Source organism: Bartonella sp. AA86SXKL (assembly GCF_042196885.1).
On sequence record NZ_JBHIRE010000012.1, the window covers coordinates 1 to 55,687 of the forward strand.

Here is a 55,687-nt window from a genome sequence, read left to right on the forward strand (position 1 = left end):
ACAGAACTGAATCTTCAAGGATTAAAAGCAAAGCTTGATAGCACTCAATACCATCTTGACCACTTATCACTTTATGCACCTGTTGATGGACGTATCGATGATTTAAGTATCCATACTTTGGGCGGCTTTGTAGAGGCTGGTAAAACTCTCATGCGCATTGTCCCTGGTGCCGGCGGACTCATTGTCGAAGCGTTTTTTGATAACAGCGATATCGGCTTTTTAGAAAAGGGCCAACGCGCTTACATCAAGTTTTCTGCCTTTCCGCCTGAACGTTTCGGTGTTATCCACGGTACAGTCGTTAATGTAGGCGCTACAGCACGCTATGATAAAGAAATTAATGGTGTCTACGCTGTTTTAATCAAAATTGACCAAGATCACATCACTTTGAATAACAAACAACTTAAATTTATCCCTGGCATGACTGTGACAACGGATGTCATTACCTCAAAACGGCGTCTCATTTCTTATTTCTTTGAACCTATTACCAAAGTTTTAGAACAATCTCTAAAGGAAAGATAAAGATTAATGTGTGTGCATAAAAATCCTTCATCATCATTCATAGACCCTCTTACAGCGTTAGGAGCTATGATGGTTTTAATGCTTACATCTCCCTTATACCGCCGCTGGCGAATTTGGGATATCGAACGCAACATAGGACCCGCCTTACAGACTGGGCAATATAAACTCTATAAAAATGAACGTGGAGAATTTTGTGCCTTTATCACTTGGGCTTTTTTAGATGAGAAAAATCATCAATCTATGCTTAAAAAGGGAGAATTTTTACCCGATGTCAATTGGCAGAATGGAAAATACGTATGGTTTATTGATTGTGTAGCACCCTATGGCCATACTGCTCATATTGTACGCGATATGCAACGAAATATATTTCCTGATCAGCGTTATTGTTATGCTGTACGACGTAATGAAGATGGTGGAATACGAAAAATTGCACGCTGGTGTTGCTATAGAGCGCAAAATCCAGCCAAATAGTTTTTCTAAAGCAAGTGCGCATAAATCATTTATTCCCCTCTTATAAAAAATAAGCTTTTAAAAGAGTTCTTTAAGCGATAGCTATATTAAAAGAAAACTTTACCATTATTTAGAGCTGCCCCGCTACAAATAGGTGTTTTTCAACTTACCAGACTTTCTATGAATAGCAATAGATGGTTAAGGGGGCTAATTCACTCTCAAGCTGAACTTTGATTAACTAATTTCACTAATATTGGCTGGGGTACCTGGATTCGAACCAGGGAATGCCGGTACCAAAAACCGGTGCCTTACCGCTTGGCTATACCCCAAAAAAACACGCTTTATAGCAACTCTTGCACTTTATAGCGATTCCTGTGATTGGACGCAATATCTGAAAATCAAAGACTTTACTTTTTTATCATAAAATTTCTGAGTTTTGTATGGCATTGCCATCGATACAAATTCGTAGCAGAAACTGATATACAGTTGTGATTTTAACATAAGAAAAAACCATTTATCCATCAATTATTTTGCTCTTTGTATTGATTTTCTAGGAACAGAAAATGAAAATCTTGCAGTTTACTCATGTATCTAATAAATTTGCATATGATTTACTTTTCTTGATATATTAAAATCCCATCTTGCTCAATTTAAGAAAAAAGCTGTCACCACATTGGCAATCGGTAAGTGTATAATAGTGCTGCTGTGCTCTGGCAACACATTGATTTATAATAATAAATCATCCTTTTTCAACTTGAATCATAACTCCGAATATAGTAAGATTTTCTCATCACAAACCCTCTCAGATTGAATCAATTAATATCACTTGCTTGCACGTCAAAAGCGGGGCTAGTGTGTGGGTAAAAATTGTACAAGAAAGGAGTAAAAATGGTTCTTATGAATCGTCTTAATGCAAGGGCTGTCGCAACATTGGGGCTGGCAAATATAATGATGGTGCCGGCTTGCTTCTTCATAAGCGTAAAGATGGTGGTGCTCAATGGCTTTATCGTTATACCATTCATGGTCGGCGCCGCGAAATGGGCTTGGGTGCATTAAGACATGTTTCTTAAAAAAAAGCCCGTGAATTAGCAAATCAATGGCGTTCTGTTTTGCATGAGGGGCGTGATCCCATTAAAGAACGTGAGAAACAAAAGCGTGAGGCAATAAGTAATCTCCATTACCTAAAAGACATTGCCTTAGATGCTTTTGAAAGTCGTAAAGCTGAATTAAAAGGAGATGGCAAGGCTGGGAATTGGTTTCTACCTTTACAACTTTATATTCTCCCCAAATTAGGCTGTATTCCTATTTCAGAAATTACACAAACAGAGATACGCAATGTTCTTGCTCCCATCTGGCATGCAAAAGCTGCAACCGCAGAGAAAGCAATAAATCGTCTTAATATTTGTCTCAAACATGCTGCTGCTTTGGGGCTGGATGTTGATTTACAAGCAACGATAAAAGCACGGGCTCTCTTAGGGAAACAACGCCATAAAGCACAAAATTTACCAGCAATGGACTGGAAAGATGTTCCTGCCTTTTATCAGTCACTCTGCAAAACAACAACAATGACACAACTGGCTTTGCGTTTGCTTATTCTTGCATTAAGCATAAAGATGGTAATGTCCACTAATTTTTACATTATATTATTCATGGGTAGCACCATAAAATAAAATCAAGCACATTGAAAAATATTTCCTAAAAAATAACACTTAATATTCTGTTGAAAACATTATGATACACCAATAAACTGGAAGAGTTTTGCAAAAATTAAAAACATTTTATATGGTATTTGAAAAAATAGAGATACAAAAACAAGGAATAATAACTATTTCCATTTACTTTTTATTCAAAAGATAATGATATTTATTACCCACTCATAGATGTAAAAAAATCTTCAGAAGCAATCTTTATGTAGACCAATACCCTTTTTGATTGATGAATATACATTTCCTAAAAGCTTCTTTTACAAAAAGAGAAACATTAAAACTATTTCATACAAACTAGGTATTCAACATTTGCTTTTAAATGCGGTAAATGGCAAATTAGACTTATGAAATAAGCTTAACAATTAGAATCGAGGAGATTTTTAAATGGCTTTTGAATTGCCCCCGTTGCCTTATGATTACGATGCCCTTTCGCCTTATATGTCACGCGAAACGCTTGAATATCATCATGATAAGCATCACCTTGCTTATCTTACCAACACCAATAATTTTGTGAAAGAGTTAGGCTTAGAAAATGAAAGCCTTGAAGATATTGTTAAAAAAAGTTTTGGAAAAAATATTGGTTTGTTTAATACTGCAGCGCAGTATTACAATCATAACCACTTTTGGCTTTGGATGAAAAAAAATGGTGGTGGCCAAAGACTTCCTGAAAAGTTAGCAAAAGCTATTGACGCTGATCTAGGTGGTTACGACAAATTCCGCGCTGATTTTATTGCTGCTGCTAGTGCCCAATTTGGTTCTGGATGGACGTGGGTTGCTGTTAAAGATGGCAAGCTTGAAATTATGAAAACGCCTAATGGTGAAAATCCCTTAGTGCACAATGCTCGCCCTATTTTGGGTGTCGATGTGTGGGAACATTCCTATTACATTGATTATCGCAATGCTCGACCGAAGTACCTCGAATCCTTTGTAGACCATTTAATTAATTGGGACTATGTTTTGGAACTTTATGAAGAATGTGAATTTTAAACTATCTAGATAACTTTTTAGTGTATGAAAGTCTCTATAATCCAATAAATTATCGGAGACTTTCATACAGAAGTATTATGGATTAGCAAAAGTCTTTTCCTGCTATCTTTAGAATATATGCATAGATATAGGCAACTTCTTCTAGCTTTGAAAAACGTCCAGCTGCACCAGCGTGCCCTGAATCCATATTAATACGTAATAAAACTGCATTATCGTCTGTTTTTAGGTCTCGTAATTTTGCCACCCATTTTGCAGGCTCCCAGTAAGTTACACGAGGATCTGTTAATCCTGCCATCACAAGTATAGGGGGATAGTTTTGAGCTTTGACATTATCGTAAGGGGAATAGGAAGCAATAAGCTTATAATCTTCTTCTGATTCAAGAGGATTCCCCCATTCGGCCCATTCTGGAGGTGTGAGTGGCAATGAAGCATCTAACATTGTCGCTAAGACATCAACAAAAGGCACATTCGCTACGATCCCAGCAAAATCCTGGGGAGCTATATTGGCAATGGCTCCCATCAACATCCCCCCTGCTGAACCACCATGAGCAATCAGCCGGTCGTGAGAAGTGAATTTATTGTTTACAAGGTAACGCCCACAAGCAATAAAATCTGTAAATGTATTGTGCTTAAAGAGATGCTTTCCTTTCTCATACCACTCTACTCCCTTTTCTTTTCCTCCGCGAATATGAGCAATCGCGTAAATAAAACCTCTGTTTACTAGAGAAAGTACATTACTATTGAAACTGGCAGGAATAGAGATCCCATAAGCACCATAACCGTAAAGCAGACAAGGCGCACCACCATCAAGGAGAGTGTTTTTGTGGTAAAAAAGTGAAATAGGAATCTTCTCACCATCGTCTGCTATTGCTGTAATCCGTCGTGTTACATATGCATCTTTATTATGCCCAGAGGGAATTATTTGCGTTTTTAAAAGCATTCGTTTACAATTTTTCATCTCATAATCAAACACTTGATCAGGTGTTGTCATAGATGAATAGGAAAAACGAATAGTTGGACTGTTATATTCTGCAACTCCTTGCAAACTTAAAGAATAAGCCTCTTCAGTAAAAGCAATGGAATTCACTTGTTTAGTGGTACGTTCCATCACTTTTATACGTGGAAGCCCCTCAAAACGTTCGATCCAGACAAGAAAATCTTGATAAGCATCATGGGATAATATTAGGCACCCAAGCTGATGTGGGACAAACTCAGACCAATTTTCTGATTGTGGAGATGTATATGGCGCTACCATAATTTTGAAATCTTTTGCATTATCTAAATTGGTCAGAATATAAAAGACATCACCACCCTCTGTAAGTGAATATTCAATACCTTTTTGTCGTTTCCGTACACATTGGGGAACAGTAAAAGGCGCCTCAGCAGGAATTAACCAGATCTCGGATGTTTCATGATCATGAATATTAATATAAATAACATCATTAAGCTTAGAACCGCTTACATCTAAGAAAAAACCTGGATTGTCTTCACGAAAAATAAGCTTATCTTGTGATTGATCTGTGTTTAATTGGTGATAATAGAGCTCTGAAGGTCGGTGGTTTTTATCCATCTTAGTATAGAAAAAACCTTCAGACCTAGCATCCCATACAATTTGACCAGATGTATCAGTAATTGTGTCCGTACAATCAGACAATGTCTCAAAATTACGAATTTTAGCTGTATAGAATTCTGATCCTTTGTCATCATAGGTCCATACCACATGTGTATGGTCAGGAGATTCTTGAACTGAACCAAATTTAAAATATTCTTTGCCTTCTGCCAAGACATCACCATTAAGGTACACGTTTTTTTCTCCGCCATTCCTTGGTGTCCGAAAATAATGTGGTTGTTGGCCTCCGGTAACATAAGAGAATCCGTAAGCAAAAGGGCCATGTTTTATAGGAACAGAACTATCATTCTCTTGGATCCTGTTTTTCATTTCGGTAAAAAGCAAATCTCGTAATGGTTTTGTATCAGCCATTTGAGCTGATTGATAAGCATTTTCTTTTTCAAGATAATGTCGAATATTGGGATCAAGACAGTTAGGATCTTTAAAAACATCTTGCCAGTTAGACGCACGTAGCCAATGATAGGGATCATCACGAAAAATACCATGATATATTTCCTTATGAGTGATTCTAGATGCTTTGGGAGGAATTGCAAAAGTGCGAGTCATACATAATCCTATATTAAAATATGTTAATAGCTTCGTTTATATGTTAGAATCACAATGATTGATGCAAGTGTAAAAACCTATAAGTTCTATTCACTTGCAAAAATAGCACCATGATAATTTTTAAAACTAATACCTTTCTGTTCATTACATATCACAGCTATTGTTTTCTAGGGATATAACACCACTTTTATAATGAAAGTGACTGGTAAAACAATTAAACTATTAGAAAAAGAATTGATTTTTTTTGAAACAGTATAATCGCATAATTTTACAGAAAGGAATAAATATATCTAAAATATTATTATTACTGTATAAAAAATAAAAATGTCCTATCTCCTTTTAATGAATAGTTTTATATTATAAATAATACTATTATGTCATATTTATAATATATCATGTTTTTTATTATTAAATTTTATAAATATAAATAATAAAAACAAATTTAAAACTTATTAAACATAAACTTACTAAACTATAAGTATTCAAAACAAAATATAATAATTTATATATTATATTTTTATAATTAGTAATTTTATTTTTACGTTCTCAAAAAAAATAAATAAATTTTATCATGTATTTTTTTATATTTGTGATGTATTATATATTATGTATGATATGTTATAGGGTAAAAATATATTTTAGCATGTAATAATTTCGTTTTTCTTATTGTATATTATGACAAAAAATAGGTATTTATTTGATTTTTTTGTGTTTTGGCAATTTTATAGAATAATTGAATTGACAAAAAAGATTTTTGTACAATATGAAACTCATGTGCATGAGATCTTTATATCATGAGTATATGCACTATATCTCGATTTTGAATTACTCAATTTTAAATTAAAGGAAACAAGAATGGAACATCGTGCAGTCTTAGAGACTGAAAGCAATTTAGTTATTACATTGGTTGCTGATATTGTTGCTGCCTACGTGAGTAATAATTCTATTCGACCGACTGAAGTGCCAAGTTTAATTGCTGATGTCCATGCTGCTTTTCGTAAAGCAGGGAATCTAGAGTTAACAGAAGTCGAAGTTGAAAAACAAAGGCCTGCCGTTAATCCGAAGCGTTCAGTATTTCCTGATTATCTCATTTGCCTTGAAGATGGAAAGAAGTTTAAATCTCTAAAGCGTCATCTCATGACACATTATGGAATGTTGCCAGAGGAATATCGTGAAAAATGGCAGTTAGATAGTTCTTACCCTATGGTGGCGCCTAATTATGCAAAAACACGATCGGCTTTGGCCAAAGAAATGGGGCTTGGACGCAAAAGCAAACGGAAAAAAACTAAATAATCTTATTTTGCGAAAAAATGGTTTCGTGCATAAAGTTGATTTTAGTATACATGTTTTGTGTGAAGCTTTTGTATATATAGCAATTTCTACCAAGGGGATTACATATAGCTTTCGTTACGAATCCGTTTAATCATTGATTTCAAACCATTTGATCGTTGTGGTGTAAGATTTTCATTTAAACCAAGTTTTTCAAAGAGCTCTTGAGCATCAGAATTGCGAATTTCAGAAGCTTTTTTGCCTGAATAAAAAGCAAGAAGTATGTAAATGAGTCCACGCACAATATGAGCATCGGAATCACCTTGAAACGTCAATATTGGATCTTTTGAGTTATTACGTGAAGATAGAAGCCACACTTGGCTAACACAACCAGGAACTTTGTGAGCATCGTTTCGAGCGCTTTCTGGAAAAGGTGGCAATTCATAGCCAAGCTCGATGACATAACGATAACGATCTTCCCAATTATCCAAAAGCGAAAAGTTCTCTATAATATTACCGATTGTTTCCGCCATTATTTTAGTCCTGTTTCGTTTGAATAATCATTCTTGAATACACTTATAAAAAATAAATATTTATTCTTCCTAACATAAATAACACGAAGAACGTTAAAAATCCTTATTTCAAGATAACATTGCATGGTTTTGTAAGAACTCTTGTATTTCGATTTTGTAAGAAACATTAGGGGAAGTCTCTGATATCATTTTTGTTTCCTAATATGTTCCCTAAATATTCATAAGCAGCTCTTGCACCGTAATATGCGCGCTCACCAAGTGAACTTAAAAAGGATTTTCCTACTTTGCAGGTTTTTATATTACGGTCACAAAATGCGCCTAAGTCATTTAAGGCTTCCTTAAAAGCAACAATCACATCGCTCGTTGTTGTCTCATTATTTTGGGGGCTAGAAGAATGATTACTGCTTGGATCTGCTACAAAAAATGAAATAATGACAAAAATAAAAAATAAAAAAAATGATAATTTGATTAAAAAACGTATCATGGACAATCAATGTACCGCAGTGGTAAATACAATAAAAGAAGCATTTTATACACTGTTGCTTTATAAACAATTTATAAAATGTGCTTTTTATAAAATTGAGTATTCATGTATTGGATCTATATCATTGGCTTTTTTATAAATATGGCACAATTCCGCTGTATAAAATGGGATACATTGTCTATTCAGTAAAAAATTAACATCAAAATTATACACTTACAAGCTGGTCATGTTAATGAACATACTATGATAAAAAATGAGAGAGATAATCGTGTGGTGTACATAATTATTTTAAATAATAGTCCACCATATTAGCTTAGTTGAAAAGGCTAAAAAGAGTAAAATTCTGTTATTCTGACTATAGTGTCGATAAAATATTTATATTATCTATAAAATTTTTACTGGAATGTTATGAAAATAGTCAACCTGTCAATAAAAACATCAAAAAAATAACTGCATCTCTTATGATTACATCTCAAGCCAGTTTTTTTTCTATAACATTGTAAACATCAATTTAATTGATACTTATGAAAATTATTTAATAGAAGGAATTTATACCAAAATATAATAATATTAAGAGATAATTATTATTACCAAACCGTTTATGGATAAGTAACCATCTATATGTAAATTATAAAGAATAGATAATGATTGTCATCTTTTTAGCGTTATAGGCAAATATTTTCAATTTTATTTTAAATAATAGGCAAACATATGCCCCAAAATGAAGAATAACGTGGCATTATTGTTTAGATAATTATATGTGATAATGCAGTTTGCAAATACCAAAATGATCTTGAATGCTAATCATTTGGTACTCTCTTTATACACATTAAAGATTTGTATAAAATAAAATGAATAAAAGTTGGTAAGAACTCTTGTTGATTTATCAACTTATAAATTGATATAATGAAGCCGCTCATTTTAGGAGTTTGAAAGGAAAAATCAATAATGTCAATGCATTTCTCTCTGGCTGGAAGTAAGAACTGATTTATATTCGTTTCCTAATTTATATTTGTTTCTTTGTAAAAAATAAACGCAACTGAAAATAAAAGTAATGGCAACAAAACGAAAGACATACCGAAAAAAAACTGTAAAACACCGTAAATACTACAGTAGTATTGTTATAACACTTCTTCTTATAACTTTTCATTTTATTTTTTGGAGTGCAAAAACTCTTTATTTCTATACACGAAAAAATACTTTATTTTTTGTTGGATTTCTTCTTTTTAGCATTAGTTTTTTATTTATTTCATTTAATGCTTTATTTTCGCAAATGACAACGCATCAAAATATTTTAACTCAAATGAAATTTTCCTCTGTTCAAAGTATAGGTAAGAGCTCTAATTTATCGGAAAAAGAAGAAAAATCACAAGAACTCTCCCGTGTAGCTTCTGTACATTCTCAAAGTCATAACCACACAAATTCACCTTTACCCTCTCAATCAGCAAGCATGCTGGAAAAGCAAAAAGAACTAGCAAAATTAGGATTTTATGATGGTCCATTAGATGGACTGGAAGGACCTAAAACACGCCGAGCCATCACTTTATGGAAACAGCAAACTGCTCAGAGAATGCAAAAGAATGTTCTATCTAATCCCGCAGCAGATGAAATCGCGATATTAATTAAGCAAAGCGAAATAGAAACAAACAATACAAAAAATATGACACACTTAAAAGAAGCTATTTTAGAGCCTTCTGTTGAAGATATTATACAAGTGCAAAAAGCTTTACATATTTTTGGGAATGAGGAGGTTATTGTCACAGGAATAGAAGATCAAAAGACGATAGAAGCCTTAAAACAGTTTCAAAAAATATTTGATCTTCCTGTAACAGGTAAAATTAATCACACAATTTTAATGAAAATGCGTGAAATTGGTTTATTAAATTGAAGCTAATCATAATAATCTCTTAATTTATAATGATAATTCATCTTTCGTTTGTTTAATGCTCCCCTCAAACATTCCTTCATCTCAAGCCCTCTTATATTCAATCAATCAGAATGGTTTTCTTACACATTACATATTGAGCCGTATAATTTGCTTCAAAAAAACCACAACCGATTGCAGAAAAAAGAATATTGCAAAATAGCAAACGCGCTTGTTCTAGCATTTTTATTGCCTCTGATGATAAAAGGACACGAAATTTTTGTAGTATCATGTAAACCTTTCATATTATCGAACCACGAATTGTCCATATATTATCGTCAATTTGATCTTTATAAATATGATGCAAAGAATTTGTGCAAACACCTGTAAGGATAAGTAGACATAAAGCTAGTTGTGTTATGGTTGTTGTTTTGCAAAGTGTCTGATAAAAAACCGGCACTTCTCTCTAATCTACTGCTGGAAAGTTATGTGTTTTATGACATTGTCTTCTTAAGAGAGCGTGTGCGTTTAGTATTGCCTATAAATCAACATCCAAACTTACCGCAGCAGTATGTTTGAAAAAAATGTTAAGACAGTTTAGTACTTCTCTCAGCTGTTATAGCTTTTATATGCCAAATGGAGGCAAGAATATTACGCATCTCTGTTTGTATAATCTCTTAAAACAGGAAAACAGCCTAATTTGGGAAAAATATGAAAAGTTAAGGTAAAAACCAGTTTTCATCTTTGTCATTTCCTTTTAATTCAGCTTTACGCCTTTCAAAGACATCTAAAGCAATATCTTTAAAATAACGGAAATTACCTATTGCCTCATGCTCTTACTTTATCACATGTCTTTTTGGTCTCACTCCCCCTCACCTAAAACAAAATGTCCCAAACGGAATATACTTGGATTGCCATTCACGGGCTTTCTTAAAAAACATCTCTAAAGCACCTAAAACCACTTCGCAACAACGCCCATGAATAATAATAGTAGTCCCACTGCACGCGCCGCGCATCATCTTTACGCTTGTGAAGAAGCAAGCCGGCACCATTACACACTGTACCTACCTTCAATTTGTGACAGCTCTTGACACTTGAGATGATTCATAAGAGGCATATCCTTGCTTTATTTTTTTATCTACAGACGCTCATCCCGCCTGTAACATACAAAAAACATGGTTTTGATTGATTCATTATAAAAGAAGTCGAAATAAGAAGATCTTATGATATTTACAGCTTTCATTCAATATGAGAAATAAAAAATTATCTTTATAAATCAATAGATTGTGTAACTTTGATATTCCTTTATAAATGTAAAGATGGGAGTGCATAATGGAGTTTATAAATTTTGGGAAGATTTTTATAAACTTACGGGGAGTTTTACATAATCCCCATTCCACGAATATCAATGTAAAATGGGGCATCCATTGAGAAATGTCTATCTCAAACAGCATGATGCGCAAAAAAAATGCATTTGTTTGGAGCATTCTATTTTGCGTGAGGAGCTCATTCCCCTATAAAAAAGCAAACGCGTAAATTGACTGCACAATAACACGTTTCTCTCTATCAAGAGGTTCGCCAATAAAAAGTGCATTAATAATACATCTTTGTCTATCCTGTGCTTTATATTTTCTCTCATAAACCTCTAAAAAAACACTTTCTCGCGTAACACAACTTATCGTGCATTTTAGAAGCATTTTTATTCCCTTTATTAAAGAAAATAAAAGAATATATAAAAATTTATTTCAGTAATAACGATACAACAAAAAATATTAACCCATTACATCCTTTTTGCTATTGCGGCCTGAGCTGCTGCTAAACGAGCAATTGGCACTCGAAAAGGAGAACACGAAACATAATCTAGGTTATTTTCTTCGCATAAAGCAATAGAGGCAGGATCGCCTCCATGTTCACCGCAAATTCCCAATTTTATTTTTGCACGCTTTGAGCGTCCACGCTGTGCAGCAATGGTAATAAGTTCCCCTACTCCATCACGGTCAATAGACACAAAAGGATCTTGCTCTAAAAGACCTTTTTGAAAATAGGTTGCCAAAAAAGGAGCTGCATCATCACGGGAAATCCCAAAAGTAGTTTGTGTCAAATCGTTTGTTCCAAATGAAAAAAATTCAGCAGTTTCAGCAATTTCATCTGCTCGAAGCGCCGCTCTTGGAAGTTCAATCATCGTCCCAACCATATATTGAATAGTGCTTCCCTTTTCTTTCATCACTTCCTCAGCAACCTGATCAATACGCGCTTTCACAAAATCGAGTTCAGATTTAAGCGCAACCAGTGGCACCATAATTTCAAGCATAACAGGAGATCCAGATTTTTGGGCAGCTTCTGCTGCTGCTTCAAAAATCGCCCGCGCTTGCATTTCTGCAATTTCAGGATAAGTAATAGCTAAACGGCATCCTCGTAATCCAAGCATAGGATTAAATTCGTGCAACTGCTGAGTGCGTTCAGCAAGCACTTCAGCAGAAACACCCATAGCTGTTGCAACATCAAGAATTTCTGCTTTCGTTTTAGGCAAAAATTCATGTAATGGTGGATCTAGCAAGCGGATAGTAACAGGTAAACCACACATAATTTCAAATAATTCACTAAAATCTGAACGCTGCATTGGCAAAAGCTTATCTAGTGCTTTACGACGACCACTTTCATCATGACTTAAAATCATTTCACGCATGGCAACGATACGTTCATCAGAAAAAAACATATGCTCCGTACGGCAAAGACCTATACCTTCAGCCCCAAAAGAGCGTCCCATACGGGCATCAGATGGTGTATCAGCATTAGCGCGAACTCTTATACGTCGCATCCCATCAGCCCATTCCATTAATTTTGCAAAGTCTCCGCAAAGCTGAGGCTGCAACATTGCAACTTTCCCTTTGAAAATTTCTCCACTTCCACCATCAATTGTGATAACATCACCTTTTTTTAGGCTTTCTCCTGAGGCAAACAACGTATTTGTGTTATAATCAATCCGCACACTGCCAGCACCAGAAATACATGGTTTTCCCATCCCCCGCGCAACAACAGCAGCGTGACTTGTCATACCGCCACGCGTTGTTAAAATTCCTTCTGCAGCATGCATACCATGAATATCTTCTGGACTTGTTTCTACCCGGACCAAAATAACTTTGCGACCTTCCGCCGACACAGTTTCTGCCTCTTCTGAAGTAAAAACAATTTCACCAGTTGCGGCTCCAGGAGAAGCAGGTAAACCACGTCCTATAACAAAACGTTCTGCTTTAGGATCAAGTGTTGGATGCAAAAGTTGGTCCAGCGACTTTGCATCAATACGCATCACAGCCTCTTCACGGTTTATTAACCCCTCCTCAACCATTTCAATTGCCGTCTTGAGAGCCGCACGAGCCGTGCGTTTTCCTGAACGAGTCTGAAGCATCCATAATTTACCTTTTTCAATGGTAAATTCGAGATCTTGCATATCCCGATAATGCTGCTCAAGCTTCTGCGCAATCTGACATAATTTCAAAAAAGCCTCAGGCATAATTTTTTCTAACGACGGTCTATTTGAACCAGCAACAATACGCGCACTTTCTGTAATATTTTGAGGCGTTCGAATGCCCGCCACAACATCTTCCCCTTGCGCATTAACTAAAAACTCACCATAAAGTTCTTTTTTCCCTGTCGATGGATTGCGTGTAAAAGCAACACCTGTTGCCGAATCTTCTCCCATGTTACCAAAAACCATAGCTTGCACATTAACTGCCGTTCCCCAACTTTCAGGAATGCTATGTAAACGGCGATAAGTAACTGCACGTGCTGTCATCCAACTTGAAAAAACGGCTCCAATTGCCCCCCATAACTGTTGTTCAGGATCTTGTGGAAAAGGGGTTCCTAATTTTTCTTCAACATAGGCTTTATAAGAAATAATAACATTCTTCCAATCATCTGCTGTCATTTCTGTATCAATAGTGTAACCATTGCATGCTTTTACTTCATCAAGAATCTCTTCAAAATACGAATGGTCTAGCCCCAAAACAACGTTAGAATACATTTGGATAAAACGCCGATAACTATCATAAGCAAAACGTTCATTATTGGCTTGTAAAGCAATTGCTTTTACAGTTTTATCATTCATGCCAAGGTTCAGCACTGTATCCATCATCCCTGGCATAGAAGCCCTAGCCCCTGAACGAACAGACAGCAAAAGTGGTCTTTGTTCATTCCCAAATTCACGTCCTGTTTGTTCAGCAACGTATCTTAGTGCTTGCTTAACAGATTCCTGTAGCTCTTCTGGATATGATTTGTCATGGGCATAATAAAAATTACAAACTTCTGTTGTCAGCGTAAATCCGGGTGGTACGGGCAAACCAAGATTACTCATTTCTGCCAAATTAGCCCCTTTACCTCCGAGAAGGTTACGCTCACTTGCACTTCCTTCTGCCTTTCCATCTCCAAAACTATAAACCCATTTTTTCACTGTACAAATCCTCCCATATCAGCTTCAAAACATCATTCAACCTAGGCTCACTTAAAAGCAATGATTTGATTCAAAATTGGCTCAACGATATCGCTTCATAAATGCATAATATTAATCCTTCCAAAAGAGATAATGACCAAAAGTATCACTATCCATCTTCTGGAAGATTAAGATTCAGTTTTTTAGAAAACTATCAATCACCGAAAAAAATTCTTCTACTTTCATGGCACCTTCATATTTACTACCATTAATAAAGAAAGTAGGTGTTGCTGTGACACCAAGCTCTTTACCGCGTTCAAAAGATGCATTTACTTCATCTAAAATGGACTGATTTTTCAAACACGCAGTAAAACTTTCATCTGTAAAACCAGCCATTAAGCCAATTTTCTTCAATGGTGTTAGAGCATTTTTTCCGAAAGCCCATTCATTTTGTTTTTGAAATAAAACTTCTATCAAAGGAAAATAGCGATCTTCCGGTGCACACCGTGCCAACATAAAACCTGCTGTTGCCCGAGGATCAAAAGCATATTCTCGGAAAATAAGTTTTACTTTTCCTGTTTTGATATATTTTTTACGAATTTGGGGAAGTATATCATTATAAAAATGCGCACAATGGGTACATGTCAACGAAGCATACTCAACAATGACGACTGGTGCATCCGCCTCTCCCTCAAAGCGATCCTTTACTTTACCCGATTGGAGAAGCTCTGCCATATCAACAGTCGCCACTGATTTGGGATCACGCGCTAAAGCAACTGTTACACTGTTTTGTACAATCGTTATGAAGAGAAAAATTATCCCGAAAGATAAAAAAGAACGATATTTTACCATAAATAATACTTTTCTGTTGTTATTAACGAATAGGAATCCTATGCTTTCTCATATATTAAAGAAAAATATATAAAATATCTTTCTATTTATTATTTTTTTCCAAAAAAATGCAACAGCCAAGTTGATAAAGTGCTTGGTGCAAACTTTTATCTTCAATTCCTTCAAGCATTTTTTCCACGTATTTTTTGTCTTGTTCACTCAAAGGCGGTTTTAGAGGCAAGTGATTCATAAAAACCGACATACTCCTTTGCTCAATCTTGATGCGATCAATAGCAATGTAGCCAAAAAATCCGTTAATTCTATGAAGTAATTCCTCTGTTTCATGCATCAATTTTAACGCAGCAAATCCTTCACATGCGACAACAAGTGTTGCTGGCTGAAAAACTTCATCTTGATCTGCACGACGTTTCCAAATAATTTTAAGCGGCATTGTATGTTCACTGATATCATAGCCCGCAATCTGTGGCCAATGTTCTATAAGCGCTACATTAAGCCCTGTCCGTTTGCGTAAAACTGGATCAAGTATTTTGTATACCGCCTCAGAAAGAGAATAAAAGATACGTTTTTTAAGTTGTTTTCTCATTTTTAGATCATTGTTCAAGCGCTTACTAAATTAAAATCATTTGTTTCATCTAAAAATTGTTGCCTCCTCAATTTATGAAATATCAACAAAATAAAAAGCCTTTTCTCACCAGAGCCTTGACAATAAAAGAGCAAAAAACATGAATTACAAAATAAATAATTTTTTCTTTTGCATTTTATATCTCCCTATGCTTGAAAGCAATCATGTATGAAATTTCTTCGCACCTCCTTGCTTGGTACGATCAAAATCACAGACATCTTCCATGGCGGATTACCCCCGAAAAGCAAAAACAAGGTATCCGTCCTGATCCTTATCAAGTTTGGCTTTCTGAAATCATGCTTCAACAAACAACCGTTGAAACAGTTAAGCCTTATTTTAAAAAGTTTCTAAAACTATGGCCTGATCTTTCCTCTTTAGCAAAAGCCTCCCAAGATGATATCATGAAAGCATGGGCTGGACTTGGTTATTATTCACGCGCACGTAATCTTAAAAAATGTGCGCGACAGCTTGTTGAAAACTACGCGGGACAATTTCCACAATCTGTAAAAGAATTGCGAACTCTAGCCGGTATTGGAGATTATACTGCCGCAGCCATTGCTGCGATTGCTTTTAACCACCCTGTAGCAGTGGTTGATGGTAATGTCGAACGTGTGGTAGCGCGACTTTTTGCTATCACTTCAATATTGCAAAAAGCAAAAGTTGAAATTAAAGAAAAAACACAAAAAATTACTGCTTTAAATCGTCCTGGTGACTTTGCTCAAGCAATGATGGATTTGGGAGCAACAATTTGTACTCCACGCAAACCATCTTGTTATACCTGCCCTCTTCAATGTTTATGCAAAGCAAAAAAGATGCAACAACCGGAGTCTTTTCCAGTTAAAGCCCCTAAAAAAGAACGCCCTTCAAAAACAGGTATTGCTTTTGTGGTCCTTAATAAAAAGAGACAAATTTATTTGGAAAAACGACAGACGCAAAAGCTCCTTGGTGGAATGACCCAAATTCCTAACAATATTGGCATAAACAACGAAAATGGGCTACAAAACGCACCCTTTACTGCCAATTGGCAATTCAAAGGACAAATTACGCATGTTTTTACTCACTTTTCTCTAAAACTTGATGTTTACTATACCGAAGATGTTCATGAAATGAATTGTGAAAATGGTTGGTGGTGTAACATTCAACATCTTGCCGAAGAAGCATTACCTACTGTTATGAAAAAAGCCATTTCCGTAGCACTTCCCAATTCTTTTAGATTTAAATAACCTTCCCTATTCATAAAAATGTTTTCTAATGGAGACTTTTGTATCTCTAGCGATCATTTATTAATCTGTAAAAGAAAAATTTTAAAAAATGAAATAACCAATTTTTTCTACAGACAAAAATTAAGGAGCGATAGAAACGCTTAGAAGCTTTAGATTTAAATTTCAGGATCTATCCTTTTTTCGCTTATGACGGAGCAAGTTAGCACCATCGTTATATTTACCAGCCCCCTCAACATCCCTTGGTACGTGAAACGGATTATAAGAGGTACTTTTTAATTCTTTCTTTAATAATTTTATTCACACGCCACCCCCGCTTATGACATGCAAGCAAGTAAATTTTATTGATTCAATATGAAACAGGTCTGAAATAAGAAAATTTGACGATATTCGGGGAGGACGTCAATATGAATAACGCTAAATTAGCTTGATAAACCAATACATCTTACGCACTTTACAGATGTACGTATTCAAAAACGCACTTAATTTTGAACTTCTGAATGAACCTTTTAATTCTGATATTTCATTTTTATAAGCTTATATTGAAATTTTACTGTTTTGGAACTAAAATCAGAACATAGAGTGAAAATTTCTCATTTTAATTTCTTCTAAAAGAAGCATAAAAATACTCGCTTGCCGCTTATAAGCGGATTAGTGTTTTAATAAAAAACATCTAAGAAAGGCAAAAACACCCTCCCGTCCATCTCAATCAAGATCAGGTACATTGATGATCACTCTAGAATGAAGCGATCAGCTTAGTTCATAAAACACCCGTTTTTAACATTTGTGAACGTATGATCATTCTTAAATGATCTATGGACTTCAACCGTCCATTTTCCTCATAATACCAAAAGGTCCAACCATTACAACTCTGCGAATCTTGAGCCTTTCTTCCCATTGCGTGAATTGAGCCCGCTTCACCACCATGCATAATCGTACCATCAGCTCTTACAATAGCAGATACTTGCTTCTTACGATCATACAGAACTTCTCCAGGATAGAGTAAACCTGCTTCAAGCAAACTGTTGAATGCTACGCGTGGTTCTGCTTTTTTTCTATCCAAAATCGCTAGTTCTGGTTGCGCTAAAGGTTGAACCGCTGCAATTCTCTCACATGCTGCATCGATGTAATCTTGCTCGCGTTCAATCCCAACAAAATCACGCCCTAAAAGCTTGGCAACAGCACCTGTTGTTCCCGAACCAAAAAACGGATCGAGAATAACATCTCCAGGTTTACTAGAAGCCATAATAATACGCGCTAATAACGCTTGCGGTTTTTGTGTTGGATGTAATTTACGCCCTGAATCATCCTTTAAACGTTCAGCTCCAGTGCAGAGAGGGAAAAGCCAATCTGAACGCATTTGTAGATCTTCATTTGCCGCTTTTAAGGCATCATAATTAAATGTGTACTTTTTATCTTTTTGATCTCGCACAGCCCAAATAAGCGTCTCATGAGCATTTTGAAAACGGCGCCCTCGAAAATTAGGCATCGGATTATTCTTGCGCCAAATAATATCATTAAGCATCCAAAAACCTAAATCTTGTAATGCCGTCCCAACTCGAAAAATATTATGGTAAGATCCGATAACCCAAAGTGTTCCGTTGGGTTTTAATACACGACGACAAGCAAGCAACCATGCACGAGTAAAAGCATCATAAGCAGCAAAACTCTCAAACTGATCCCATGCATCATCAACCGCATCAACAAGCGAATGATCTGGACGATATAAAGCTCCGTCCAATTGCAAATTATAGGGTGGATCCGCAAAAATCATATCAACGGAATGTTTTGGAAGTTTTTCTAGAACGGAAACACAATCTCCTTTAAAAATTTTATTGCGCCATGGCATCTGTGAGGGAGTACGAAGAAAATCTTTTTGAAGCTGAATAACTGTCATGAAAAACCCAACAAAATTAACTGAATTTGCCCTATAATCAACCAAAATAGTTTATAGGCCCGCATTACCAATCCATATTTACAAAATAGCGTAAACGTATCGTTAAAGTTCTACAAAATTGATAATTGTTTTTGTTTTTTTAAGTAAAAAAACTTTCATATGAATGAAACCTTATTTTTCTTTTTTTCAATGTACTGTTCCCATATCTTTTATTTCGTAAAAGAATTAAGAATCATTTTCAAAGCGTATTTTTATGAAATAAGATCCTCTCAATATCGTTTTCATGAAAGTTGTCCATCTCGTAACATGTAAAGGAATATCTTATGCCTCAGATAGATCTTATTATTTTTGATTGTGACGGAGTTCTCGTCGACTCTGAATATCTTGCAGCAAAAATTGGATCTCAATTGCTCAAACAAACAGGATATGAAATATCACCCGAAGAATTGAGTGAGCGTTTTGCAGGGCTTATTTTTCGCGATATTCTTAAACACGTTGAACAGGAAACAGAAAAACCAATTTCCGCTCATCTCATAGATCAGATGACTAATATTTTTCGTACACAAATAAAAACTAAATTACGGGCTATTGATGATGTAAGAGAAGCCATAGAAATTATTCAAACACGCTATCCCTACTGTATCTGCTCTAATGCAAAAAGCGTAGATATAAAAGAGATGCTCACCACGGTTGATCTCTATGACCTTTTTGAAGGTAAAATATTTTCAGCACCTGAAGTTGGAACAAAAAGAACGAAACCGGCCCCTGATGTTTTCCTTTTTGCCGCACAACAATTACAGGCAGAGCCCCAAAACACTATCGTTATAGAAGATTCCCTTCATGGTGTACACGCAGCCACAGCAGCAGGCATGCGTGTCATCGGCTTTACGGGAGGATCACATAGCTATCTTGGCCACTCTAATGCACTTGCAGAAGCTGGTGCAGAAACAGTTATCGCAAAACATGCTCATTTAGGAGAAGTCTTAGAAGCAATGGCAGTATGGAGGGATCTATTATAAAAAATCTCTTGAATATATTAGTTTGTAAACTCTTATGTAAGAAGCATTTTTACTCAAATGCCCTTCTCTTCTCGTTGCTTCTTTTATAATAACTTCAATAAATGCGTAATTCACGATACGGGTGAATTGCATTTCAATGTGAAGGAAAAAATATAGCACCTCGTTGAGCAATCAATAAGTCAGTTAACCATTGCACGCGCTTTAAAAAAGCAAACAACAGGGAGGAAAACTCATAAAAATCAAACCCTGCTTATCTATCTCAAATCCGATATCTCACTCCCAACCTCAGCAGCCCATCCTGATAAGTTATTATATTTTTCAAAAAAGGAATATGACGATGCCCTGCTCGATAAGATGTGAAAATTGCTAGCCTCTTCCATCTGATCAAAAAAATCACACACTATGGTAAAATTTTAGAGTATGTGCGTATTGGTCATGGAAAGCATATTAAAATTCGCGGAATCTATGGAATACAAGAGTTTATTGAAAACAACAAAAGCGTCCTTGTTGAGTTAGAAGAACTTATATTTACTCAATCCAAATCTCATAAACTTGTTGAAGGCTTATTTACTTTGCTGCTTAAACAGTATTTTAACAGCTTCAATCGGTACAACCTCCCTAAGATTACAAAAAACAAAAAGAATACATTCTTATAAAGATTTGCATTTTATAAAAAACATTTCATACCAAGTAATTTACAGACAATATATTGATTTATAATCATAATTTATCATTATTCAAATTAAGCAAAAAAAACGAATATTGTAAGATTCTCTCATTTCAAATCTGGATATGCTGAATTAAATAAATAAAGAAATAAAAATGCCTTTTAATGAATCATCTCAAAAGGCAAAAATTATAGCAACATTAGGAGCGAGAAAAGTGTATGGCAATGCCATCTTTCTTCTTTATAAACGTCAAAAATTCTGATGCCCTAAGAATTTTATATTATGGGGGCTTTATCATCATATCTATCATTGCAAAATAGGCTTGAGTACCTTGAGAACGGTTTCTTTAAAAAAGCACATAAATATGAAACATATAATCATGTTAAACAAGCGACAGAGATACCAATAGTTGCTTAAAATTTTCCGAAAGCACTTAATAGCCTTTTTAAATAAGCAATGAAATCAGACCTTTTCAAAAGTAATCCACTTTCTAAAAATAAAAGCGGCTTTTCAGTTTGGAAAAAAGAAAGTGTTGAAAATATTATCTAATGCTGATCTTTCGGCACTCATAAATATGTCTAAATTATATTCTTCTATACACCGCCTTCCATCATAGTAATATGCTGTTCACATTGGCGAGAAAAAGATAATATCATTTATCTCTATCCAATTCGAGCTCTACTTTATACTATGAGAAAATTGTACATTTTTTAGTATCTATAACATATTATTATCTATAAGATAAATGTATATATTTAATAGTAAATTAAGAATTATTATTCTGCTATCACGATGCACTTAAATAACCATTGAATAATAACTTAAATAATATCCATATAACACACATTATACAATAATGACTATCTATAATAAATACTATAAATAATAAAATTTTATCGTATCCTTTCATATTTTAATTGTTAATAATACTTTTATAACTACATCATAATTTTCATGTTTTCTATTATACTATCGATAATAAATAAATTTTTATATATTTAATATGTAAAAATTTTGATCACTTTTATTATCTATAAATGTATTTAAAAAATATATTAATATCGTTTTATAAAAATTATACGATAACCATATGTTGTTTTATATATAACACATAATAAAATATTGTATAAAGTTTTTAAAAAATATAATTTGTAATTATTACTGTTACTTTTTTACAATAACGTTTATAAAAATTATAGTTATATTTTTATATGTATTTTTATTATTGACTAAAAATACATATTGAACTATATGGCTTGTATATAGTGTGATATACATAAACATTATGTATATTTATTACATATATAACTTAAAAATATTTGAGGTAAATTTATGGTAAAAATATTTAAAAATTATATTTTAAGCATTTTTATAGCGAGCACTTTTTTTATTTCACAAACTGTAAATGTTAATGCAAACTATTTGAAAAACGATACTCCAAAAGAGGAACTTTCTGTTTTCCCAATGGAACAAGTAAAATATGCGAAATCCGATGTAGTTTCTACGACTGCTTTCTATGCTCCGTCTGTAAATTATCAAACAGAACATGGAACAATAGGTGAAGAAAAATTTGAAAAGGTCGTTGGGCCTATGACTATAGGAATGGGACTATTGTACGCTGGATATGCACTGAGTTTTATAGGATCGATAATAAGTTGGATAAAGGACATAGTATTGATGTTCAAATAATTCAACCTCGTCTATAACTCTAGAATAATAGCTTCATTATGAGTCAATAATTAATTGTAAATAATTACATAATGAAGCTTATTTTTCCATGAAATATAAATTTCGTAGATTACATCCAAATATCCAAAGTATAAATTTACGCATATATATTGAATATTATAAATATTTGAGGTAAATTATGATTAAATTATTTAAAAATCATATATTAAGTATTTTCATTATGTCTGCCTTTTCTCTTTCTCAGGTTGTAAATGTGCATGCAAACTCTTTACAAAATAGTACTCATCGTGAGAATATTTTTGTTTCTGCAATAGAGCAGAAAAGAAAGGATGTAGTCCATACTGTTTCTCTCTATAGACCTAGTCTAAATCGTGGAGTGGGTAATGAAGCTACTATTGAAGGAAAATTTGAAAAGGTTGTTGAACCTCTTACACTCGGGGCTTTTGGTATGGGGATGGCACTTGGATATGCATCAAGTACGATAGGCATGTTTTTAGGATGGATAATAAGTAAAATAATATTGTATTTTAAATCTCGTTAAAATTGAAATTTCATCAGAATAAGACCTTCTCATATGAAATATAAACTATGAACATATTCTGTGTTTATCCATTGTTGATGACAAAAACTAATGAATTACCACACTAAGAGTGAAAAAAGCTTTAAATGCTTCTGTTTCTCTCAATGTGCACTAATTCTGCCGATGCATCTATTCAATTCAGATTAAAATAAAAGTATTGGTGGTAAACTATGATTAAAGTATTGAAAACTTACGTATTAAATATTTTTATAGCAGTTGCTTTTTTGCTTTCACAAGTTATAAATGTTCATGCCAATCATTTGAAAAATGATACTCAATGGGAAACTGTCTCTCTAATAGAACAAGGAAAGAAAAAAACTATCGATATAGCTGCTCTTTATGTCCCAAGTTTCACTCATAGAGCAAAAAGTGAATCTGCCTTTGAAGGAAAATTTGAGAAAGTATTTGAACCCATTACGCTAGGAGTTTTTTCTACAATGGGAGCTTTGGGTTTTGGATTTTTAACCGGATCTGTTATGGCCATATTTAGTGCGATAATCGGATGGGCAATAGGAAAAATTAAAGGCAAATAATTCAAAGATACTTAGTTATTTTTTTCTATTTAAAATGAAAATACTTTACAGCCTGCTTCCCATCATTTAGCAGGCTGTTGTATGTTTTCTATGGATAAACTTTAGGTTACCATACTGTATAGCACAAATATAATATCTATTATTATACAAAGTGATAAATTAAGCTAAAAAAGATTATTCAAAGTATAGATTTGCGCACGAAATGCCATAAATTTACCTTATAAATCTTCCAATGTGAGTTCTGAGGTGTATCATTTTAACATTCAGTTCAGCAGATTTAATTGTTACAAAGTATTAAGAGCATAAAATAACTATAAATGATTGAGTTTTATACAAAAGTTCTTCAGTAAATGCCATTCTATCTATTTAATTGTATTATTTAAGAAGGTGTACAAATGAAGATACGTTGTAAAATTTAAGTGAATGAATAATAGAGAGAAAATTTTCGACTGTAAAAGATTTTCTGTGAACATTTGGCGTTTATATCTCAAAAATAAAAATGCTTAAGGCTATTTCCTTTCATTATTGAGTTAAAAAGAAGAAAAGAAGCTCTATCCATTTAATAATTTAAATATTATGAAAAACGTGAAATAAATAACTTCACCAATTTGCCAGAAATAAAAAAAGGATAAGACTTATGGAATATATCAGCACGAGAGGTGAAGCTCCTGCTTTAAGCTTTACGGAAACAATCATGACAGGGTTGGCGAGTGATGGTGGGCTTTATCTTCCAGATAAATTTCCGCAATTATCATTTGATGCGTTACGAGCACTTCGTGGTCAGTCCTATACAACAATTGCTAAAACTATTCTGTGGCCCTTTGTGAATAACGAAATCGAATATACAGCTTTTGAAAATATGATCGCTGAATCTTATGCAACCTTTCACCATCCAGCAATCTGTCCGTTACGACAAACTGGAGCAGATGAATTTATCCTTGAACTCTTTCATGGTCCTACTTTAGCTTTTAAAGATGTAGCAATGCAGTTTCTTTCTCGACTGATGGATTATGTTTTGACTAAAAAAAATAGATGTGCAACGATTATTGCTGCAACATCAGGTGATACAGGAGGAGCTGCGATACAAGCTTTTGCTGGAAAAGAACACTCAGATATTTTTATTTTATTTCCTAAAGGACGTGTATCACCTGTTCAACAACGGCAAATGACAACCAATCAATGTTCCAATGTTCATCCCATTGCCATTGAAGGAAATTTTGATGATTGCCAAGCTCTTGTCAAAGCAATGTTTAATGATCATAATTTTCGTAAAAAAACAGCGCTTTCAGGTGTTAATTCTATAAATTGGGCGCGTATCATGGCGCAAATTGTTTACTATTTTTCATCTGCACTTTCTTTAGGAGCACCTGATAGAGCTGTTTCATTCACTGTTCCTACTGGAAATTTTGGTGATATTTTTGCAGGTTATGTCGCAGCCCGTATGGGATTACCCATTGCTCAACTGGTCATCGCAACGAATGATAACGACATCCTTGTACGTACATTGACCAGTGGTACTTACGAAACAAAACCAATAGTCCATACAACATCACCTTCTATGGATATTCAGGTCTCTTCTAATTTTGAACGTTTGCTCTTTGAAAGTGGCAATCGTGATCCAATGTGGATTCGCAATGCAATGGAAAACTTGAAAAAAACGGGTCTCTTTACTCTTGATGAAAAGCAACTCAAAAATATTCGTTCGCTATTTTCCGCTGGGAAAAGCAACATGGCTGCAACAGCTCAAAAAATTGATAGTGTCTATAAGGAAAGTGGCTATCTTGTTGATCCACATACAGCGGTTGCTCTTCAAGTAGCGCGTGAAAACAAAAAACCGCATATTCCAATGATCGTTCTTGCCACGGCTCATCCAGCTAAATTTCCTGATACTATTAAAAGCGCTTGTGGCCTTCATGCTCCATGGCCATCTCATCTCAATGATGTAATGAAACACGAAGAACATTTTATAAATCTTGCTAATGATGAAAAAATAGTAAAAGATTATATTTCTTTAAAATCGCGTGCATCTTATTAAAGTTAGCTGCATTAATTTAAATCAAGAAGATTCTGATACCCTTACAATGAGGTATTTAGCTTATTTAATGGAGTTGTAAATACATGGATGTAGATATCTGTCGCCTAAATAATGGTTTGACTATCGCCACACATACAATGCAACAAATTGATAGTGTTGCCCTCGGAATATGGGTTAAAGTGGGCTCACGCAATGAAACCTCCACACAGCATGGTATTGCTCATCTTCTTGAGCATATGGCTTTTAAAGGAACCGAAAACCGTACTGCTTTTCAAATTGCAACCGATATTGAAGATGTTGGCGGTGAAATCAATGCTACAACCAGTATTGAAACAACAGCTTACTTTGCACGTGTACTTAAAAGCGATATCCCACTTGCTATAGACATTTTAGCCGATATTTTAATGCATTCAAAATTTGACGACGATGAACTAGAACGAGAAAAACAAGTAATCTTTCAGGAAATTGGTGCTGCCCATGACACTCCTGATGATATTGTTTTTGATCACTTTACAGAAACAGCCTTTCGTCATCAATCCCTTGGACGCTCTATTTTAGGAACAGCTAAAACTATTCAATCATTTACATCTACTGATCTCCATGATTTCATCAATAAACAATATAGTGCAGATCGTATGATTGTCGTTGCTGCAGGAGCTGTAAAGCACGAAAGTTTCTTGCGAGAAGTTGAAAGTCGTCTTGGTACTTTTCGCTCCCATTCAACCGCACCTCTTACTAATCTTGCAAATTATGTCGGTGGCGACTTTCGTGAATATCGCGATTTAATGGATACACAAGTTGTTCTAGGGTTTGAAGGGCGTGCTTATCACGCGCGTGATTTTTATGCGGCCCAAATTCTTTCAATCATTCTTGGTGGTGGTATGTCTTCACGTCTTTTTCAAGAGGTAAGAGAGAAACGTGGATTATGCTATTCTATTTATGCTTTTCATTGGGGATTTTCAGATACTGGGCTTTTTGGTGTTCACGCAGCTACCGGACAAGAAGGGCTCAAAGAACTTATTCCTGTGATTCTTGATGAACTTTCCAAGGTCAGCAAAAATATTCACGCCAACGAACTGCAACGAGCACAAACGCAATATCGTGCAAATCTGACAATGTCACAAGAAAATCCCTCTAGTCAAGCACATCTCATTGCTCGCCAAATACTCCTTTATGGTCGACCAATTCCAATATCGGAAACAATTGAACGCCTCAATCTCATCACTCCTAAAAGATTAACTGATTTAGCACATCGTCTTTTTACAAACTCCACTCCAACACTAACTGCTGTCGGACCTGTAGGCCCCCTCATAAATTTTGATGATTTAACGTCAACTCTTTCATACAAGCTAAAGTAAAAACTTCTTTTTAAAGCAGCATCACAATAACGTCACATATTTTATCATAAAATTTACCACAAAAGCTCTCCTCATTAAATAAGTTTTGGAAATATTGGGCAAAGAGGTGTACAAAACTACCCAATTCATACTTCATGTGATAAAGATTCTAATAAGTGAAGGTATATCCGTGAAATCTGAAAATTCATGGTTTAACTTTGCCCTTTTAAAATATAAAACTTCATTCGCTTCAGGTTCCATTGAAGCAAATGGGTGTGTGGTCTATTTGTATATAAAATCACATAACTTAAGAAAAAGTGATAACAATTTATTATGTAAATAAATTATAAAAGGTGGACGTTTTTTCTCAAAAGTCGAAATGAAAATTAAACATCCTAAAATATTGAGAGTGGGACATTGTGAAGAGTTTGCGTAAAATAATTGACATCATTTTCATTGTAGTCGTTAGTTCTCTTGTCCATCTTACATCAGCACAAGCAATTGAACCAGTTAAAATTTCTTCTCAAGATGCTGCTCTTGATCTCTCAAAAGCAATTGAAATTCACCATACAAACAACTCTATTTTTCAAACAAGTACAGCACCAGGACCAGATGGTATTGTATGGCGTATTGAAGTGCAGGCAAAAAATGAAAAATTTTCCGGAAATTGGGCAGTTTTTTCTCTTGCAAATCCAACAGATGAACAAGTTGATCGTCTCATCGTTGCCCCCCATTACCGCATGGCACGTTCTGGATTTTTTTGGCCAGACCTTGGATCATCAAGGATTCAATCCATAACGCCAAGCGAAGGTTTTTCCCTCGATCGTCAACTTAGTGCAAACTCTGATATCTTTCGTATTACCCTTAACCCTGGTGCTGTTATTACATTTGTGGCCGAACTTAACTCTGCAAATCTACCGCAAATCTATTTATGGCAACCTGAAGCTTATAAAGATGCAATTAATTCTTATACGCTTTATCATGGTATTCTTCTTGGGATATCAGGTCTCTTAGCGCTTTTGTTAACTGTTCTCTTCGTCGTCCGTGGAACAGGGCTGTTTCCTGCAACAGCGGCAGTTGCTTGGGCAGTGCTTTTTTATATTGGTATTGACTTCAACTTTTTAAATAAATTCTTTGCAGTTACACTCACAACCCAACCAATCTGGCGTGCTGGTACAGAAGTAGCACTTACTGCTACACTCTTCATTTTTCTTTTTACCTATCTCAGCCTTAACCGCTGGCATTATCATTTTAGTTACGGTGCTATCGCTTGGACCATTGCGTTTTGCAGTCTAGGAGCCTTTGCTATTTATGATCCCATCAGAGCAGCTGGAATTGCGCGTTTGTCTTTTGGCCTTACCGCTGTGCTTGGTATAATATTAATCATCTATTTCTCAATCAGAAGCTATGACCGCGCCATTATGCTTATTCCAACATGGTTGCTCATTAGCTTTTGGTGCGTTGGAGCCTATGCCTGCATAGCTGGACATTTAAACAATGATATTATCCAGCCAGCATTAGCGGGGGGATTAGTGCTCATTGTTCTTCTCATAAGCTTTACTGTCCTGCAACAAACTTTTTCTAATGACGCTTTCCATGAAGGAATATTTTCCGACCTTGAACAACAAGTACTCGCAGCAAAGGGAGCTGGAAATATTATTTGGGATTGGAATATTGAGCGTGACCGTATTGTTGTACATCCAAACATGGCAACCCTTTTTGGTACTGAAATTCATAACCTCAATGGACCTATGCGCAACTGGATTTCAGCCTTGCACCATGATGATCGTGAACGCTTTCAAGCCGTATTGGATATCATTCTTAAAAATAAAAAAGGGCGCATTGATCAAATTTTTCGGCTTTCTTCCGGTGGTGGTTATTATCATTGGTTTTCTCTTCGTGCACGTCCGGCTATGCAAAAAGATGGAAAAATCACACGTGTTATTGGAACCATTGTCAATATTACTAACCATAAAAAATCCGAAGAACGCTTATTGCATGATGCAATCCACGACAGCTTAACTGGACTTCCTAACCAACAAATTTTCTTTGATAGACTACAAAATTATACCTCTTTAGCGAAAGCAAATATCAAAATTAGACCGACTGTCTTTATGATTGATTTTGACAATTTTCGCCAAATTAATCGCAAATTAGGCATAGCAGTTGGGGATACTGTACTGCTTATAATCGCACGTCGTTTAAATCGTCTCATTAACTTTCAAGACACCTTATCGCGTCTTTCAGCAGACCGCTTTGCAATTATTTTACTCAGTGAAACCGAACCACAAAAAATTGCAGCATTTGCAGATCATTTGCACAAAACAATTTCAGCACCTATTTCACTTTCAGAAAATAAAATAATCCTTTCAACCTCTATCGGATTGGTTACATGGAGTGAAAGCCGATCGACGGCTAAAGATATTTTTAATGATAGTGAGTTAGCGATGATTCGCGCAAAACAAATGGGTGGGAACCATATTGAACCTTTTCGTCCTAATTTTCGCACTTTGGGTCTCGAACATAATACTCTGGAGAAAGATGTTCATTATGCCATAAAACGTAATGAGATGAAAATCCTCTACCATCCTATTCTTAATTTATCAGACGGACATATTATTGGTTTTGAAACAATTGTAGAATGGCATCATCCCACTTATGGAAATTTAAATGTCTCTGATTTCATAAAAATCGTAGAAAATGAACAAATTGTTATGGATTTGTCACAATTTATCATCGATAATGCCATTATTGATCTTATAAATGTACAAGAAAAGTTTTCCCAACAATCTTTCTTTATTTCAATTAATTTACCAAGCGCAGAAATGATTCATCCTCGTTTTATCAGTCAATTGCGTGCCGCTTTGCTTCGCCATCCGCTCCACAAAGGGCGTCTGATGATTGAAATATCTGAATTTGTCTTAAGAAATAATCCTGAACAATCAGCGCACTTTCTTGAACAAATTAAAACACTTGGAATGAATCTCGCACTCGATAATTTTGGAACAGGTTATTCGTCTCTGACCTATCTCGTACGTTATCCATTTGATATGGTTAAACTTGATCATTCACTTATCTCAATCGACTCTCTTAAGAAGAAAATTGTTCTAAAGTCTATCATTAATATGGCAACAGATCTTAATTTGCAAATTATCGCAGAAGGTGTTGAAAATGAAAAAGAAGCAATCTTCCTCCGTCAAGAAGGCTGTAAATATGTTCAAAGTACACTTGTGACAAAACCGATTGCCATAGAAGAATTAATTACGCTCGTTCAGAGCCATTTCCCTTATAAAATAAAAACATAAGGGATAAAATAAAGTTAAAAAGCTTAGAAAAAACTCTACGCGTGTCCCATTTCAGAAGCAAGATAAGTTGGATCGATACCCATGCGTGTTAAACTTTTATCATATTTGCAGCTTAAATCGCTTTCAAAAAGAAAACTAGGTGATGTAGAACTGATTAGCCACCCATTTGTAGAAATTTCTGCCTCAAGTTGCCCCGCTTTCCATCCAGCATAGCCTAATGCGACCAGTGCATGTTGCGGACCTTGTTCGCAACTGATCGCTTTTAATATATCAATTGTCGCAGTAAAACAGATCTTATCTGCAATAAAAACAGTTTCTTCACAAGCATAATCATCTGAATGAAGAACAAAACCACGCGAAGGATCAACAGGACCACCATAGCGAACTGGAAACTGTTTTATTGGTTCAGAAAGACTTTTTTTTTGGCCACTGTCTATGATTCCTAAGTGAAGCAAAAGCTCCGGAAAATCAATATGATGCAATTGATTGAGAATGATGCCCATCGCACCGGCATCAGAATGCGCACAAATATAAATAACAGAACGAATAAAGCGTTTGTCATTCATCCCAGGCATTGCTATGAGTAATTGTCCACCTAAAAAGCCATTACACCGCTTCATTAATCTGTTATTCTCCATAATTTACATGATAAAAGTTTGTTCATTTAGCACACTAGGAAAATAAAACTCCAATGAAAAAAAGTTATATATTTACAAATTTACAAAATATCGCAACTTTCTTTTATAAAAAGCTTTTAGTTACTTTAAGCTTAACATTCATAGTTTTAGAATTACTTAACATTCCTGTAAATGCTCAAACAGAACAAAAACTCCAGCTTTTCGCAACATCTTGGTATGAATCAGATGGTGGTCGTATCCGATTAGCGATCACTGAACCTTCTCTTTCTGGAATAAGAGAAGGCATTATTGAAATTGAGCTTAAACCAGAATGGAAAACTTACTGGCGTAATCCAGGTAATTCTGGCATGGCACCATTTTTTAATTTCAACCAACAGATTTCTTATGAAATCTTTTATCCTACTCCACAGCTTTTTGAAACAGAAAATGATTGGTCATTAGGTTATAAAGATAAAGTAATATTGCCCTTCAATCTTTCTAGTTCAAGCAAAAATTTAAGTGGTGCTTTCACTCTTGGATTATGTCACAAAATCTGTCTTCCATTTACTGTTAACTTTGATTTTTCGCCATCTGCTCTTAAAAATAAACAGCTTCCTGCTTCCTTCTTAAAAAAGGCGCAAGATTCTTTGCCACGCATGGCGCAGAATGCACTAAAAATAAGTGCCGAAAAAAATAACAGTACCCTTCTTATAAAAATACAAAATAATAACAAAACCACTCCTTCCTCTCTCTTTTTAGATGGAGGAGAAATGCAAATTGGAGCAGCAAGAAAAGTCAGTGATAACGCAGAATATACACTCTTTAATGCTCCACTCTATTTCGCACCAGAAGAAATAAACCAAAAAATTTTTTATACAGTTTCTTTTAAAGATCACGCCTTAAGTGGAACATTCATATTCCATACGCAGCCAACCCCTCTTGCGTCTCCGTGATAAAAGAAAAAGCTCTCAAACAGCAATTATGCTGGAAAACGTCCATTTTCACGATATTGAGTAATTGCTTTGCGAGCAAGGGCATCTGCGCGTTCATTTTCTGGATGTCCCGCATGCCCTTTTACCCAGTGCCATCTAACTGTATGACAAGAACTAGCATCCTCAAGAGCTTGCCATAGCTCCATATTTTTAACAGGATTTTTTGATGCGGTGCGCCAATTATTCTTTTTCCAATCTTCAATCCACTTAGATATACCGTTACGTACATAAACTGAGTCTGTATAAAGATCGACCAAACAGGGCTCTTTAAGCACCTTTAATGCACAAATTGCCGCCATGAGTTCCATTTGATTGTTTGTCGTATGGACCTTACCGCCATAAAGCTCCCGTTCATGACCATTCCAGCGTAAAATTGCCCCCCACCCTCCAATTCCAGGATTCCCTGAGCAAGCACCATCTGTATAAATTTCAACGACTTTTTGTTGAGTTGCCATAAAATTTAAAAACCTAATTCACTTAGCGAATTTACATTACTGAAAAAACAAAGCTTGTGCCAATACTCCCATGGATCTTTCTTAATAACAAAGCTATTAGGCGGTGTATTAAACCAATCATATAGACGTGTGAGTAAGAAACGTAGAGACGCACCACGAGCTAATAAAACCATCTTGTCCAATTCTAAAGGGATCAATGGTCTTATTTTTTGATAATTTTCCAATAACTTACGTGCTTTGGTAAGATTATAGGAATGATCAGGCTCAAAGCACCAAGCATTTAAACAGATCGCTAAATCATAAGCAAAAAAGTCATTACAAGCAAAATAGAAATCTATCATCCCAGAAAGACGATGATTCACAAAAAAAACGTTATCATTAAATAAATCTGCATGAATAATGCCTATTGGTAAATTGAACGGCCAATTTTCCTGTAAAAAAGCCAATTCCAACTCAATTTTTTGTCCAAATTCTTTTAACAATGCATCTTCTTTGGTTTGACAACGTTGCCACAATACCTGCCAATCCATAACAGAAAGAGTATTTTTACGACTGAGTGTAAAATCCTGTCCTGCTAAATGTAATTGTGCTAACCCCATCCCCACTTCGCCACAATGATCTATGTTGGGCTGGCGGATCCACTCTCCTTCCAGAAAAGTAATAATAGCAGCAGGACGTCCTGCTAATTCACAGATCATCATTCCATCATTTTGAATAACAGGTTTAGGACAAGGAATTCCACGTTGTCCTAAATGCTGCATCAAGCGACAAAAAAAAGGTAAATCATCTTTTGAAATACGCTTTTCATAAAGTGTTAAAATAAATCGCCCTTGTGTTGTCTCTAACATAAAATTGGAATTTTCAATCCCCTCTTCTATACCTTGATAAGACAAAAGTGATCCTATTGCATAACGTGTTAAAAACACTTTTAAATCATTTGGGTGAATATCTGTATAAACGGCCATTATTCTGCTTTCGTTGTAGACATGTCTGTATTCTGATTTTCATTTTTTGCATTATTTGCTTGACCATTGACGAAAGCCATATCTTGAGACGTTAAAATGACGTCACGTAATTCGCGACTCACTAAAAATTTTTCCGTTTCTACCGCTGTTTCAGCTAATTCTATTGTGACATCATAACGCTCACGAAACGCTGAAATAATTTCATCAATAATAATTTCAGGAGCCGAAGCCCCTGCTGAAAGACTGACAATAGAAAGAGATTTTAGGTTTTCAAAATTAATTTCATCAGCGCGCTGAACTAAAATAGCTTGTCGCGCACCAGACTTTTCGGCAACCTCTACTAAACGTCGTGAATTAGAAGAATTTGGTGCTCCAACAATCAAAAACAAATCACTCCCCTTTGCCGCTGCTTTAACCGCATCTTGTCGATTCGTTGTAGCATAGCAAATTGATTCAGCCGCTGGGGCTGCTAATGTAGGAAAACGTTGTTGTAATATATCGATAATTCCTGCAGTATCTTCAACAGAAAGCGTTGTTTGTGTAACAAATCCTAATTTATCTGGATCATTGGGTTGATAATGCAAAGCATCTTCTATCGTTTCAATAAGCGTCACAACCCCTTCTTCAAGCTGTCCCATTGTCCCTATCACTTCAGGATGACCAGCATGACCAATCAATATAACATGACGACCATGACGTTGATGTCGTATCGCTTGTTTATGAACTTTCGAGACCAACGGACATGTTGCGTCGAGATAAAACAAATTATAGCATCGTGCTTCTTCTGAAACAGATTTTGGTACACCATGAGCAGAAAAAACAACTGGTTGATTGCGATGTTCTTCTGGAATCTCATTAAGTTCTTCGACAAAAACAGCACCCCGTTGCTGTAATCCCTCAACCACGTAGCGGTTGTGTACAATTTCATGACGAACATATACTGGAACACCATATTTTTTTAATGCAAGCAGAACAATCTGGATAGCACGATCAACCCCTGCACAAAATCCACGTGGACTACAAAGACGTATCGTTAAAGGGGGAAGTCCAGACATAATCATCCTTAATCTCTATAGCTTTATCATATTCAAACAACCTATCATTATACATGAATAAGCAATGTAAAAAAACGCGCAATATCATCTTTTGTATAAGAACACACTCTATCGTATTTTCTTACAGCATTTTCTTGAAGAAAAGCTCTTTTAAAATTTGCTCCTTCATTTTACGCGACTAAAGAGCGATAAAATACCAAACAAGAGATTCAATCAAAAGAATTCCAAAGATAGCTGCCAAATAAAGTAATGAAAAGAAAAACGTTTTTTTGGCCATCAAAATAGTTTCATTATGTGTATCAGCTTTCCACAAACGATAGGCAAAATAAATAAAGATAATGCTTAAAATTGTTGAAAAAATACCATAAAAAATTCCGCCAAGACCAGTAAAACACGGAGCAGCAGCGCATAATGCCATCAAAACAGTATAAAATAAAATCTGTTTTTTTGTTGAATGCTCACCTCGTACATTAGGCATCATAGGGATACCTGCAGCCTCATAATCAAGAGATGAAAATAAAGAAAGAGCCCAAAAGTGAGGAGGGGTCCACATAAAAATGATTAAAAATAATAAAAAGCTATCAATACTCACTGTCCCTGTTGTCACGGACCATCCAATCATTGGTGGAAAAGCCCCAGAAGCACCACCAATAACAATATTTTGTGGTGTGATACGCTTTAACCAAATTGTATAGATAACGACATAAAAGAAAATCGTAAACGCAAGAAAAAATGCCGCAAACCAATTAATGAAGCTCCCCATAACCAATACCGAGAGCATAGAAAGAACCATGCCAAAAATAAATGCCTTTTGGGAGCTGATTTTACCCATGGGAATAGGACGCTTTTTAGTCCGTTCCATCACAGCATCAATGTCAGCATCATACCACATATTCAATGCTCCCGCACCACCACCGCCAACAGCAATACATAAAATTGCTAAAAAACCATACAACGGATTGATAGGAACAGGCGATACAAGCAAACCAACCAGAGCCGTAAAAACCACAAGAGACATAACACGTGGCTTTAATAATGTGATGTAATCACCAATACCGGATTTTGGTGGCGTTGATTTACCATTCACAACAGATAACTCTTCTGAAACTGACATTCCACTCAAAGCCCTTTTCCATTTCTGTCATTCACAAACCCAATATTATCTGACAAATATTATCTAGCGTATGGAAATGACCAATTAAGACCAATCGTATTTTTGAGAAAATATGAAATATCTCTTTCGCACGTATCCCCTAAAAGTAAATGGAAATATTGGCAATAAAAATACATTTTTTCAATCAACGTTCTCTCCACATTACAAATGTATCATAAAAATATATCATATGAATTAATATATTTGGGTAAATACTGATTTTGTGTTATAGTTTTTTATGGGGAGTTCATTTTTTTATGTAAATCTATGCATGGTTGTGGGTGTTGAGTCGGATAGGATTTTCTGTGATACTTTATAAATTACTCAAAAAAACTTTTTTTATTGGTGCTGTTCTTTACACACTTTATAGTAGTTTTATCAGTCATGCATTTGCACAAACACCCTATGCACAAGATGTCCCTGCTCCACAAACCTATGGTGCATGGACAAAAGTGTGTTCTCTACCACCAGGTACACCTAACATGCAGTGTGAAGTTGTACAAAACGTTCACACACAAGGGCGTCAAGATATTACCTTGCGCGTTACATTTTATAAACTTCCTCAAAAGCAAGGTGCCTTGATGCGTGTTTTTGTTCCGATTCGCGTTGAATTACGTCCTGGCGTTGGAATTAAAATTGACGATAAAAATATGGGCAGAATGGAATATCGTCGTTGTCTTGGTGATAATTGTGTTGCTGAAGCCTTTCTTAAAGAAGACATATTGCAGCTCTTTTTAAAAGGAAAAATGGCAACCTATTTTATCTTTACAACTCCTGAACAAGGGATTGGAGGTTTTGTTGACCTTCATGGTCTTGGCGACGCCTATGCAACCTTACCGACATGAATGAAATCAATACATTTTAAACAATCAAAATCTCATCGTATATTTTGAAAGATTCTTAAAATTAGATTGATAAAAATCTTCTAAGCCCCCATAAAAATAGGATAATTCTTATGAAATCGCTGATTGATCATTTTGATATTGCTTCCTCTAAAGTGCAATCACTTATACAGGAAACACTTCATCATGCTGATGATGGTGAGCTTTACCTTGAGTATACAGAAAGCGAAGCTCTTTTATTTGATAATGGACAGCTTAAAAACGGCTCATTTCATCAAGATATGGGATTTGGACTACGCGTTGTTGCTGGAGAGGCTACTGGATATGCTCACTCTAGTGAGTTATCAGCTGCTGCACTCAAACGTGCCAGTGAAGCTGCTAAAGCTGTTACCTATAATAATCATGCAGGGACTTATAGCATAGCACCTCAACAAACAAACAAAAGACTTTATCAACCGCATAATCCCCTTGATTCTCCATCATTTGAAGAAAAAAGTGCTCTTTTGCAAAAAATTGATGCCTATTTACGTGCTAAAAATGATAAATTGCATCAGGTGACTGTTTCTCTTTCCGGCTCGCTACAACATGTTGAAATTTTACGTGCAGATGGTTATTTGATTCGTGATATTCGTCCCCTTGTGCGACTTTCTATATCTGTGGTCGCAGCTGAAGGCAATCGACGTGAAAATGGTTTTTATGGATGTGGAGGAAGACAAGCATTTAACCAATTTATTCATGAAGACAATTGGAAAAAAGCTGCAGATGAAGCCTTACGTATGGCTTTAACAAATTTAGAAGCAGAAGCAGCGCCAGCAGGAACATTTGATGTTGTTTTAGCCAATGGATGGCCCGGTGTTATGCTTCATGAAGCCGTAGGTCATGGATTGGAAGGTGACTTTAACCGCAAAAAAACTTCTGCTTTTGCTGGACTTCTTGGCCAACAAGTTGCCGCAAAAGGTGTTACAGTTGTTGATGATGGTACAATTCCCGAATGCCGTGGTTCACTTACTGTTGATGATGAAGGAACCCCATCAGGATATAATGTTCTTATTGAAGATGGAAAACTCGTTGGCTTTATGCAAGACAGACTAAATGCTCGACTTATGGGGGTTAATCCAACTGGAAATGGACGGCGTGAATCCTATGCACATGCACCAATGCCGCGGATGACTAATACGATCATGCTAGGAGGCGATAAAACACCTGAAGAAATTCTATCATCATTCAAAAACGGTATCTACGCTGTTTCATTTGGCGGAGGACAAGTTGATATCACTTCTGGAAAGTTCGTCTTTGAATGTACTGAAGCTTACAGAGTAGAAAATGGTAAAATTGTAGCGCCTATTAAAGGTGCAACCCTTATCGGTAATGGACCAGATGCCATGAAACGTATTACAATGATTGGCAATGATAGCAAACTTGATAATGGTATTGGCATGTGCGGAAAAGCAGGGCAAAATGTCCCTGTTGGTGTTGGTCAACCTCATCTTCGAATCAATAATATGACAATCGGTGGAACTGCGCTTATAGAGGAATAAGCTTGCTCATTCCTTCCCAGTATTGCCTCCTTCTCGTCTATTACGACCATTTTGTGAGGGGGATGTTACAATGAATTGATTTATAAAGATAATCTAGCGTTATTCATATTTTATTAGAACCTTGAATACCGTAAGATTCTCTCATTTTAAATCTGTGTCTGTTGGATCAATCAAAATCATTCGTTTATACGTTACAGGCGGGGAGAGTTATATGGATAAAAACTGTACAAGAAAGAACTAAAGATTCCTCTTATGGGCCGTCTCAAGTACCAAGAGTTTTAAGAAACATTAGGGGATGGCAAATATAACGACGGCACAGGCTTATTCAGACACATCTTCTTCGTAATACATTAGTCTTTTGTGGTTTTTTTGTGTGGGGTAACTTGTCTTTTATATTTCATAATAAAAAAGCTTAAAAGAAAAAAAACACTTTCTACATTCAGTGCTCTTAACTCAACGAGAAAAAGATTATTATTATAGATAAATTTTGGAGAGATTTTATAATAATACACAGGTCAACTTTTAAAAAATCTTCATAGCATTAAAAAAAATTAGGCTAAAGTTTCCAACCTTTCTTTTTTTTCTTTTTGCTCAAAACAGCAACAATTTCGACATGTGGTGACCATAAAAATTGATCAATCGGTATGATTTTTTCTACTGTATACCCCCCTGCAACAAGAAGAGATAAATCACGAGCAAATGTAGTAGGATTACAAGAAATTGCCACAACACGTGATACTGTTGTCTTCGCTAATTCACGTACTTGTTGCTCTGCACCAGCACGGGGAGGATCAAAAACAACACTCTCAAAACATTCAAGTTCCTTTACAGAAAGGGGATGTCGGAAAAGATCACGTTTTTCACAAGTGAACGTTTTTAAACCAGTCGCAAAACGTGCTGCTGTATTTAGATTTCTTAATGCATCTTCATTATTTTCTACTGCATGAACATTCATCTTTTTTGCCATACGCAAGGTAAATGTTCCTACCCCTGAAAACAAATCAACAGCATTCTTTACTTTTTTAAAATGAGTCAAAATAATATTGCCCATTATATTTTCAGCTTCACAAGTTGCTTGCAGAAAACCACCAGAAGGAAATTCAACACGGACATCTCCAAAGTAAATCTCTGGTTTTTCTCGTTCAACCAAAACTTCACCGTCAACAGATAAACGTATAATCCCATATGAAAGAGCAGCACTGATCATTTTCTGACGAAGTGATTCATGGTGTATAATGCAACCGCTTAAAGCAACATCTAAACCATTTTCAACACATGTTATCGTAACATGAAACCGTTTGGCAGAGCTGCTTAGAAAAGCACAGAGCTCTCTAATATTATGCAACTGAGAAATAAGCTCTGGACGGCTTACTGGACATTCCTCAAGAGCTACAATCTCATGAGAGAGATAACGGTTAAAACCAACTTTTTGCCCCTGTGGGGTCATAGATGCTGTTAGAGTAATCCGCCGTCGGCTATAAGGTTTACATTCTATTAAAGGCGCAACAACATTATTAAGTCCATACTTTTTAAGCGCATCAACAACCAATTGTTGTTTCCATACGCGATAAGCATCCATATGCCAATGCTGAAGAGTACACCCTCCACATTCTCCAAAATGCTGACAAAGAGTATCAATGCGTTCTAATGATTTTTCTTTTAATGCTATATATGTTGCATATTTTCCATGAACCGTAATTTCAGCACACTCTCCTGGTAAAGTAAAAGGAACAGAAACGAAGCCGTGAGACGTCTTAGCAGTACCATAACCATTTGCTCCGATATGATCGATTATGACATTGTCATTCACTCTTGTTTTTCTCCGAATAGTAAATATTCCACGTTGCCATCACCACCTGTAATAGGGGAAGAAATTAAACTTTTTGCACTCCACCCTGTTTGTGTACTTAACCAAACAAAAAGCGCCTCAGCAATTTTTTTAGCACTTGATGGACTTAATATTCCTCCCTTACTAAAGTGTTTACGACCAACCTCAAACTGAGGCTTTACCAGTAAAACAGCTTGGGCTCCCTTCTTGGCTAAAGACAACACGGGAGGCAATGCAAGTTTGAGCGAAATAAAGCTAACATCTGAAACGATAAGATCAATTTCTCGCCCACCTAAATGTTCCTGTTTAAAATCTCTGACATTCAAGCCTTCTAATAACGTTATAGCACTGTTGCCCAATAAACGTTTATCAAATTGATGATGCCCAACATCAACGGCAATGACATGATCTGCTCCACGCTCTAAGAGAACTTGCGTAAAACCACCTGTTGATGCACCAACATCAATGGCTGTCACTTTATCTGTTATAATTGGAAATGCATCAAGTGCAGCAATCAATTTTAACGCTGCCCGAGAAACATAATTCTGTGCTGGATCACAAACGGTAATCTCTGCATCATCAAAAACGATTTGCCCAGCTTTAAAAACGATTTCTCCGTTAACTTTAACAGTTTGGCGCATAATTGCATCACGTGCGCGTGAACGTGTCGTAAAAAAGTTTTTTTCAACTAAAAAAATATCGAGTCTTTTTCTGGAAGCCATCTCATACTCGAATTTTCTATTCTGTTCGAATCTCGCGTCCCAAAACAGCAAAAACCGTGCTTAAAATACCCATAGCGTCAAGTCCGACACGTGAAAGAACTTTTTCTGGTGAACCATGATTCAAATATTCATCAGGAAATTTTAGTGTACGAACTTTCAAACCATGCTCTAAGAGCCCTTCTTGCGCTAAAAATTGTAATATGTGCGCTCCAAATCCACCGATTGCCCCTTCTTCAATTGTCACCAATACCTCATGCTCACGTGCCAAACGACGCATCAAATCCTTATCTAAAGGTTTTGCAAACCGTGCATCTGCAACCGTTGTAGACAATCCTTCAGCCTCCAACGCATCAGCAGCTTGCAACACTTCTGACATCCGCGTTCCAAAACAAACCAAAGCGATTCTATTTCCTTCACGCAGAACGCGCCCTTTTCCAATTTCTAATAACTCACCACGTTGCGGTAAATCTATACCAATCCCCTCACCACGCGGATAACGAAAAGAAATTGGTCCCTGATCATAAGCTGCAGCTGTACGCACCATATGCATCAGTTCAAGCTCATCAGAAGGTGCCATAACAACAAAGTCAGGAAGAGTGGCCAAAAAAACAATATCAAAACTTCCAGCATGTGTTGCACCATCTGCCCCCACAAAACCTGCTCGGTCAATAGCAAAACGTACCGGTAATTTTTGAATTGATACATCATGAACAATTTGATCATAAGCACGCTGTAAAAAAGTAGAATAAATTGCAACAAAAGGCTTATACCCTTCACAAGCAAGTCCTGCCGCAAAAGTTACGGCATGTTGCTCAGCGATACCAACATCAAACATTTTTTCAGAAAATTTTTTCGCAAAAGAATCAAGACCTGTCCCTGTTGGCATCGCTGCTGTTATGCCAACAATCTTATCATCATGGCGAGCTTCTTCTATTAAAGCTTTAGAAAATACCTTGGTATAGGGTAGAATATTACTTGATGCTTTTACCTGTTTTCCTGTCGTGACATCAAAACGATTAACACCATGATATTTATCAGACGAGGCCTCTGCAGGTGGATATCCCTTTCCCTTATGGGTTACAACATGCACCAAAACAGGACCATTAGGATATTCACGAACATTTTTAAAAACAGGCAATAAATGCCCCAAATTGTGCCCATCTATGGGGCCAACATAATAAAAGCCAAGCTCATCAAATAAAGTTCCCCCAACCAAAAGTCCACGCGCAAATTCCTCTGAACGACGGGCTTTATCCAAAAAAAACTTTGGCAATTTTTCGCTCAACATCTTTACGCGTTCACGCAAATGACGATAAGAAGGACGAGACACTAATCGTGCAAGATGTGCACTCATAGCACCTGTAGGTGGTGCTATAGACATATCGTTATCATTAAGAACAACAATCAAGCGTGCATTCAAAGCACCAGCGTTGTTCATTGCTTCATAAGCCATGCCCGCTGACATTGCACCATCACCAATGACAGTTATGATATTGCGTCTTGTCTCTGCTTTCAAAGCACTTGCCACCGCCATACCAAGCCCCGCTGAAATAGAAGTAGACGAATGCCCCGCTCCAAATGGATCATACACACTTTCTGAACGTTTTGTAAAACCCGATAATCCGCCCTCTTGACGTAATGTGCGAATTTTTTCTCTACGCCCCGTTAAAATCTTGTGTGGATAGGTTTGATGACCAACATCCCAAATAATCCTATCCTCTGGTGTATTAAAAATATAATGTAATGCAACAGTGAGCTCAACAACACCAAGTCCCGCCCCAAGATGACCACCTGTTACAGAAACCGCATCAATTGTTGCGGTCCGCAACTCATCAGCCAACTGTACCAAATCAGACTCAGGCAATGCCCGCAAATCTTGCGGAAAACAAACACGGTCAAGCAATGGTGTTAAGACCTGAGACAAAAAAAATCCTTTCTATTATCTTAACTCAAGAAAACACAATGATAAAAATATATCTTCTCTACTCTTTTATTTACAGTTTTGCATCTTTTTTACTGAAAAATGCTCTTTTCTATTTGAGATGAGCTATAATTTCCTCATTTTTAACTTATTTTATAAAAAAGAAATCAATAAAACTTTCTATTTATAAACTAAGGTTATTGCTTCTCTTAAGTCCCACAATAAATATCCAAAAAGATTTAAATTATTTAGCATCAAGTGGTTCCACTCCTTCTGGAGAACCTTCTTCTGAAAGCTGGATTTTTTCAACTTTAGCTTCAGCAACTCTTAAGAGTTTTTCACAATGCTTTTTAAGCGCTTCACCGCGTTCATAAATATCAATGGATTGTTCCAAAGGCACATCGCCACGTTCCAAATTTTCGACAATAACTTCAAGTTGCTTAAGCGCTTGCTCAAAGCTTAAGGTCGTAATATCCCCCTCTTGTATCTCTTTTTTCATATGAACCTCAAAAAATATCTGTTCTGGATATACGAACTCCAAAACCTTCCAAACCTACATAATGATGCTCTTTAGAAGCATAAACAATAACAGAGCCTATTCCTAAATATTTTAAAATTTGTGATCCTAAACCAATTTTGCGCCATTCTTCTTCGCGTTCAATCGCCTGCACATGGTTTTCTGAACTGTTTCTTGTCATGTTTTGAATACCAACAGTTGATTGTATAACAGATCCTTCACGCAAATAAATAAATACGCCACGTTTTTCTTTTTCCATCATACGCCGCATCATCACCATAATATCTGAAGTTTGACAAAAAACGTCACTTATAATGTTTTCATGATGTAAATGCACAGGAATATTCTCACCCTCACGGACATCACCAAAAACAATTGCAATATGCTGAACGACTTCCCAAGGGAGTTGATAACTTTGAACAATAGCGGGACCTACAGATGTTTCAATAAGCATTTCTCCAACATGCTTGATCAATATTTCCTTACGTTGGCGGTAAGAAATTAAATCTGCAACCGTTATAATATGCAACCGATGTTCTTGCGCAAATTTCATAATCTGATCGCCATGTTTAACGCTTCCATCATCATTGACTAATTCACCGATAACACCAACCGGCGGCAAATTAGATAATTTACATAAATCAACAGCGGCCTCCGTGTGACCTGAACGCATGAGCACCCCCCCTTCATGCGCAATTAAAGGAAAAACATGCCCTGGACGAACAAAATCATCCGCACTTGCATTTGAATTCGCAAGATTACGTACAGCTAATGTACGGTCATGCGCTGAAATTCCTGTTGTTATGCCGTGTTTAAAATCAACAGTAACCGTAAATTGCGTCCCATGTGCAGAGTTATTATCTGGTACCATAGGAGAAAGATTAAACCGTTTTGCTTCTTTTTTTGGCATAGGTGTGCACACAATACCTGTTGTGTGACGAAGAATAAACGCCATCTTTTCTTCTGTACAATGCGCTGCAGCAACAGTTAAATCACCCTCATTTTCACGGTCATCATCATCTGTCACCACAACAATTTCACCGCGTTCAAAAGCTTTAAGTGCAGAAACAATTTTTTTTTCATCATACGCCATTGTTCACCTTTTCAATCACCCAACTTGACCGCGATGTCTTAGATAATGGTCAGCAATAGCACAAGCAACCATCGCCTCACCAACAGGAACGGCACGAATCCCAACACATGGATCATGACGTCCCTTTGTTATAACGTCTATATCATGACCATCAACATCAATGGAACGACGAGGTGTTAAAATTGATGAAGTAGGCTTTACAGCAAAACGTGCAACAATTGGCTGTCCACTCGATATTCCCCCTAAAATACCACCAGCATGATTGGATAAAAAAAGCGGTTTTCCATCATTTCCCATTCGCATTTCATCAGCATTTTCTTCTCCCCTCAAGCGGGCTGCCGCAAAACCATCACCAATTTCCACACCTTTTACCGCATTAATCGACATAAGTAACGAGGCAATATCTTGATCAAGCTTTGCGTAAATAGGGGCTCCTAAACCTGCCGGAACATTTTCTGCAACGATCTCAACAACCGCACCAACAGATGTCCCCTCTTTACGGAGTTTACTGATATAGTCACTAAAAATGTGAACCATCTCTGCATCAGCTGTAAAAAAAGGATTATTATCAACCTCTGACCAATCCCAACGATCACGATTAATATTATGAGGACCAATTGCTATCACTGCTCCTCGTACAATCAAACCAGGAACGATTTTACGAGCAAATGCACCTGCTGCAACACGTGCTGCCGTCTCCCGTGCCGAAGCACGTCCCCCGCCTCGAAAATCACGAATGCCATATTTAATATCATAAGTATAATCCGCATGTCCTGGACGATACTGATGAGCAATTGCTCCATAATCTTGAGAGCGTTGATCTGTATTTCGAATCAACAGAGAAATTGGTGTACCTGTTGTCACCAATGTCGTTCCATCGTCTTGAACAACAACTCCTGAAAGGACCTCTACTTCATCTGGTTCTCGGCGCTGCGTTGTATATTTTGATTGTCCTGGCTTGCGTTTATCAAGATAAGCTTGAACTTCTGCAAGAGTAAAAATAATTCCAGGTGGACAACCATCAATGACACAACCAAGAGCAGCACCATGACTTTCACCCCATGTTGTTACACGAAACAAATGACCAAATGTATTATGCGACATGAAAAAAGATCCATTTCTCTGTCAAATATATACAACGATAACGTATGTTGTGTGCTATACACAAGACAACTCTTTTCTCCCAAATACTCTTGGACACCTTAAATTTGGTCAAATTACTGCTGTCTAATAAAATCTTATAAACCAAACTTTATTCTTTAACGACAGAAATGTCTGGTGCATCAACTGCCTTCATACCTATGATATTATAACCCGAATCGACATGATGGACTTCACCGGTAACAGAACGAGACAAATCTGAAAGAAAATAAAGCGCAGAATCACCAACCTCTTCAATTGTTACCGTACGACGTAATGGAGCATTATATTCATTCCATTTTAAAATATAACGAAAATCACCAATACCAGAAGCCGCTAACGTTTTAATTGGTCCAGCAGATATAGCATTAACACGAATATTTTGGGGACCTAAATCTACCGCTAAATATTTCACGCTCGCTTCAAGAGCGGCTTTGGCAACCCCCATTACATTATAATTGGGAACAACCTTTTCTGCACCATAATAGGTTAGTGTCAAGATTGAACCACCATCTGGCATCAATTTTTCTGCACGCTTCGTTAGAGCTGTTAGGGAATAAACGGAAATATTCATCGTCATCATAAAATTTGATTCGCTGATATCAATATAACGACCACTTAATTCATCTTTATCAGAAAAACCAATAGCATGAACTAAAAAATCAAGTTTTCCCCATTTCTTCTCTATTTCTCTAAAGACCGTATCAATAGAGACACTGTCAGAAACATCACAATGTCCACAAACAAATCCCTTTAATTCTTCAGCCAAAGGCTCGACACGCTTTTTCATTGCTTCACCCTGATAGGTAAAAGCAAGCTCTGCCCCTGCGCTACTTGCCGCTTTAGCGATTCCCCAAGCGATGGAGCGATTATTGGCCAACCCCAAAATTAAACCACGCTTACCGTACAATAAACCATTACCCTTAGCCATCAGCACTGCCCCATTGTTACTTAAAATTAGTATTATTCACCTGCCTATGACACAGGTCAACTTTTTCTTCAAGCAATTGGTTTAAAATCAAACAAAAACTACGCTTTTATATATAAAATTTTTAAAATTAATCTTGTTGCATTTGCAAAAACTGTTCTAGTGCGGCGGCATTTTCATCTCCCGGCAACATAATGCGAACATGCACATAAAGATCATCTCTTGTACCATTTTTTAAACGAAGCCCTTTCCCTTTCAACCGTAAAACGCGATCAGAACTTGACCACGCAGGAATCGTTAAAACCACACGCCCCTCCAACGTCTCAACTTCTTCTTTTGCTCCCAAAACAGCATGTTTAAGAGAAACTGGTAAATCAAGATGGAGTGCTTTTCCTTCAACCCGAAAACGAGGATGTTTTTGAATCTGAATGGTTATCAACGCATCTCCTGCTTGCCCGTGAGGTACCTCTTCTCCCTGACCTTTTAAACGAATAGTCTGTCCGTCTTCAATATAATCTGGAAGTTTAATTTTTAACTTTTTTCCATTTGGAAAAACAGCCTCCACCTTTTCTGCGCCAACCATCTGCTCTAATGTTATGGCAAGATTAGCACGAACATGTGCTCCTTGTTGGGGACGGTTATAGTGTGTGGAATTCGAAAAGCTACCTCCTCCTCCAAACAGATCCCGAAAAATATCACTCGCATCAAAACTTGCACCACCTGAAGAGGAAAAATCAAATCCCTTTGCTCTTCCTGAAAAGGGATTTTGTTTATTGCTAAAATTTTCACCAGCACCATAGGCTTGATAAAGCGGTTTTCCTTCCATATCAATTTCACCGCGGTCAAATTGTGCCTTTTTATCTTTATCACCTATAATTTCATAGGCTTGATTAATTTCAGCAAATTTCTCTTTAGCCTTTGTATCATCTTTATTATGGTCTGGATGATATTTCTTCGCTAATCTTCTAAATGCCGATTTAATCTCTTGCGATTTTGCGGTACGTGCCACACCCAGAATCGTGTAGGGATCACGCATATTGCCCTCTTTTCAATTTCTTCGTTTTCAAAATATCAACTGATACGTTGTTCAATATCCCTTATAGCTTCATTAGTCTATTCTAGAGAATAATTTCTTCTTTTCTCTTTATATGTCTATCAATAAACTAAAATACCAGATAAAATGAGACATTTATTTAATATAGCTCCTTGTAGTCTATGCTAAAGTAAAAAATAATTAAACTACCATAGAAATACACGATAGCATTGGCTTTTTGAAAATAAGAAAAAATAGTACTGTAACTTCTTGATGATCAAGTAAATGAGAAAATGCCTCACCCATGCTCACTGATATTTGGAGAAACTATGAGCACAAAAATACCAACAGATGATCATTTTATGAAAATGCAAAAACCTTTTGAACTTTTCGCAAAGTGGCTTGAAGAGGCAACGATAAGTGAAATAAATGATCCGAATGCTATGGCATTAGCAACAGTTGACGAAACAGGACTCCCTAATGTTCGTATGGTTCTCCTCAAAGACTACAGTCCCCAAGGATTCGTCTTCTATACCAATTATGAAAGCTGTAAAGGACAAGAAATTTTAAAATCAATGAAAGCATCCTTAGGTTTTCATTGGAAATCACTCCGTCGTCAAGTCAGAATTAGAGGAATCGTTGAAAAAGTAAGTCAACAGGAAGCCGATGCCTATTTCCAATCGCGACCACGTGGTAGTCGAATTGGTGCATGGGCCTCTAAACAATCTCAACCTTTAGACAATCGTTTTGTGCTCGAAAAAGCAATTGCTCAATATACTGCGCGTTATGCTCTAGGCAATATTCCACGACCACCTTATTGGTCTGGGTTTCGTGTTAAACCCCTTTCTATAGAGTTCTGGTGCGATCGCCCATTTCGTTTACATGATCGTTTGCTTTTTACACGGGATTGTGTTGAACACAGCGATTGGAAAAGACAAAAACTTTATCCCTAATCCTTCAAACTTCATCGTTATGAAGATTTTTTCTTCGCAACAATTAAACAAATATTTTTTATTCGAAAAATTCTAAAAGAAGATGATTTATTCTATTTAAATAGAAGAATTTTATTTTCACTGTAAAGGTTAATTGGTGATATTTTCTACTGTATTGCTTAAAAATAGATTAGCAACAAGCTTATTAAAAAAAACATACTGTATTCAGTAGAAACTATGATTTTAGCTAACTTATTTTTAGACCGCAGGATAAAATATCATCCATATACCCCCACATACTAAACCAGAAAAAATCACAAAACCAATAAGCGAATTAGATTTGAAAAGCCTGAGGCATTGTGAACTATCATCTATATCAATGACTTTAATTTGAATAAACATATGGATACTTGCCACAAAAATCCCCAAAAAACTAAGAACAGGGACTCCAGCTAAATAAAATGCTAGACTAACGAACATCACAAAACCACCATACAAAAATACTAAAGCACGCTTGGTTGCTTTACCAAAAAGAAGAGCCGTAGAACGGACACCAACAGTAACGTCATCTTCTTTATCTTGATGTGCGTAGATTGTGTCGTATCCTATGGTCCACAAAATTGATCCCACATAAAGCAAGATTGGTGCCCAGCTTAAACTTCCAAAGACAACAGCCCACCCCATTAATGCCCCCCAATTAAATGCAACGCCTAAAAAAAACTGCGGCCAATATGTTACGCGTTTCATAAAAGGATAAAATGCAACAGCTATCAATGACGAAATACCTAGAAAAAAACTAAACCTATTAAATTGTGATAAAACGACTAAACCAACAAAACATTGCACAAGGATAAAAACTCTCGCTTGAAACCGACTCACATGTCCTGTTGGCAATGGGCGAGAACGTGTCCTTTCTACCTGAGCATCAATTTTATGGTCAATAAGATCATTCCAAGTACATCCTGCCCCTCGCATAGCAATAGATCCCAGAAAAAAAAGAAAAAGATACCAAACCCAATGAAGAAACATTGATAAAAGAGTATCGTAATGCATGTTATAAGAGAAAAAAGCCATTGTTGTTGACCAAAAACAAGGCCACATCAACAATTGCCAACCGATAGGTCGATCCCAACGCGCCAATTGCGCATAAAACCATAAAGAACGGGGAAGGAAGCTGTAGACCCATTGTTTGGAAGATGCATCCATAACCCGTCCTTGGCTATCATAGGACTGAACATGCGCGATATTTTTATTTTTTTTCATCAAATGATTTACCTTTGGTCTTGCGATAGAGACATTTCATTCTTATGAGAAGAGGATGAGATTAATTATCTTTTATGAGAGGAGCAAGCAATGAATATTCTTCTTATTGGCTCAGGTGGACGAGAACATGCTTTAGCATGGAAAATAGCAGCATCACCACTGCTAACAAAGTTATATTGTGCTCCTGGAAATCCTGCAACAACAGAATTTGGTGAAAATATTAATTTGAACATTGATGACCATCCCCTTGTTATTGATTTTTGTAAGGCACATTCTATTGATCTTGTAATTGTAGGACCAGAAGCACCCTTGGTGGCGGGTATAACAGACTCTCTTAATAGCGCTAACATCTGTGTATTTGGTCCTACTCAAAAAGCTGCTCAACTAGAAGGTTCAAAAGCCTTTACAAAAGATTTATGTCGGAAGAATAACATTCCTACAGGAAGTTACCAATGCTTTAATGATGCCTCTAAAGCTAAAGCTTACATTCAGCAACAAGGTGTTCCCATTGTTATTAAAGCTGATGGCTTAGCAGCTGGCAAAGGTGTCGTGGTTGCAACAACTATGGAAGAAGCGTTTAACGCAGTTGATGCCTGCTTCAAAAGTACATTTGGAGATGCAGAAAACAAAATTGTTGTAGAATCTTTTCTTGAAGGTGAAGAAGCAAGCTTCTTCTGCCTTTGTGATGGTAAAGTTGCTCTTCCTTTTGGATCTGCTCAAGATCATAAACGTGTAGGTGATGGGGATACTGGAGCAAACACCGGTGGTATGGGTGCTTATTCACCAGCGCCCATCATGACCCAAGAAATAGTGAATCGTACTCTCAAAGAAATTGTTGAACCAGCTTTAAAAAGCATGAAAGAAATGGGTGCCCCCTTTAAAGGTATTCTCTTCGTCGGATTAATGATAACGCAAAAAGGACCCGAATTAATTGAATTTAACGTACGATTCGGTGATCCTGAATGTCAAGTTTTAATGATGCGCCTCAAAGATGATATTTTGCCAATTTTTCTTGCTGCAGCTCAAGGAAAACTTGAAAATCAGCCTCTTCGGTGGTCTGAAAAAACAGCTCTCACCGTTGTTATGGCTGCTAATGGTTATCCAGACTCTCCCCAAAAAGGTACTGTTATCCGTAACGTTGATCAAGTAAACACTCTTCTCGATGTGAAAGTTTTTCAAGCTGGTACAGTGTTGCGTGATGGAGAACTCATTGCAAATGGTGGACGTGTACTCAATATAACAGCAACAGGAAAAACGATTACCCATGCACAAAAACGTGCTTATGAAGCTGTTGATTGTATTGATTGGCCAGAAGGTTTTGTTCGTCGAGATATCGGATGGAGAGCCGTTGCGCGAGAAAATTAAATCCTTTGAATATTCTTTTTTTACGATTTTCTTATTTTATATAAGAGCATGATACAAAAATTTTCTCACTGTTTTACGTTGACCATAATTTTGAAAAAATGAGTGTGCTTTCCTTTGAACAATCAAATATTGTAAATAGGATATCTACTCATGATAAAATAGGAAAATTTTCTGAATCTGAAGATGTAATATAAAATAATCATTTTACTGTTGTCTTTACTTTAAACGCATTTTCTCATCATTTTTATAAACACTTTCTTTCTTATAAAATCCTGAGGAAAAACGTATATACTATCATTTCTTTTATTTATCGCGTTTTTAGTGAAATTCCGCTTTTACGAAAAATGAAATGCCCAAAAAAGATAGTTATGTTATTCACATACAAACTCTTAAACAATATCTCTCATGCTTATCATTCCCATTTTACGACACTACCTGCAAATAGTATAAATCCATTCTGCCAGCTTTCTGGAATAAAAATAAAAACCTATACCATCATTGTATTTTCCAATTCTCAATATTACGATAACCCTTTCTATCTAAATGATTTTGATTATAAAAGAGAGATGAAATAAGAATATTCTGCAATATTCAAAGCTTTCATTCAACATGAAGAAATGATTTATAAAAAAATTCAAAAACACTTCCAGTAATCTTCTGGTGTTTTTAATAATGTGGCAAAAACCCAAAATTATACCGCAAAAAAACAGTTTCTATTGTTATGAAAACCGTTTTTACCTCTCTGAAAAAAGCGTTTTACATCATCGATTCCTGCTGCCAATGTATGGTGTCAAAAAACTCTCATTTACAATCATTGACTTTCTCTTTGTTTTAAAGAACCAAAAGTCACACCAAATCCCGTCTGTAAAGGTCTGAATTCTCATTAATATGCTGCACTTACACAAAGACCTACAAGCAAACTTAAGAATATTCGCCATATCTTCTAAAAACACTTCATGTGTGAAGTTTACATGCCTTATGTTACCTCCCCAAACAACGATGTTTTACAGCACAACAAGATAAATGCTGACGGTAGTACAAAAATGAATGCATGTTAATTTACTGGAGTGCAATTCGATTCGCAATCACCAAACGCAAGCCTAACGGATTGCTATAACGAAGTAAAAAATGCTTTTGTTTAGAATGTGCTGTTGTACCAAAAAATCGATGTAAATCAGAACGATCTTTTACAACCAGAATGCGATTATCTTCATTGATCATAAGCATGGGAAGGCCATAAGTATCCGCCCATAACCGCCAATCCAGAAGAACATTATTCAAATCTCTGGAAACCAAAAGCGGTATACAAGCTTCCTCATCGGCATGAAGTAATTCTAATGCAACAGCTCTTTCTCCTGAACGCGTTTTTACGGTACGTGCTGCAATTCCTTGAAAATGATAAGGGGGTATTAAATGCGATAAGCTTGAAGGCATATCCGTTTTAAAAGAAACACCACGCTCATTTAACGAACAAATAACCTGATTACCCGTTTTGGATGAAAAATATGTCGTCGTTTGTGGCAAATGGCACGGATCTAACCGAAATTCAAGCACCGCTTTTGCCTGATTAAAGCATTGATTAGCCATATACATTATCCCAATTTATCTTAAATAACATACACCCTTTAGCAGCTTTTTCTCATTGGATTATTAAAAGTTTGAATAAAAAACAACTGGTTTCTTTTTTGGTTATTAAAATCTAAACAAAAATGCATGATCACCATTCTTGAATTATAATACTTTTCCAGGATTCATTATCCCTAAAGGATCGAACGTTTTTTTAATCCCTTGCATAATATCCAATGCGACAGGCGATTTAAAAGAACGAAGTTCTTCGCGCTTAAGCTGACCAATTCCATGCTCAGCAGAAAATGCACCTCTATAGTCCACCACTAAACTATGAATGCGATGATTCATTGTTGACCATAACTGCAAGAACACTGTCGTATCAGCTCCTACAGGTTGTGTAATATTATAATGTAAATTTCCATCGCCCATGTGTCCAAAACAAATCACCCGTGCTCCTGGAGCAATATCCTCAACAATAAGCGCTGCATCAGCAATAAAATCAGGAATAGAAGCAAGTGGGATTGCAATATCATGCTTAATGGACCCTCCTGCTAACTTTTGTGCTAATGATATACTTTCTCGTAATTGCCAAAAAAAATCTTGCTGTTTTAAAGATTGCGCAACAACTGCATCTTCTATCACCGCATTCTTTAAAGCTTCTTCTAAAATAGTACTCAATACCGATAACGCCTCATCATTGCCTTGCAACGATGAAATGTTCATTAATACATACCATTCATGTTTCCGCTGAAGAGGAGGCTTCTCACACATCTTATAATCTAAAGCCATTTGCAAACTGAGATTTCCCATGAGCTCAAAACCTGTCAACATCCCTCCTCCATACTCTTGAGCCAGAGATAAAAACTCTAAAGCCTTCGCCGGACTATATAATCCCACCAAAGCAACAGCTTTTCCTTTTATTTTTGGAAACATCTTCAAAACGGCTGCGGTTATAACACCCAATGTACCTTCTGCACCAATAAAAAGATCTTTTAAATCGTAACCGCTATTGTCTTTTTTAACAAAACGCAAATCATCTAAAATACGCCCATCCGGTAAAACAACTTCTAAACCAAGACAAAGATCACGCATATTGCCATAGGCTAAAACAGCTGTCCCTCCAGCATTCGACGAAAGATTTCCTCCTACTTGGCAAGAACCTTCAGATGCCAAAGAAAGAGGGAAAAAACGACCTGATTCATCCACTTTTTTCTGTAAATCCTGTAAAATAACACCAGCCTCTACAACAACAAAATTTCCTTCAATATTTATAGCTCTAATCTTATTTAATCGCTCCATGGATAAAAGAACGCCCTCTCCTCTTTCATCTGGTTGTTGTCCCCCCACAAGCCCTGTATTTCCACCCTGTGGCACAATCGGTGTGCGCGTTTTGCTCGCTAACTGCATAATCGATGAGACCTCTGCGCAAGAAGATGGACGTAAAAGTAAAGGTGTTTTTCCATGAAAAAGCCCACGCTCTTCAAGCAAATACGGTGCAATCAACGCTTGATCTGTTATAGCATGCTTAGCACCAACAATTTCCCTAAACCCTTCAATTAATTCCTGCTCCATGTTCATTTCTCCTTTGGAGCCGCAGCCCGTATAAGACGATCATTGATAGCCTCCCCTAATCCGTATAATGGAATAGGTTCTACTGCGATACATCTCACTTTAAATGAATCTAATTCCTTCATATATTGAAATAAATGAGAGGCTGCCTCTTCTAACTTTCCATCTTCGCTAAGGTTTAAAATAGAAACGGCATTTTCAGCCCCCATAACACGCTTTGAACCAAATGCTAAAAGCGCTTCACCATTTTCCACCTTTTCTACATTCAAACGAACCGTGGCATTGGGAGCATAATGCGACTTTAACATCCCAGGAGCTTCAATCGCCGCCCTTTGATCTATCCGTTTTAAAGGCTTCCCCACAACTTCTTCAATTTCATCAGCCGCAAGCCCCCCTGGACGCAAAAGATAAATATTTTCACCACAAATTTTAATAATCGTTGATTCCAGCCCTATTTTAGCAGGTCCTCCGTCCAATATCAAAGGAACAGATTCCCCCAAAGATGCAAAAACAGCCTCAGCTGAAGTAGGGCTAAGACGCCCCGATTGATTCGCACTAGGAGCAGCAAGTGGGCGGCCAAAATGTTGTACCACTTCCGCAAAACGACTGTCTGGAAAACGAACAGCCAAGGTATTCAAACCAGAGGTTGTTAAAGGATGGATATTATGCTGTTCCTTTAAAGGCAAAACCAATGTCAAAGGACCTGGCCAAAATTCCTCCATTAATTGGCGTGAAAGAAAGTCAATTTTAACATAACGTTCCGCCATTTCGATGCCGCTGACATGCGCAATAAGAGGATTAATTTGCGGACGACCCTTTGTAGAATAAATAGAAGAAATTGCTCTCCCATTGGTTGCATCGCCCGCTAATCCATAAACAGTTTCCGTTGGTAATGCTACTAACTTCCCTTGTTCAAGAAGCGCTATTGCCTCTCTTATCGAAGCACTATCGAGTGGTAGAATCGTCATGACACATCATTTCTATAACACTCTTTTAGTGATATTATGCTCTTTTTTATTCATATATCACATTGATTTATATGTTTTTTTAAGTATGGGGTTCATAAATAAAGGTTAGGGAATAGGATTTTCCAATATTCTTCTACAAAACATATCTTATTCTGCTAACTTTCTCTAATAATTTTTTGAATTTTGCTAAGTTCTCTTGTGAAAAGCTATTGTTGAAACTCTTGACATAGACTTAACGTACAGTACATTGTGCTACAATTGAATAGGGGATTTAGCAATGGGAAAAATTCAAGCCCGCATACCTGATCAAGTTCAAGAAATTGCAAGTGCAGTTATTAAGTCTACGGGTTTAACTGTATCGGATGTAGTACGCATGTTTATGACCCGCATTGCTAGAGATCGTACATTACCGCTTGGATCTTTCAACCAAATCCGGAAACATTACGAGCTATCGAGGATGTCGAAATGGGATGCGTCGAACGTACATTATTAGACAGCTTAAGGACCATGATACGCGAAGATAGAACCGAAATGCGTAAATCTGAAAAGAAAACCTAAGCTTGCTATATTGTCTATACGCGTTCATTCCGGTCTGACCTTAAACGTGAAAGCAAAGGTAGGTATGCTAATACACTAGAGAAGGATTTGCTGCTTTTGGTCAAAGCGTTAGCGGAGAATGAACCGCTAAAAGCGCATTGGAGAGATCATGCGCTAACAGGTCAATGGCGCAATTGTCGTGATTGTCATATCAAGCCAGATTTAGTTTTGATCTATCGAAAGCCGAATACCAAAACACTCGAGCTCTTACGACTTGGTTTGCATTCTGAACTACGCTTATGATTGGATCTCCAATTCATAGTAAAAAGAATTTTTCGAAGTTTTTGCTTGTATGACAGTTTTTCTAATTCTTTGAGAACCACTGCTTCAAATGAGCGAAGATGTTGTCTATCGCATCCATGAGGCATGCAAAATCAAGGATAAGCAAAAAAAGAAAAAATGCTATCCACTTCATCAAGCGAGACATCATTTTCACGCTTTGATAGGTGATGAT

42 protein-coding genes, 1 tRNA gene and 3 pseudogenes are annotated in these 55,687 nt (G+C 36.3%); 21 read left to right on the forward strand and 25 right to left on the reverse strand.

Going from position 1 to position 55,687, the window contains the following annotated elements; genetic code table 11:
* Window positions 1-519: beta-barrel domain-containing protein (locus ACFIO5_RS06380; RefSeq protein WP_375705160.1), on the forward strand; the 519-nt coding region annotated here is incomplete at its 5' end.
* A gap of 6 nt (window positions 520-525) precedes the next feature.
* Complete coding sequence (locus tag ACFIO5_RS06385) at window positions 526-990, forward strand: toxin-activating lysine-acyltransferase (protein ID WP_375636201.1); 465 nt, start codon at window positions 526-528, stop codon at window positions 988-990.
* A 233-nt stretch (window positions 991-1,223) separates the two neighbouring features.
* Here ACFIO5_RS06385 and ACFIO5_RS06390 read toward each other — a convergent pair.
* Window positions 1,224-1,298: transfer RNA gene (locus tag ACFIO5_RS06390), tRNA-Gln, on the reverse strand.
* 559 nt (window positions 1,299-1,857) lie between these two features.
* Between ACFIO5_RS06390 and ACFIO5_RS06395 the strand changes: the two are divergent.
* Both ACFIO5_RS06395 and ACFIO5_RS06400 read left to right on the forward strand, forming a co-directional pair.
* Window positions 1,858-2,567 (forward strand): annotated as a pseudogene (locus tag ACFIO5_RS06395) (tyrosine-type recombinase/integrase); the annotation flags it as partial.
* 492 nt (window positions 2,568-3,059) lie between these two features.
* Window positions 3,060-3,662, forward strand: coding sequence for a superoxide dismutase (locus ACFIO5_RS06400; protein WP_375705161.1), 603 nt, complete (start codon window positions 3,060-3,062; stop codon window positions 3,660-3,662).
* A gap of 82 nt (window positions 3,663-3,744) precedes the next feature.
* Here the strand turns inward: ACFIO5_RS06400 and ACFIO5_RS06405 are convergent, their stop codons facing one another.
* Window positions 3,745-5,838 (reverse strand): S9 family peptidase, encoded by a 2,094-nt coding sequence (locus ACFIO5_RS06405; RefSeq protein WP_375705162.1) that lies wholly within the window; start codon window positions 5,836-5,838, stop codon window positions 3,745-3,747.
* A gap of 855 nt (window positions 5,839-6,693) precedes the next feature.
* On the opposite strand from ACFIO5_RS06405, the gene ACFIO5_RS06410 reads away from it, so the two are divergent.
* Entirely contained in the window at window positions 6,694-7,131 is a 438-nt protein-coding gene (locus ACFIO5_RS06410) for a Ros/MucR family transcriptional regulator (protein ID WP_012754848.1), read from the forward strand.
* A gap of 98 nt (window positions 7,132-7,229) precedes the next feature.
* Here the strand turns inward: ACFIO5_RS06410 and ACFIO5_RS06415 are convergent, their stop codons facing one another.
* On the reverse strand, window positions 7,230-7,640 hold the full coding sequence (locus ACFIO5_RS06415) for a SufE family protein (RefSeq protein WP_375611146.1): 411 nt from the start codon (window positions 7,638-7,640) through the stop codon (window positions 7,230-7,232).
* A 108-nt stretch (window positions 7,641-7,748) separates the two neighbouring features.
* Window positions 7,749-8,124 (reverse strand): annotated as a pseudogene (locus ACFIO5_RS06420) (DUF5330 domain-containing protein).
* Window positions 8,125-9,178: 1,054 nt separating this feature from the next.
* Between ACFIO5_RS06420 and ACFIO5_RS06425 the strand changes: the two are divergent.
* A complete protein-coding gene (locus ACFIO5_RS06425; RefSeq protein WP_375634277.1) occupies window positions 9,179-10,012 on the forward strand; it encodes a peptidoglycan-binding domain-containing protein in 834 nt (277 codons plus the stop codon).
* Between the two features lie 1,756 nt (window positions 10,013-11,768).
* On the opposite strand, the gene ppdK is transcribed toward ACFIO5_RS06425, so the two are convergent.
* From ppdK to ACFIO5_RS06440, 3 genes are all read right to left on the reverse strand, one after another.
* The gene (ppdK, locus tag ACFIO5_RS06430; RefSeq protein WP_375613012.1) at window positions 11,769-14,435 is read right to left on the reverse strand and encodes a pyruvate, phosphate dikinase; all 2,667 of its coding nucleotides are present in this window, start codon (window positions 14,433-14,435) and stop codon (window positions 11,769-11,771) included.
* Window positions 14,436-14,609: 174 nt separating this feature from the next.
* Window positions 14,610-15,266 carry a DsbA family protein gene (locus ACFIO5_RS06435; protein WP_375611143.1) on the reverse strand — a complete coding sequence of 219 codons (657 nt, stop codon included), beginning with the start codon at window positions 15,264-15,266 and terminating at the stop codon, window positions 14,610-14,612.
* A gap of 82 nt (window positions 15,267-15,348) precedes the next feature.
* Entirely contained in the window at window positions 15,349-15,849 is a 501-nt protein-coding gene (locus ACFIO5_RS06440; protein WP_375611142.1) for a DUF721 domain-containing protein, read from the reverse strand.
* Between the two features lie 203 nt (window positions 15,850-16,052).
* Between ACFIO5_RS06440 and mutY the strand changes: the two genes are divergently transcribed.
* Entirely contained in the window at window positions 16,053-17,111 is a 1,059-nt protein-coding gene (gene mutY / locus ACFIO5_RS06445; protein WP_375613013.1) for an A/G-specific adenine glycosylase, read from the forward strand.
* A 757-nt stretch (window positions 17,112-17,868) separates the two neighbouring features.
* Here the strand turns inward: mutY and ACFIO5_RS06450 are convergent.
* Window positions 17,869-18,957 carry a site-specific DNA-methyltransferase gene (locus tag ACFIO5_RS06450; RefSeq protein WP_375613050.1) on the reverse strand — a complete coding sequence of 363 codons (1,089 nt, stop codon included), beginning with the start codon at window positions 18,955-18,957 and terminating at the stop codon, window positions 17,869-17,871.
* 371 nt (window positions 18,958-19,328) lie between these two features.
* Here ACFIO5_RS06450 and ACFIO5_RS06455 point away from each other — a divergent pair, with 371 nt between their 5' ends.
* From ACFIO5_RS06455 to ACFIO5_RS06485, 7 genes are all read left to right on the forward strand, one after another.
* Window positions 19,329-20,024, forward strand: a complete 696-nt coding sequence (locus ACFIO5_RS06455; protein ID WP_375634246.1) for an HAD family hydrolase — start codon at window positions 19,329-19,331, stop codon at window positions 20,022-20,024.
* 2,000 nt (window positions 20,025-22,024) lie between these two features.
* Window positions 22,025-22,381 carry a hypothetical protein gene (locus ACFIO5_RS06460; protein ID WP_375634281.1) on the forward strand — a complete coding sequence of 119 codons (357 nt, stop codon included), beginning with the start codon at window positions 22,025-22,027 and terminating at the stop codon, window positions 22,379-22,381.
* A 178-nt stretch (window positions 22,382-22,559) separates the two neighbouring features.
* The gene (locus ACFIO5_RS06465) at window positions 22,560-22,922 is read left to right on the forward strand and encodes a hypothetical protein (RefSeq protein WP_375634242.1); all 363 of its coding nucleotides are present in this window, start codon (window positions 22,560-22,562) and stop codon (window positions 22,920-22,922) included.
* Window positions 22,923-23,131: 209 nt separating this feature from the next.
* Window positions 23,132-23,494, forward strand: a complete 363-nt coding sequence (locus tag ACFIO5_RS06470; RefSeq protein ID WP_375634240.1) for a hypothetical protein — start codon at window positions 23,132-23,134, stop codon at window positions 23,492-23,494.
* Window positions 23,495-24,131: 637 nt separating this feature from the next.
* On the forward strand, window positions 24,132-25,529 hold the full coding sequence (thrC, locus tag ACFIO5_RS06475; RefSeq protein WP_375634239.1) for a threonine synthase: 1,398 nt from the start codon (window positions 24,132-24,134) through the stop codon (window positions 25,527-25,529).
* Between the two features lie 83 nt (window positions 25,530-25,612).
* Complete coding sequence (locus tag ACFIO5_RS06480; RefSeq protein ID WP_375618402.1) at window positions 25,613-26,887, forward strand: M16 family metallopeptidase; 1,275 nt, start codon at window positions 25,613-25,615, stop codon at window positions 26,885-26,887.
* A 398-nt stretch (window positions 26,888-27,285) separates the two neighbouring features.
* On the forward strand, window positions 27,286-30,171 hold the full coding sequence (locus tag ACFIO5_RS06485; RefSeq protein ID WP_375705163.1) for an EAL domain-containing protein: 2,886 nt from the start codon (window positions 27,286-27,288) through the stop codon (window positions 30,169-30,171).
* Window positions 30,172-30,206: 35 nt separating this feature from the next.
* Here ACFIO5_RS06485 and ACFIO5_RS06490 read toward each other — a convergent pair whose 3' ends face one another.
* Entirely contained in the window at window positions 30,207-30,791 is a 585-nt protein-coding gene (locus ACFIO5_RS06490) for a YqgE/AlgH family protein (RefSeq protein ID WP_375613019.1), read from the reverse strand.
* A gap of 71 nt (window positions 30,792-30,862) precedes the next feature.
* On the opposite strand from ACFIO5_RS06490, the gene ACFIO5_RS06495 reads away from it, so the two are divergent.
* Window positions 30,863-31,741, forward strand: a complete 879-nt coding sequence (locus ACFIO5_RS06495; protein ID WP_375634235.1) for a protein-disulfide reductase DsbD domain-containing protein — start codon at window positions 30,863-30,865, stop codon at window positions 31,739-31,741.
* A 26-nt stretch (window positions 31,742-31,767) separates the two neighbouring features.
* Here the strand turns inward: ACFIO5_RS06495 and rnhA are convergent, their stop codons facing one another.
* The 4 genes from rnhA to cyoE all read right to left on the reverse strand — a co-directional run bounded on the left by rnhA (window position 31,768) and on the right by cyoE (window position 35,369).
* Complete coding sequence (gene rnhA / locus ACFIO5_RS06500) at window positions 31,768-32,235, reverse strand: ribonuclease HI (RefSeq protein WP_375634233.1); 468 nt, start codon at window positions 32,233-32,235, stop codon at window positions 31,768-31,770.
* Window positions 32,236-32,240: 5 nt separating this feature from the next.
* Window positions 32,241-33,200, reverse strand: a complete 960-nt coding sequence (locus ACFIO5_RS06505; RefSeq protein WP_375634231.1) for a homoserine kinase — start codon at window positions 33,198-33,200, stop codon at window positions 32,241-32,243.
* Entirely contained in the window at window positions 33,200-34,255 is a 1,056-nt protein-coding gene (gene ispH, locus ACFIO5_RS06510) for a 4-hydroxy-3-methylbut-2-enyl diphosphate reductase (RefSeq protein WP_375634229.1), read from the reverse strand. Before ispH ends, ACFIO5_RS06505 begins: the two co-directional genes overlap by 1 nt.
* A 178-nt stretch (window positions 34,256-34,433) precedes the next feature.
* Entirely contained in the window at window positions 34,434-35,369 is a 936-nt protein-coding gene (gene cyoE, locus ACFIO5_RS06515; protein ID WP_375634227.1) for a heme o synthase, read from the reverse strand.
* A gap of 344 nt (window positions 35,370-35,713) precedes the next feature.
* Here cyoE and ACFIO5_RS06520 point away from each other — a divergent pair, with 344 nt between their 5' ends.
* Window positions 35,714-36,253 (forward strand): invasion associated locus B family protein, encoded by a 540-nt coding sequence (locus tag ACFIO5_RS06520; RefSeq protein WP_375611128.1) that lies wholly within the window; start codon window positions 35,714-35,716, stop codon window positions 36,251-36,253.
* A 110-nt stretch (window positions 36,254-36,363) separates the two neighbouring features.
* Complete coding sequence (gene tldD, locus ACFIO5_RS06525; RefSeq protein WP_375697195.1) at window positions 36,364-37,788, forward strand: metalloprotease TldD; 1,425 nt, start codon at window positions 36,364-36,366, stop codon at window positions 37,786-37,788.
* Window positions 37,789-38,344: 556 nt separating this feature from the next.
* Here the strand turns inward: tldD and ACFIO5_RS06530 are convergent.
* The 8 genes from ACFIO5_RS06530 to ACFIO5_RS06565 all read right to left on the reverse strand — a co-directional run bounded on the left by ACFIO5_RS06530 (window position 38,345) and on the right by ACFIO5_RS06565 (window position 46,973).
* Window positions 38,345-39,598, reverse strand: coding sequence for a class I SAM-dependent RNA methyltransferase (locus ACFIO5_RS06530; RefSeq protein WP_375634223.1), 1,254 nt, complete (start codon window positions 39,596-39,598; stop codon window positions 38,345-38,347).
* Window positions 39,595-40,338: a TlyA family RNA methyltransferase gene (locus ACFIO5_RS06535; protein WP_375634289.1), complete on the reverse strand. Its 744-nt coding sequence runs from the start codon at window positions 40,336-40,338 to the stop codon at window positions 39,595-39,597. Before ACFIO5_RS06535 ends, ACFIO5_RS06530 begins: the two co-directional genes overlap by 4 nt.
* A gap of 16 nt (window positions 40,339-40,354) precedes the next feature.
* A complete protein-coding gene (dxs, locus tag ACFIO5_RS06540; RefSeq protein ID WP_375634219.1) occupies window positions 40,355-42,262 on the reverse strand; it encodes a 1-deoxy-D-xylulose-5-phosphate synthase in 1,908 nt (635 codons plus the stop codon).
* Between the two features lie 241 nt (window positions 42,263-42,503).
* Window positions 42,504-42,758 (reverse strand): exodeoxyribonuclease VII small subunit, encoded by a 255-nt coding sequence (locus ACFIO5_RS06545; protein WP_375618413.1) that lies wholly within the window; start codon window positions 42,756-42,758, stop codon window positions 42,504-42,506.
* Between the two features lie 7 nt (window positions 42,759-42,765).
* A complete protein-coding gene (gene ribB, locus ACFIO5_RS06550; protein ID WP_375634292.1) occupies window positions 42,766-43,869 on the reverse strand; it encodes a 3,4-dihydroxy-2-butanone-4-phosphate synthase in 1,104 nt (367 codons plus the stop codon).
* A 15-nt stretch (window positions 43,870-43,884) separates the two neighbouring features.
* Entirely contained in the window at window positions 43,885-44,973 is a 1,089-nt protein-coding gene (gene aroC / locus ACFIO5_RS06555) for a chorismate synthase (protein ID WP_375634294.1), read from the reverse strand.
* Between the two features lie 148 nt (window positions 44,974-45,121).
* The gene (gene fabI, locus ACFIO5_RS06560; RefSeq protein ID WP_273787904.1) at window positions 45,122-45,940 is read right to left on the reverse strand and encodes an enoyl-ACP reductase FabI; all 819 of its coding nucleotides are present in this window, start codon (window positions 45,938-45,940) and stop codon (window positions 45,122-45,124) included.
* A 127-nt stretch (window positions 45,941-46,067) separates the two neighbouring features.
* Entirely contained in the window at window positions 46,068-46,973 is a 906-nt protein-coding gene (locus ACFIO5_RS06565; RefSeq protein ID WP_375634213.1) for a DnaJ C-terminal domain-containing protein, read from the reverse strand.
* A 326-nt stretch (window positions 46,974-47,299) separates the two neighbouring features.
* Between ACFIO5_RS06565 and pdxH the strand changes: the two genes are divergently transcribed.
* Window positions 47,300-47,923, forward strand: a complete 624-nt coding sequence (pdxH, locus tag ACFIO5_RS06570) for a pyridoxamine 5'-phosphate oxidase (RefSeq protein WP_375611119.1) — start codon at window positions 47,300-47,302, stop codon at window positions 47,921-47,923.
* A 237-nt stretch (window positions 47,924-48,160) separates the two neighbouring features.
* On the opposite strand, the gene ubiA is transcribed toward pdxH, so the two are convergent.
* Window positions 48,161-49,165 carry a 4-hydroxybenzoate octaprenyltransferase gene (gene ubiA / locus ACFIO5_RS06575; RefSeq protein WP_375634211.1) on the reverse strand — a complete coding sequence of 335 codons (1,005 nt, stop codon included), beginning with the start codon at window positions 49,163-49,165 and terminating at the stop codon, window positions 48,161-48,163.
* 90 nt (window positions 49,166-49,255) lie between these two features.
* On the opposite strand from ubiA, the gene purD reads away from it, so the two are divergent.
* A complete protein-coding gene (purD, locus tag ACFIO5_RS06580; RefSeq protein WP_375634209.1) occupies window positions 49,256-50,530 on the forward strand; it encodes a phosphoribosylamine--glycine ligase in 1,275 nt (424 codons plus the stop codon).
* A 1,059-nt stretch (window positions 50,531-51,589) separates the two neighbouring features.
* On the opposite strand, the gene ACFIO5_RS06585 is transcribed toward purD, so the two are convergent.
* The 3 genes from ACFIO5_RS06585 to ACFIO5_RS06595 all read right to left on the reverse strand — a co-directional run bounded on the left by ACFIO5_RS06585 (window position 51,590) and on the right by ACFIO5_RS06595 (window position 54,636).
* Window positions 51,590-52,117 (reverse strand): DUF6101 family protein, encoded by a 528-nt coding sequence (locus tag ACFIO5_RS06585; RefSeq protein ID WP_375628324.1) that lies wholly within the window; start codon window positions 52,115-52,117, stop codon window positions 51,590-51,592.
* 144 nt (window positions 52,118-52,261) lie between these two features.
* A complete protein-coding gene (locus tag ACFIO5_RS06590) occupies window positions 52,262-53,671 on the reverse strand; it encodes an FAD-binding oxidoreductase (RefSeq protein WP_375634207.1) in 1,410 nt (469 codons plus the stop codon).
* A gap of 2 nt (window positions 53,672-53,673) precedes the next feature.
* Window positions 53,674-54,636 (reverse strand): L-threonylcarbamoyladenylate synthase, encoded by a 963-nt coding sequence (locus tag ACFIO5_RS06595; protein ID WP_375620641.1) that lies wholly within the window; start codon window positions 54,634-54,636, stop codon window positions 53,674-53,676.
* A 277-nt stretch (window positions 54,637-54,913) separates the two neighbouring features.
* Here ACFIO5_RS06595 and ACFIO5_RS06600 point away from each other — a divergent pair.
* Both ACFIO5_RS06600 and ACFIO5_RS06605 read left to right on the forward strand, forming a co-directional pair.
* Window positions 54,914-55,194 (forward strand): annotated as a pseudogene (locus ACFIO5_RS06600) (type II toxin-antitoxin system RelB/DinJ family antitoxin).
* A 9-nt stretch (window positions 55,195-55,203) separates the two neighbouring features.
* The gene (locus ACFIO5_RS06605) at window positions 55,204-55,476 is read left to right on the forward strand and encodes a type II toxin-antitoxin system YafQ family toxin (protein ID WP_375634310.1); all 273 of its coding nucleotides are present in this window, start codon (window positions 55,204-55,206) and stop codon (window positions 55,474-55,476) included.
* The last annotated feature ends 211 nt before the right edge of the window (window positions 55,477-55,687 follow it).

Bases quoted from the DNA above. Each gene is read 5' to 3' on its own strand.
- ACFIO5_RS06480 (WP_375618402.1), top strand. From the start codon at position 25,613: ATGGATGTAGATATCTGTCGCCTAAATAATGGTTTGACTATCGCCACA.
- ACFIO5_RS06405 (WP_375705162.1), bottom strand. From the start codon at position 5,838: ATGACTCGCACTTTTGCAATTCCTCCCAAAGCATCTAGAATCACTCAT.
- ACFIO5_RS06400 (WP_375705161.1), top strand. From the start codon at position 3,060: ATGGCTTTTGAATTGCCCCCGTTGCCTTATGATTACGATGCCCTTTCG.
- cyoE (WP_375634227.1), bottom strand. From the start codon at position 35,369: ATGTCAGTTTCAGAAGAGTTATCTGTTGTGAATGGTAAATCAACGCCA.
- ACFIO5_RS06460 (WP_375634281.1), top strand. From the start codon at position 22,025: ATGGTAAAAATATTTAAAAATTATATTTTAAGCATTTTTATAGCGAGC.
- ACFIO5_RS06435 (WP_375611143.1), bottom strand. From the start codon at position 15,266: ATGGTAAAATATCGTTCTTTTTTATCTTTCGGGATAATTTTTCTCTTC.
- mutY (WP_375613013.1), top strand. From the start codon at position 16,053: ATGTATGAAATTTCTTCGCACCTCCTTGCTTGGTACGATCAAAATCAC.
- ACFIO5_RS06585 (WP_375628324.1), bottom strand. From the start codon at position 52,117: ATGGCTAATCAATGCTTTAATCAGGCAAAAGCGGTGCTTGAATTTCGG.
- ACFIO5_RS06545 (WP_375618413.1), bottom strand. From the start codon at position 42,758: ATGAAAAAAGAGATACAAGAGGGGGATATTACGACCTTAAGCTTTGAG.
- ACFIO5_RS06470 (WP_375634240.1), top strand. From the start codon at position 23,132: ATGATTAAAGTATTGAAAACTTACGTATTAAATATTTTTATAGCAGTT.
- ACFIO5_RS06465 (WP_375634242.1), top strand. From the start codon at position 22,560: ATGATTAAATTATTTAAAAATCATATATTAAGTATTTTCATTATGTCT.
- pdxH (WP_375611119.1), top strand. From the start codon at position 47,300: ATGAGCACAAAAATACCAACAGATGATCATTTTATGAAAATGCAAAAA.
- thrC (WP_375634239.1), top strand. From the start codon at position 24,132: ATGGAATATATCAGCACGAGAGGTGAAGCTCCTGCTTTAAGCTTTACG.
- aroC (WP_375634294.1), bottom strand. From the start codon at position 44,973: ATGTCGCATAATACATTTGGTCATTTGTTTCGTGTAACAACATGGGGT.
- ACFIO5_RS06595 (WP_375620641.1), bottom strand. From the start codon at position 54,636: ATGACGATTCTACCACTCGATAGTGCTTCGATAAGAGAGGCAATAGCG.
- ACFIO5_RS06415 (WP_375611146.1), bottom strand. From the start codon at position 7,640: ATGGCGGAAACAATCGGTAATATTATAGAGAACTTTTCGCTTTTGGAT.
- ACFIO5_RS06505 (WP_375634231.1), bottom strand. From the start codon at position 33,200: ATGGCCGTTTATACAGATATTCACCCAAATGATTTAAAAGTGTTTTTA.
- ispH (WP_375634229.1), bottom strand. From the start codon at position 34,255: ATGTCTGGACTTCCCCCTTTAACGATACGTCTTTGTAGTCCACGTGGA.
- ribB (WP_375634292.1), bottom strand. From the start codon at position 43,869: ATGGCGTATGATGAAAAAAAAATTGTTTCTGCACTTAAAGCTTTTGAA.
- ACFIO5_RS06565 (WP_375634213.1), bottom strand. From the start codon at position 46,973: ATGCGTGATCCCTACACGATTCTGGGTGTGGCACGTACCGCAAAATCG.
- ACFIO5_RS06490 (WP_375613019.1), bottom strand. From the start codon at position 30,791: ATGAAGCGGTGTAATGGCTTTTTAGGTGGACAATTACTCATAGCAATG.
- purD (WP_375634209.1), top strand. From the start codon at position 49,256: ATGAATATTCTTCTTATTGGCTCAGGTGGACGAGAACATGCTTTAGCA.
- fabI (WP_273787904.1), bottom strand. From the start codon at position 45,940: ATGGCTAAGGGTAATGGTTTATTGTACGGTAAGCGTGGTTTAATTTTG.
- ACFIO5_RS06425 (WP_375634277.1), top strand. From the start codon at position 9,179: ATGGCAACAAAACGAAAGACATACCGAAAAAAAACTGTAAAACACCGT.
- ACFIO5_RS06455 (WP_375634246.1), top strand. From the start codon at position 19,329: ATGCCTCAGATAGATCTTATTATTTTTGATTGTGACGGAGTTCTCGTC.
- ubiA (WP_375634211.1), bottom strand. From the start codon at position 49,165: ATGAAAAAAAATAAAAATATCGCGCATGTTCAGTCCTATGATAGCCAA.
- ACFIO5_RS06495 (WP_375634235.1), top strand. From the start codon at position 30,863: ATGAAAAAAAGTTATATATTTACAAATTTACAAAATATCGCAACTTTC.
- ACFIO5_RS06590 (WP_375634207.1), bottom strand. From the start codon at position 53,671: ATGGAGCAGGAATTAATTGAAGGGTTTAGGGAAATTGTTGGTGCTAAG.
- ACFIO5_RS06410 (WP_012754848.1), top strand. From the start codon at position 6,694: ATGGAACATCGTGCAGTCTTAGAGACTGAAAGCAATTTAGTTATTACA.
- ACFIO5_RS06440 (WP_375611142.1), bottom strand. From the start codon at position 15,849: ATGAGAAAACAACTTAAAAAACGTATCTTTTATTCTCTTTCTGAGGCG.
- ACFIO5_RS06535 (WP_375634289.1), bottom strand. From the start codon at position 40,338: ATGGCTTCCAGAAAAAGACTCGATATTTTTTTAGTTGAAAAAAACTTT.
- ACFIO5_RS06450 (WP_375613050.1), bottom strand. From the start codon at position 18,957: ATGCCATGGCGCAATAAAATTTTTAAAGGAGATTGTGTTTCCGTTCTA.
- tldD (WP_375697195.1), top strand. From the start codon at position 36,364: ATGAAATCGCTGATTGATCATTTTGATATTGCTTCCTCTAAAGTGCAA.
- ACFIO5_RS06385 (WP_375636201.1), top strand. From the start codon at position 526: ATGTGTGTGCATAAAAATCCTTCATCATCATTCATAGACCCTCTTACA.
- rnhA (WP_375634233.1), bottom strand. From the start codon at position 32,235: ATGGCAACTCAACAAAAAGTCGTTGAAATTTATACAGATGGTGCTTGC.